General features: G+C 56.0%; 64 protein-coding genes and 3 pseudogenes (1 of these 67 cut by a window edge). 25 read left to right on the forward strand and 42 right to left on the reverse strand.

Annotated features, from left to right (window positions below; genetic code table 11):
• Nucleotides 1-386 precede the first annotated feature (386 nt).
• From J4859_RS14975 to rpmE, 8 genes are all read right to left on the reverse strand, one after another.
• On the reverse strand, nt 387-542 hold the full coding sequence (locus J4859_RS14975) for a hypothetical protein (RefSeq protein WP_212331177.1): 156 nt from the start codon (nt 540-542) through the stop codon (nt 387-389).
• Between the two features lie 414 nt (nt 543-956).
• On the reverse strand, nt 957-1601 hold the full coding sequence (gene upp / locus J4859_RS14980) for a uracil phosphoribosyltransferase (RefSeq protein ID WP_212331180.1): 645 nt from the start codon (nt 1599-1601) through the stop codon (nt 957-959).
• An 18-nt stretch (nt 1602-1619) separates the two neighbouring features.
• Nucleotides 1620-2087 (reverse strand): ribose 5-phosphate isomerase B, encoded by a 468-nt coding sequence (gene rpiB / locus J4859_RS14985; RefSeq protein ID WP_212331182.1) that lies wholly within the window; start codon nt 2085-2087, stop codon nt 1620-1622.
• A gap of 180 nt (nt 2088-2267) precedes the next feature.
• On the reverse strand, nt 2268-2903 hold the full coding sequence (locus J4859_RS14990) for an L-threonylcarbamoyladenylate synthase (RefSeq protein ID WP_212331184.1): 636 nt from the start codon (nt 2901-2903) through the stop codon (nt 2268-2270).
• Nucleotides 2900-3973, reverse strand: a complete 1074-nt coding sequence (locus tag J4859_RS14995; RefSeq protein ID WP_212331186.1) for a HemK/PrmC family methyltransferase — start codon at nt 3971-3973, stop codon at nt 2900-2902. The genes J4859_RS14990 and J4859_RS14995 overlap by 4 nt, the downstream gene beginning before the upstream one ends.
• A 74-nt stretch (nt 3974-4047) precedes the next feature.
• Nucleotides 4048-5115: a peptide chain release factor 1 gene (prfA, locus tag J4859_RS15000; RefSeq protein WP_212331188.1), complete on the reverse strand. Its 1068-nt coding sequence runs from the start codon at nt 5113-5115 to the stop codon at nt 4048-4050.
• A 153-nt stretch (nt 5116-5268) separates the two neighbouring features.
• A complete protein-coding gene (locus J4859_RS15005) occupies nt 5269-7365 on the reverse strand; it encodes a DUF6273 domain-containing protein (RefSeq protein WP_212331190.1) in 2097 nt (698 codons plus the stop codon).
• Between the two features lie 298 nt (nt 7366-7663).
• A complete protein-coding gene (rpmE, locus tag J4859_RS15010) occupies nt 7664-8125 on the reverse strand; it encodes a 50S ribosomal protein L31 (RefSeq protein WP_212331191.1) in 462 nt (153 codons plus the stop codon).
• 214 nt (nt 8126-8339) lie between these two features.
• Between rpmE and J4859_RS15015 the strand changes: the two genes are divergently transcribed.
• Entirely contained in the window at nt 8340-9125 is a 786-nt protein-coding gene (locus J4859_RS15015) for a type III pantothenate kinase (protein WP_212331193.1), read from the forward strand.
• Here the strand turns inward: J4859_RS15015 and J4859_RS15020 are convergent.
• The 3 genes from J4859_RS15020 to J4859_RS15030 all read right to left on the reverse strand — a co-directional run bounded on the left by J4859_RS15020 (nt 9122) and on the right by J4859_RS15030 (nt 12125).
• Nucleotides 9122-9847, reverse strand: a complete 726-nt coding sequence (locus tag J4859_RS15020; RefSeq protein ID WP_212331196.1) for a hypothetical protein — start codon at nt 9845-9847, stop codon at nt 9122-9124. The two genes, J4859_RS15015 and J4859_RS15020, sit on opposite strands and share 4 nt — an antisense overlap.
• 2 nt (nt 9848-9849) lie before the next feature.
• Complete coding sequence (gene folP / locus J4859_RS15025; RefSeq protein WP_212331198.1) at nt 9850-11301, reverse strand: dihydropteroate synthase; 1452 nt, start codon at nt 11299-11301, stop codon at nt 9850-9852.
• Nucleotides 11302-11384: 83 nt separating this feature from the next.
• Nucleotides 11385-12125, reverse strand: a complete 741-nt coding sequence (locus J4859_RS15030; RefSeq protein ID WP_212331201.1) for an NAD-dependent protein deacylase — start codon at nt 12123-12125, stop codon at nt 11385-11387.
• Nucleotides 12126-12226: 101 nt separating this feature from the next.
• Between J4859_RS15030 and J4859_RS15035 the strand changes: the two genes are divergently transcribed.
• Together J4859_RS15035 and J4859_RS15040 are read left to right on the forward strand one after the other, a co-directional pair.
• Entirely contained in the window at nt 12227-13132 is a 906-nt protein-coding gene (locus J4859_RS15035) for a patatin family protein (RefSeq protein ID WP_212331203.1), read from the forward strand.
• Nucleotides 13133-13175: 43 nt separating this feature from the next.
• Nucleotides 13176-13958: an exodeoxyribonuclease III gene (locus J4859_RS15040; protein ID WP_212331205.1), complete on the forward strand. Its 783-nt coding sequence runs from the start codon at nt 13176-13178 to the stop codon at nt 13956-13958.
• On the opposite strand, the gene J4859_RS15045 is transcribed toward J4859_RS15040, so the two are convergent.
• The 6 genes from J4859_RS15045 to tilS form a co-directional block, all read right to left on the reverse strand.
• Nucleotides 13953-14759: a phosphatase gene (locus J4859_RS15045; protein WP_212331207.1), complete on the reverse strand. Its 807-nt coding sequence runs from the start codon at nt 14757-14759 to the stop codon at nt 13953-13955. The two genes, J4859_RS15040 and J4859_RS15045, sit on opposite strands and share 6 nt — an antisense overlap.
• A 73-nt stretch (nt 14760-14832) precedes the next feature.
• Entirely contained in the window at nt 14833-15264 is a 432-nt protein-coding gene (locus J4859_RS15050) for a hypothetical protein (protein ID WP_212331209.1), read from the reverse strand.
• A gap of 1 nt (nt 15265) precedes the next feature.
• Nucleotides 15266-16432: a pyridoxal phosphate-dependent aminotransferase gene (locus tag J4859_RS15055; RefSeq protein WP_212331210.1), complete on the reverse strand. Its 1167-nt coding sequence runs from the start codon at nt 16430-16432 to the stop codon at nt 15266-15268.
• A gap of 168 nt (nt 16433-16600) precedes the next feature.
• The gene (gene ftsH, locus J4859_RS15060) at nt 16601-18589 is read right to left on the reverse strand and encodes an ATP-dependent zinc metalloprotease FtsH (protein WP_305852674.1); all 1989 of its coding nucleotides are present in this window, start codon (nt 18587-18589) and stop codon (nt 16601-16603) included.
• 119 nt (nt 18590-18708) lie between these two features.
• Entirely contained in the window at nt 18709-19269 is a 561-nt protein-coding gene (gene hpt, locus J4859_RS15065) for a hypoxanthine phosphoribosyltransferase (RefSeq protein WP_212331211.1), read from the reverse strand.
• 47 nt (nt 19270-19316) lie between these two features.
• Nucleotides 19317-20795 carry a tRNA lysidine(34) synthetase TilS gene (tilS, locus tag J4859_RS15070; RefSeq protein ID WP_212331212.1) on the reverse strand — a complete coding sequence of 493 codons (1479 nt, stop codon included), beginning with the start codon at nt 20793-20795 and terminating at the stop codon, nt 19317-19319.
• A 112-nt stretch (nt 20796-20907) separates the two neighbouring features.
• On the opposite strand from tilS, the gene J4859_RS15075 reads away from it, so the two are divergent.
• Nucleotides 20908-21726: an MBL fold metallo-hydrolase gene (locus J4859_RS15075; protein WP_212331214.1), complete on the forward strand. Its 819-nt coding sequence runs from the start codon at nt 20908-20910 to the stop codon at nt 21724-21726.
• Between the two features lie 373 nt (nt 21727-22099).
• On the opposite strand, the gene J4859_RS15080 is transcribed toward J4859_RS15075, so the two are convergent.
• Together J4859_RS15080 and tnpA are read right to left on the reverse strand one after the other, a co-directional pair.
• Nucleotides 22100-22258, reverse strand: a complete 159-nt coding sequence (locus tag J4859_RS15080; protein WP_212331216.1) for a hypothetical protein — start codon at nt 22256-22258, stop codon at nt 22100-22102.
• 698 nt (nt 22259-22956) lie between these two features.
• Nucleotides 22957-23409, reverse strand: a pseudogene (gene tnpA, locus J4859_RS15085) (IS200/IS605 family transposase).
• A gap of 239 nt (nt 23410-23648) precedes the next feature.
• Between tnpA and J4859_RS15090 the strand changes: the two are divergent.
• Nucleotides 23649-23954 (forward strand): hypothetical protein, encoded by a 306-nt coding sequence (locus tag J4859_RS15090; RefSeq protein WP_212331219.1) that lies wholly within the window; start codon nt 23649-23651, stop codon nt 23952-23954.
• Nucleotides 23955-24027: 73 nt separating this feature from the next.
• Here J4859_RS15090 and J4859_RS15095 read toward each other — a convergent pair whose 3' ends face one another.
• Nucleotides 24028-24330 (reverse strand): hypothetical protein, encoded by a 303-nt coding sequence (locus J4859_RS15095; protein WP_212331222.1) that lies wholly within the window; start codon nt 24328-24330, stop codon nt 24028-24030.
• A gap of 30 nt (nt 24331-24360) precedes the next feature.
• Complete coding sequence (locus J4859_RS15100) at nt 24361-24552, reverse strand: transposase (protein WP_305852694.1); 192 nt, start codon at nt 24550-24552, stop codon at nt 24361-24363.
• A gap of 507 nt (nt 24553-25059) precedes the next feature.
• Between J4859_RS15100 and J4859_RS15105 the strand changes: the two genes are divergently transcribed.
• Together J4859_RS15105 and J4859_RS17230 are read left to right on the forward strand one after the other, a co-directional pair.
• Complete coding sequence (locus tag J4859_RS15105) at nt 25060-25212, forward strand: hypothetical protein (RefSeq protein WP_212331226.1); 153 nt, start codon at nt 25060-25062, stop codon at nt 25210-25212.
• A 292-nt stretch (nt 25213-25504) separates the two neighbouring features.
• Nucleotides 25505-25639, forward strand: coding sequence for an IS1 family transposase (locus tag J4859_RS17230; RefSeq protein WP_212331228.1), 135 nt, complete (start codon nt 25505-25507; stop codon nt 25637-25639).
• Between the two features lie 27 nt (nt 25640-25666).
• Here J4859_RS17230 and J4859_RS15115 read toward each other — a convergent pair whose 3' ends face one another.
• Nucleotides 25667-26002: a hypothetical protein gene (locus tag J4859_RS15115; RefSeq protein WP_212331231.1), complete on the reverse strand. Its 336-nt coding sequence runs from the start codon at nt 26000-26002 to the stop codon at nt 25667-25669.
• Between the two features lie 122 nt (nt 26003-26124).
• Between J4859_RS15115 and J4859_RS15120 the strand changes: the two genes are divergently transcribed.
• The 3 genes from J4859_RS15120 (at nt 26125) to J4859_RS15130 (ending at nt 28359) form a co-directional block, all read left to right on the forward strand.
• Nucleotides 26125-26631, forward strand: a complete 507-nt coding sequence (locus tag J4859_RS15120) for a hypothetical protein (RefSeq protein WP_212331234.1) — start codon at nt 26125-26127, stop codon at nt 26629-26631.
• Nucleotides 26632-26656: 25 nt separating this feature from the next.
• Complete coding sequence (locus J4859_RS15125) at nt 26657-26923, forward strand: hypothetical protein (protein ID WP_212331236.1); 267 nt, start codon at nt 26657-26659, stop codon at nt 26921-26923.
• Between the two features lie 158 nt (nt 26924-27081).
• The gene (locus tag J4859_RS15130; RefSeq protein ID WP_212331239.1) at nt 27082-28359 is read left to right on the forward strand and encodes a Fic family protein; all 1278 of its coding nucleotides are present in this window, start codon (nt 27082-27084) and stop codon (nt 28357-28359) included.
• 56 nt (nt 28360-28415) lie between these two features.
• Here the strand turns inward: J4859_RS15130 and J4859_RS15135 are convergent, their stop codons facing one another.
• The 3 genes from J4859_RS15135 to J4859_RS15145 form a co-directional block, all read right to left on the reverse strand.
• Nucleotides 28416-28775 (reverse strand): PTS sugar transporter subunit IIA, encoded by a 360-nt coding sequence (locus J4859_RS15135; protein ID WP_212335413.1) that lies wholly within the window; start codon nt 28773-28775, stop codon nt 28416-28418.
• Between the two features lie 226 nt (nt 28776-29001).
• Complete coding sequence (locus tag J4859_RS15140; RefSeq protein ID WP_212331241.1) at nt 29002-29520, reverse strand: transposase; 519 nt, start codon at nt 29518-29520, stop codon at nt 29002-29004.
• Nucleotides 29510-29788, reverse strand: coding sequence for a transposase (locus J4859_RS15145; protein ID WP_212331243.1), 279 nt, complete (start codon nt 29786-29788; stop codon nt 29510-29512). The genes J4859_RS15140 and J4859_RS15145 overlap by 11 nt, the downstream gene beginning before the upstream one ends.
• 1107 nt (nt 29789-30895) lie before the next feature.
• Between J4859_RS15145 and J4859_RS15150 the strand changes: the two genes are divergently transcribed.
• Nucleotides 30896-31072: a hypothetical protein gene (locus J4859_RS15150; protein WP_212331244.1), complete on the forward strand. Its 177-nt coding sequence runs from the start codon at nt 30896-30898 to the stop codon at nt 31070-31072.
• A 174-nt stretch (nt 31073-31246) separates the two neighbouring features.
• The gene (locus J4859_RS15155) at nt 31247-31711 is read left to right on the forward strand and encodes a DUF4143 domain-containing protein (protein ID WP_212331245.1); all 465 of its coding nucleotides are present in this window, start codon (nt 31247-31249) and stop codon (nt 31709-31711) included.
• A 135-nt stretch (nt 31712-31846) separates the two neighbouring features.
• Here the strand turns inward: J4859_RS15155 and J4859_RS15160 are convergent, their stop codons facing one another.
• From J4859_RS15160 to J4859_RS15180, 5 genes and pseudogenes are all read right to left on the reverse strand, one after another.
• On the reverse strand, nt 31847-33202 hold the full coding sequence (locus J4859_RS15160) for an ATP-binding protein (RefSeq protein WP_249113681.1): 1356 nt from the start codon (nt 33200-33202) through the stop codon (nt 31847-31849).
• A gap of 237 nt (nt 33203-33439) precedes the next feature.
• Nucleotides 33440-34240: a hypothetical protein gene (locus tag J4859_RS15165; RefSeq protein ID WP_371812268.1), complete on the reverse strand. Its 801-nt coding sequence runs from the start codon at nt 34238-34240 to the stop codon at nt 33440-33442.
• Nucleotides 34238-35235: pseudogene (locus J4859_RS18015) on the reverse strand (DUF2264 domain-containing protein); the annotation flags it as partial. The gene J4859_RS15165 and the pseudogene J4859_RS18015, both read right to left, overlap by 3 nt.
• A 1-nt stretch (nt 35236) precedes the next feature.
• A complete protein-coding gene (locus tag J4859_RS15175) occupies nt 35237-36454 on the reverse strand; it encodes a glycosyl hydrolase family 28 protein (RefSeq protein ID WP_212331248.1) in 1218 nt (405 codons plus the stop codon).
• Nucleotides 36455-36504: 50 nt separating this feature from the next.
• Nucleotides 36505-36669 carry a hypothetical protein gene (locus J4859_RS15180; RefSeq protein ID WP_212331250.1) on the reverse strand — a complete coding sequence of 55 codons (165 nt, stop codon included), beginning with the start codon at nt 36667-36669 and terminating at the stop codon, nt 36505-36507.
• A gap of 425 nt (nt 36670-37094) precedes the next feature.
• Here J4859_RS15180 and J4859_RS15185 point away from each other — a divergent pair, with 425 nt between their 5' ends.
• From J4859_RS15185 to J4859_RS15200, 4 genes are all read left to right on the forward strand, one after another.
• A complete protein-coding gene (locus J4859_RS15185) occupies nt 37095-37232 on the forward strand; it encodes a hypothetical protein (protein WP_212331251.1) in 138 nt (45 codons plus the stop codon).
• 3 nt (nt 37233-37235) lie between these two features.
• A complete protein-coding gene (locus J4859_RS15190) occupies nt 37236-37412 on the forward strand; it encodes a helix-turn-helix domain-containing protein (protein WP_212331253.1) in 177 nt (58 codons plus the stop codon).
• Between the two features lie 450 nt (nt 37413-37862).
• Nucleotides 37863-38039, forward strand: coding sequence for an integrase core domain-containing protein (locus J4859_RS15195; RefSeq protein WP_212331255.1), 177 nt, complete (start codon nt 37863-37865; stop codon nt 38037-38039).
• Nucleotides 38040-38361: 322 nt separating this feature from the next.
• Nucleotides 38362-39012 carry a FadR/GntR family transcriptional regulator gene (locus tag J4859_RS15200; RefSeq protein WP_256436769.1) on the forward strand — a complete coding sequence of 217 codons (651 nt, stop codon included), beginning with the start codon at nt 38362-38364 and terminating at the stop codon, nt 39010-39012.
• A 62-nt stretch (nt 39013-39074) separates the two neighbouring features.
• Here J4859_RS15200 and J4859_RS15205 read toward each other — a convergent pair whose 3' ends face one another.
• Complete coding sequence (locus tag J4859_RS15205; RefSeq protein ID WP_212331257.1) at nt 39075-40376, reverse strand: ATP-binding protein; 1302 nt, start codon at nt 40374-40376, stop codon at nt 39075-39077.
• A 274-nt stretch (nt 40377-40650) separates the two neighbouring features.
• Here J4859_RS15205 and J4859_RS15210 point away from each other — a divergent pair, with 274 nt between their 5' ends.
• The 8 genes from J4859_RS15210 (at nt 40651) to J4859_RS17235 (ending at nt 45838) form a co-directional block, all read left to right on the forward strand.
• On the forward strand, nt 40651-40896 hold the full coding sequence (locus tag J4859_RS15210; RefSeq protein WP_212331258.1) for a hypothetical protein: 246 nt from the start codon (nt 40651-40653) through the stop codon (nt 40894-40896).
• A gap of 277 nt (nt 40897-41173) precedes the next feature.
• Nucleotides 41174-41770 (forward strand): hypothetical protein, encoded by a 597-nt coding sequence (locus J4859_RS15215; RefSeq protein ID WP_212331260.1) that lies wholly within the window; start codon nt 41174-41176, stop codon nt 41768-41770.
• 223 nt (nt 41771-41993) lie between these two features.
• Nucleotides 41994-42188, forward strand: coding sequence for a lactococcin 972 family bacteriocin (locus tag J4859_RS18020; RefSeq protein ID WP_371812269.1), 195 nt, complete (start codon nt 41994-41996; stop codon nt 42186-42188).
• 75 nt (nt 42189-42263) lie between these two features.
• Nucleotides 42264-44273: a hypothetical protein gene (locus tag J4859_RS15225; RefSeq protein WP_212331264.1), complete on the forward strand. Its 2010-nt coding sequence runs from the start codon at nt 42264-42266 to the stop codon at nt 44271-44273.
• Complete coding sequence (locus tag J4859_RS15230) at nt 44274-44915, forward strand: ABC transporter ATP-binding protein (protein ID WP_212331266.1); 642 nt, start codon at nt 44274-44276, stop codon at nt 44913-44915. It abuts the gene before it with no gap.
• Nucleotides 44916-45114: 199 nt separating this feature from the next.
• Entirely contained in the window at nt 45115-45498 is a 384-nt protein-coding gene (locus J4859_RS15235) for an IS1 family transposase (RefSeq protein ID WP_212331268.1), read from the forward strand.
• A 15-nt stretch (nt 45499-45513) separates the two neighbouring features.
• Complete coding sequence (locus J4859_RS15240) at nt 45514-45732, forward strand: hypothetical protein (RefSeq protein ID WP_212331271.1); 219 nt, start codon at nt 45514-45516, stop codon at nt 45730-45732.
• Nucleotides 45716-45838 carry a hypothetical protein gene (locus tag J4859_RS17235; RefSeq protein ID WP_256436770.1) on the forward strand — a complete coding sequence of 41 codons (123 nt, stop codon included), beginning with the start codon at nt 45716-45718 and terminating at the stop codon, nt 45836-45838. Before J4859_RS15240 ends, J4859_RS17235 begins: the two co-directional genes overlap by 17 nt.
• A 228-nt stretch (nt 45839-46066) precedes the next feature.
• On the opposite strand, the gene J4859_RS15245 is transcribed toward J4859_RS17235, so the two are convergent.
• Nucleotides 46067-46495, reverse strand: a complete 429-nt coding sequence (locus J4859_RS15245; protein ID WP_212331274.1) for an Hsp20 family protein — start codon at nt 46493-46495, stop codon at nt 46067-46069.
• A 310-nt stretch (nt 46496-46805) separates the two neighbouring features.
• Here J4859_RS15245 and J4859_RS15250 point away from each other — a divergent pair, with 310 nt between their 5' ends.
• Entirely contained in the window at nt 46806-47429 is a 624-nt protein-coding gene (locus J4859_RS15250) for a hypothetical protein (RefSeq protein ID WP_212331278.1), read from the forward strand.
• Nucleotides 47430-47434: 5 nt separating this feature from the next.
• Here J4859_RS15250 and J4859_RS15255 read toward each other — a convergent pair whose 3' ends face one another.
• The 10 genes and pseudogenes from J4859_RS15255 to grpE form a co-directional block, all read right to left on the reverse strand.
• Entirely contained in the window at nt 47435-47623 is a 189-nt protein-coding gene (locus J4859_RS15255) for a hypothetical protein (RefSeq protein WP_212335454.1), read from the reverse strand.
• A gap of 10 nt (nt 47624-47633) precedes the next feature.
• A complete protein-coding gene (locus tag J4859_RS15260; RefSeq protein WP_249113682.1) occupies nt 47634-49430 on the reverse strand; it encodes a PASTA domain-containing protein in 1797 nt (598 codons plus the stop codon).
• A gap of 33 nt (nt 49431-49463) precedes the next feature.
• Nucleotides 49464-49529 (reverse strand): annotated as a pseudogene (locus tag J4859_RS18025) (zinc-ribbon domain-containing protein); the annotation flags it as partial.
• A gap of 185 nt (nt 49530-49714) precedes the next feature.
• On the reverse strand, nt 49715-50602 hold the full coding sequence (locus J4859_RS15265) for an IS3 family transposase (protein ID WP_212331284.1): 888 nt from the start codon (nt 50600-50602) through the stop codon (nt 49715-49717).
• Nucleotides 50603-50730: 128 nt separating this feature from the next.
• The gene (locus J4859_RS15270) at nt 50731-50907 is read right to left on the reverse strand and encodes a hypothetical protein (RefSeq protein WP_212331244.1); all 177 of its coding nucleotides are present in this window, start codon (nt 50905-50907) and stop codon (nt 50731-50733) included.
• A gap of 1078 nt (nt 50908-51985) precedes the next feature.
• The gene (locus J4859_RS18030; RefSeq protein WP_212331286.1) at nt 51986-52456 is read right to left on the reverse strand and encodes a helix-turn-helix domain-containing protein; all 471 of its coding nucleotides are present in this window, start codon (nt 52454-52456) and stop codon (nt 51986-51988) included.
• Nucleotides 52457-52544: 88 nt separating this feature from the next.
• The gene (clpB, locus tag J4859_RS15280; protein WP_212331288.1) at nt 52545-55226 is read right to left on the reverse strand and encodes an ATP-dependent chaperone ClpB; all 2682 of its coding nucleotides are present in this window, start codon (nt 55224-55226) and stop codon (nt 52545-52547) included.
• 239 nt (nt 55227-55465) lie between these two features.
• Nucleotides 55466-55903: a heat shock protein transcriptional repressor HspR gene (locus J4859_RS15285; protein ID WP_212331290.1), complete on the reverse strand. Its 438-nt coding sequence runs from the start codon at nt 55901-55903 to the stop codon at nt 55466-55468.
• A complete protein-coding gene (locus J4859_RS15290) occupies nt 55890-56867 on the reverse strand; it encodes a DnaJ C-terminal domain-containing protein (RefSeq protein ID WP_212331292.1) in 978 nt (325 codons plus the stop codon). The genes J4859_RS15285 and J4859_RS15290 overlap by 14 nt, the downstream gene beginning before the upstream one ends.
• A 72-nt stretch (nt 56868-56939) precedes the next feature.
• Nucleotides 56940-57177, reverse strand: the end of a protein-coding gene (gene grpE / locus J4859_RS15295; RefSeq protein WP_212331313.1) for a nucleotide exchange factor GrpE. The gene runs 575 nt beyond the window's last position; 238 of the gene's 813 nt are visible here — the last part of the coding sequence; the start codon falls outside the window, past its right edge; it ends in the stop codon at nt 56940-56942.

Here is a 57177-nt window from a genome sequence, read left to right on the forward strand (position 1 = left end):
CTCTCGTCTGAGAGCCCAAACATGACCTAAAGCAGGATACATCCTAAAGCATCGTCTTTGCAGCGCGCACATGCCTGACAGGAGCCTGTCAGTGGTAGCTGGTATCTACCAGTGCAATCCAGCTATCCCACACAACGATTGTATCCATCCGCTCCAGGTGTGCCTCTCGCCTGATCTTTCTCCTCAGATCTTAGGATTTAAGGTCTTAAAAGCTCATCTGGCTGCCCATATCTTCCTTTTGGATATGCTGGGATACGTGGATGTAGCTATACCATATCCAGAAGACAGATAGGCATCTATGTGGGTATGGGCACTGCGTGGTTCGAGACATTTTAAGCCGATGTCATACAGCGTGCGGCTCCACTGGCCTCATCGAGCCGAATTATTCATCGTTTCCTTAGGTAGAAGCCCAGCTGCAGCGCCAGGTAGTAGATGGCATCGGAATCGTGATTACCGGAGCGAAGGCAACCTCCGAACGCTAGGTAGATGTACTCCCAAGAGTAGTCAATCCCGTGCTCGCGAGCGACCGTCTTACGAAACATCTCCTCCGCAGCTTCTAGGACTTCCCTAGGGTCCAAAAGGTCCCCTTGCGCAGCCATCGGCCTCTCTCCACTCTCACTCAACCGTCAGCATTCACAGCTATAAATCTCGTTCGTATAGTACGGGCATCTTCGCACTAACTAGCATATAGACACCCCGGCACCAACCACCACCAAAGGCGCGGGGTTTAGTCCACAGGTACGCCATGAATGCCCAGCCCCGAAATGACAAAGCTTCCTGAGTAGATGGACTACCGTTCGCTGATTTGTGCCAGTTTGTGACACTCCAGATGGATTGTTACGCGCACTTTCGCGTGAACTGCAAGTAAACGAGCGTATGGAAATGACCATCTACCTGCCGAAATGCTAGAGTCTGTAAGGTTCTTCCTCGACCCGGATCAGGTAATGTGCAGTATCCTACTTTGTTCCGTAGATACGGTCCCCTGCATCGCCCAGGCCAGGCAGGATATAAGCGTCGCTATTGAGCTCACGATCCAAGGCGCAGGTATAGAGCCTCACCTTAGGATCATAGTTGAGCACCGCGCGGACACCTTCCGGGGCGGACACCAAGGTCAGACAGCGGATATCTTTGACGTTGGCCTCTCTCAGGAAATGGATCGCCGCAGTGAGTGAGCCACCGGTGGCGAGCATCGGGTCGACAACGAGACAGGTACGCTTGTCGATGTCAGGTGGGAACTTGCAGTAGTACTGATGCGGCTCATGGGTCTTGGGGTCACGGTACATGCCGACGTGGCCGACACGCGCGGATGGCACCAGCGTCAGAACGCCGTCGACCATGCCGAGGCCGGCACGCAGGATCGGGATGATTGCCACCTTTTTGCCGGCGATACGTTTGCAGGTGGTCTTCTCCAACGGGGTCTCGATCTCGACGTCCTCAAGCGGGAAGTCGCGCATGGCTTCGTAGCCCTCGAGGACGGCGAGTTCCTCTACGAGCTCACGAAATTGCTTGGTGCCGGTGCTCTTATCACGCAGGATCGAGAGCTTATGCTGTACCAGCGGGTGGTCAATGATTTTGAAACGAGGATCTGAAATGGTCTCCATGGGTTCTACTCCTGCTCCCTATCGATCGCTTGTAACACCGGTAAAATTCGGGTCGTCCTCGCGCATGATCTTTTTGATACGGCGCTCGTGACGCCCGCCTTCAAAGGCGGTCCCCAAGAAGGTCCGGACAAAATCCATATTATCGACGAGACTCACGAAGCGCCCCGATAGGCACAGGACGTTGGCATTGTTGTGCTGACGCGCCAGCTTTGCGAACATATGGCTGGTCACCGTAGCGGCACGCACACCGGCTACCTTGTCTGCCGTGATTGCCATGCCCAAACCGGTGCCGCAGATCAAAACACCGTAATCCGCTTCCTGGTTTGCCACTTTACGGGCCACAATGTCCGCATAGTCCGGATAGTCCACCCGATCGAAACTATCTGGCCCGCAGTCTTCTACTTCATAGCCAAGCGACTCAATGTAGCGCGCCAGGGGCTCTTTGAACCCGAATCCGCCATGGTCTGAAGCAATAGCAACACGCATCTTCTATGCTCCTTTCGGCATATTAACCTCTTCGCTTTCTCTATTATTACACTCAGCGGCGCTTGCACGACATACGTCACACACAATTGGCGTATGGAAGCAACCTTGAGATACACCTATATCTGCCTTGCTCATACTGATGTTCATTGCGCATCAGTCCGCTCTACGGGCACCACCGTATCACATCAAGGCTCTATCTATCTGCGCTGTATCGATCGCACCCTGGCGCAATACTTTCGGTTTCGCTCCGGTGCAATCCACAATCGTGGAGGCCTGGGCAAGTGGTACCACACCTGAATCGACGACAATGTCAGCCTTTTGCATGACTGCAGGATCGAGCCCGGCAGCCGAGATAGGCGAGGGTTTGCCGTGCAGATTTGCGCTCGTCTGCGCAAGGGGTCCTACCTCTCCAACCAGCTTTTGAATGAGGCGGGAGTCCGGCACGCGTACCGCAACTGTCTGCGTATCCTGGCACACATATTCGCGGGGCCATTCCGCAGCAGCTTTCACCACCAAGGTGAGGGCACCGGGCCAGAAGACTTGGGCCAAGGTGTGCGCCCATGCCGGCACTTCACGGCCATAGGTAGCAAGATCTTTTTCTGAGCCCAAAAAGAGCGGCAAGGTCTGTGCAAGATCCCGCTCCTTGATCGCAAAGATGCGTCGATGCGCAGGATTATCCTTGCTCGCCCGGCAGATCAGCCCATAGACCGAATCGGTCGGCACCACGGCCACCCCGTCTGCTTCGAGCACCTGTACCACCTGCTTGACAATCTGACGGTCAGGCTGCTGCTGATCACATGTCACCATAACGCTCATACCTGTTCCCTCTTAATCGCATGGATGATGCGCGGGTGGTGGGTCAGATCTTCCTGGGTCCCGATCTCATCCCAGCTGCCCCGCTCTTTCAGTAATTCTGCAGCGGCATCCAAAGACTCTTCAAAGAGCTCAACGCAGAAGAGTCCCCCATCTCTCAATTCCTGCTCCGCTACCGGGATCAACCGTCTGAAGACGTCCAATCCGTCCTTCCCTCCATCCAAGGCGAGCGACGGCTCGAACCCGATCACTTCTTCAGGGAGCTTCGGTAAAAGTGCAGTCGGGATATAAGGAGGATTTGAGACAAACACCGCGAAGGTCCCCGCCAATGCAGGGTCCACTCCGCTCGCCAGGTCTCCCAGCACGATATCAACCGCCTCGTGCAGCTTCAGCGCATCCCGATTCCGCTCGGCGAGATTGATCGCCTGCTCAGAAATATCGGTCGTCACGACGTGCGTCCCGGGCCGCTCTGAGGCAAGCGAGAGGGCAATACAGCCGGTGCCACAGCCCACCTCTAACACGCGTGGGCCACTTTCAGGGATCTTATCGGTCTGAGGTAGCACCTTGAGCTGCTCTATCTGAGCTTCAATCGTCTCCTCGTCGATGCCCTGATCGCGCGCCTTCTGCTTCAGCTCATTAAGACGCTCGTTCTCCGCTTGGGCTTCATCCTCCAGTTGTTTGCGGACACGCTGGGCCACGTCGTCGTACACCCAGCCCTGCTCTTTTGCGGTGTCAATCCCCTTGAAGGCAACATCGACTAAAATCTCAGTCTCCGGACGCGGGATCAAAACACCTTTCTCGCAGCGCACAATAATGTGCCTGAAAGGCATCTCTCCGGTCACATACTGGAGCGGTTCCCCATGGCCGCGCCGCACAACCCCGTTGTGCATGCGTTTGAGTTCCTCAGGAGTCAGCGGCTTATCAAAGCTTACATAGATCTCAACGCGGGTCAGCCCGGTCGCATTGCTGATCAGCCACTCCGCCGAAAGGCGGGGGTGCTCATCGCCTTTCTTGGTGAGATATCCCGTTGTCCATTTGAGCATCTTCCCAACGGTCCACTCTGTTTCAGCCACCCGGCTACCCCTTTTCGTTAAAAAGGCATCCTTCCAAGAAGGATGCCTTGGCACTCACAGCCTCTGTGTGAGGATCAGACGGCTTCTGCTAACTTATCTGCTCTGTCCTGCGCCGCAAGCGCTTCGATGATCTGGCCTAATTGGTCTCCCTCAAGGACACCGGTATAACTCGCATTGTAGCCGATCCTGTGGTCGGTTACGCGGTCTTGCGGCTGGTTGTAGGTGCGGACCTTCTCCGCACGCGCACCGTGGCCGATCTGGGCGAGGCGCGCTGCACCCTCTTTGGCCTGCTGTTCCTCAAGTTTCTTCTCGTACAGGCGCGCTCTCAACATCTGCATGCAGACCGCACGGTTCTGGATCTGCGAGCGTTGGTCCTGTGACTGCACAACCGTGTTCGTCGGCAGGTGCGTGATACGCACAGCCGAATAGGTCGTGTTGACGCCCTGGCCACCCGGGCCGGAAGCGCAGTAGGTATCGATGCGCAGGTCCTCCTCCTTGATATCGATATCGATCTCATCAGCTTCAGGCAACACCGCGACGGTCGCAGTTGAAGTCTGAATACGGCCTTGGCTCTCAGTTTTCGGGACACGCTGCACCCGGTGTACGCCGCTCTCATACTTCATGATCGAGTACACCTTGTCACCTGCGACCTTGAACTCGATGGTCTTGAAGCCGCCGGCTTCACCGGGGCTTGAAGAGAGCACCTCGGTCTTCCAGCCGCGGGACTCTGCGAAGCGCTTGTACATCTGGTAGAGGTCACCGGCGAATATTGCTGCCTCATCCCCGCCGACGCCGGCACGGATCTCAACGATCGTATTCTTCTCGTCGTTAGGATCCCCCGGGATCAGCATGCCTTTAATTTCGTCCTCGAGGCCAGGGAGTTTCTGCTCATTCTCGGAGATATCCTCCTGCAGCATCTCCTTGTCCTTGGGGTCGCCGGTCTCTTTGAGCATCTCCTTCGCCGCGTTGATATCCTCAATCGTCTGAAGGTACTCATGTGCCTTGGTGGCCAGAGACTGCTGGTCGGAATGCTCTTTTGCCAAACACGCGTATTCTTTCGGATTTGAAATGACAGCCGGGTCACTCAGTTTTTGCTCAAGCTCGCTGTAGGCTGACACCAGCTTCTTTAATTTATCTTGCATCGTCGACATCATGGGCTCCTCACGTCACCGCCTCAAGGCGGCATAATTTTCTATGCATAGATATACCCTTGGTGGGTGTGGTCTATCAAGCATAAAAGTACCCCCAGGGACGCTCCCCAAGAAGTACTTCTGCGAAAGCATCGACTCAGTTAGCTACAAGCAGAAGCCTGCGACAACGCCCATATCCTCATTGGAATCCGCAACGGAGCGCGGACCGGAGTCCTGTTCAATGATACGGAAGTGCGGCGACACTGAGGGTGATGGGGTACGGGTCCACCAGGTGGAGGAAGCGCTGCTGTGAGCGGCCGCGATAACATTCGGACCGTTGACGGTACCCTCTGGGCTTACGCTGGCAAACATCGCATACTGTGTACCCTCGGAATTCAGGACCCGGTTGTAACCGCTCGTGTTTCTGGACTCCCAGTTCCAGTTGGTCACGCCAAAGACTTCCACATAGGAGGGGATCCACAGGCTGTCCTGCGTCTCGGTGACTTCCTCTGAGTCGCTGGTACGTCCGGCGTTGTTCGTCATCTTATTCACCGGAACGATCAGCTGCTGGAGGTCATCCGGAAGCTCACCCAACACATCGTTGTTGAGCCAGTGGCGCATCTCAGAATCCTTCCAACCGCCTTCAGAGGAACGCGAAGAGTTCATCGCGTGGGTGAGGTTGGAGTCTGAGGTGATAAACGTGATGCCTGCCGGTGTGCCATCTGCCTTCGTATCGTGATAGATATCGGCGATCCGCAGGGTGACAGTTGAGCCATCCTTCAAGGTGATGTCTTTGGTCTCGTCGGTGAGGGTGCCTTCTGTATCCGCCAAGTTGTATTGCTCAGCGATTGCCATTGCCGCATCACGAGACCCAGACTGCTCCATCGCCTGCGCGATACCTGCGAGGTCCGACCAACTGTACTGCGAGAACGAAGAGACCTGTTTTGGAAGCACCAGTTGTGCGCTGGAACTATCACCGGTATCAGTGGTGGCTTTTTCACTTTCCTGCACCGGCTGCGTCGCCGTCTCAGCGCTCTCGGGCGCCTGGCGGACATAGGCAAACGCGACGGCTGCTATCAGCACGCAGGCAACAAGCAGTGCCACCCACCCGGGAACCCCCTGCCACTCACGCTTCTTCTGAAGCTTCCGCTTTGTGCGGGAACGCTGGGTATGTGTATCAGTGCTCCGTTGCGGTTTGGGCTCTTCCGACTGTGCCGGTTGCACCACAGCTTCTTGAGGTTGAGGCTCCTCAGGCTGAGTGACCATCGGCCGGTCCACGGACTCAGGCTCCTCGACACTCTCCTGAGGTGCGGGCTCTTTCGGCTCTGTAACGGGTTCCTGAAGCTGCTCTTGAGGGATCAGGGTGGCAATTGCATCAGCATCGTTGGTCGCTTCTGCTGCCTTTGCTGCCTCGTCCTCGTTCAGCATCGTTGTCTTGTCGGAATCTGAGAGCATTTTGGCAGCGTCAGTGTTGCCGATTACATGAGTTGCGTCGTCGCTGAAGTCAGCCACGGGGCCGGCAGCGGATTCACTCGGCTGTACCGGTGGCTCTTCCAGCGGCACCGGCAGCGTCTCAACACTGTGGTACTGCGCCCCACTGCGATAGTACTTACGCTTGCGGCGGTTGACCGCTTGGTGCATGGGCGAGCGGAGCGGTGCAGAGTGCATCTCAGTCTCATCCAGATCGTTTGAGTCAATCGGGATCTGATCGATCCGGCCCTTCTCAGCCCGGGCGAGGTCCTCGTCAAATCGCTCGTCGTCGTGCATCCCCTCGGTATGCATCATGTGCGTAGCGTCGGGGCTGAGGTCCTGACGGTTGATCCGCGCCGTCTGCTCGACAGCCGGTGCATAGTTCTCCTGGGAAGCTTCCTGCTCCTCGGTAACCTCTTCTTTGCCGTGGATACGGATATCGTGCACTGTAGGGCCACGCTGCACGTGCACGTAGGGCTTGGACTCCTTGTGCTCATCCGCGTTCACAGCGGTATCGTCGAGCACGGATTCCTTTACGTGTGCGACATTCTTCTCGTCTTCAGAGACGATGTATTGCGCTGCAGCCTTTCTCTCGCTATCTATAATCGGCGCGTGAACCGGCATGACGGGGCTCATCACGCTCGTCTGCGTCTCGTCAGAGAGTGCAGATGTCTCTGTATCCGCGGTCTGTTGCGTGCGGTTTGAGGACTGGGCCTTCGGTACCCGCATGCCGCATTGGGGGCAGAACTTCATACCCAGCCGAAGCTCATAGCCACAATTGCTGCATTTCATGAGACACCTCTTAGTTTTTGTCAGTGACTATCTATGTGATGATACCTAAAGTTGGTCCACCTTTACTAGTACCCCGAATAAAGACAACAGATGCCACACCTACCTGATCACCACATACAGGTATACGAAGCAGGCTCTTTAGGCACGCTGCTGTCTCATATCCAGCAATCTGCTCAGGTGTCCCCTCGGGAGGGCATCATAGGTGAAACAAAGCAATCGATCCGATAGAGCTGAAAAGAGAGCCCGACGCTTGAATCGCATCAGACTCTCATGCTCTCAAACTGAGATTGGTTGAAGCTTACTTCTCCTTAGCCGGCTTTGCATCAGCCTCGGCAGCAGGTGCTTCCTGTGCGGCGGTTGCCTCTACAGAAGCAGCCTCGGCGGCCTTCTTGGCCTCCCCAGCCTTAGCGTGGGCCTCGGCCCTCTTCGTGTATTCAGCAGCACGCTTTGCCTTAGCGGCAGCCTTAGCCTCGTGCTCAGCCTTCTTCTGAGCAGCAAGTTCAGCGGCCTTGGCAGCCTTTGCAGCCTTAGCCTCTTTGGCGGCCTTCAGCTGTTCCTGTGCAGCACCACCGAACTTGTCAGAGAAGCGCTGAACACGGCCGCCGGTGTCAACGAGTTTCTGCTGGCCCGTATAGAATGGATGGCACTTGTCGCACAGATCGACGTGGATCTCGCTCTTCGTGGAGCGTGTGGTAAAGGTGTTACCGCAGGTGCAGTGTACAACACAGGTGCCATACTTTGGGTGAATTCCTTTTTTCATAATCTGACTCCTTATCATGGCCTGGTTTCCGAACAGGCGAGGGGTTGAGATGCTCTCCTGGAGAAGAGGGCGTGCAAGTTTCATATTTTACGCTATATTCCCCAATCTTTGCAAGAAAATCCGTTAAGCTTGATATGGGGGTGCATAGATGCCTTCACTCTATTCATATGCGCCACACAGGCGCTGTACCACCTAACCGAAGGACAGATCGCCGATGCTCATCGCAGTCGATGTGGGTAACACGCAGACCACTCTGGGGCTCTTCGATGCGGAAGGGACGCAGAGGAAGTGTTGGCGGCTCAAAACGAGCCGTGAGGACACCTCCGATGATATTCTGATCAAGCTTCACTCACTGCTGACCACCGCCGACTACAGATCTGTCCACATCGACCACGCCGGCGTCGCCAGCGTGGTCCCTGCCCTCAATGCCGCCTGGAACAAGGCTCTATTCACCATCACCGGCAAAAAGCCGCTGACGGTTTCAGCGTCGCAGGAGCACTCCATCCCCCTCAGCATCCCCTATCCCCAGACGATCGGGGCAGACCGCATCTGTAACGCTATCGCCGCCCGCACCACCTACGGGGCGCCGGTCATCGTCGTGGACTTCGGCACTGCAACCAATATCGATGTAGTGGATCAGAAAGGAGCCTTTCGGGGAGGCGCCATCGCGCCGGGCCTCATGCTCTCGGCAAGTGCGCTCTTTCAGCGTGCCGCGCAGCTCGCCTCAATCCCGATCGAAGCCCCAAAGCAAGCGCTCGGTGAAGACACCAAAGGGGCGCTGCAGTCCGGTCTCGTTATCGGCACCGCCTGCATGATAGAAGGCCTGGTAGGCCGCATCAAAGACGAGCTTTCCATCCAGGATGCACCGGTGATCGCAACCGGCGGCCTCTCCACCGTCATCAGCAGAGCCACCGATCTCTTCACTGAGGTCGACCCCTCGCTGACGCTGCGGGGCATCTATACGATCTGGCACGATCAAGAGGCTGTAAACAGCGACTAATGCTGAGCCCGGCGCATTGAGGCTTCCTCGTGAGAGAAGCTGATCTCGCTGCCGTCGTCGGCAACCACTGAGGCTCTGCCCCAGACATCGACGCCCGCGAAGCGTCCCTGAGCCTTGAGGCAACCGTTCGGATAGCGGATCTCCACCCGCTCTCCCATTGCGTCGAGCGCATCAAAGTAATCGTTCAATACCGGAGCAAGCGGTCCAGCACCACCCTGTGAGAATCCCTGTTCCCAACCGCGCAGTGCGGAGAGGATCTCATCTCTGAGCGTTGCGGCAAGCTCACGGTCTGAAAGGTCACTCTGCACTCTGCACTCTTCTAGTAGGGCGCAGGCGTGCGTACCCTCATCGAGCGCTTTAAGCGGCAAGGTCAGCTGCGCGACCGCAAAGATCCCGCCTTTCCCATACCCTGCATGGGTCTCAAGGCTCACGAGCGGTTTGGTGTCGTGCACTACCGCATAGGGCCAGCCGATGCACATCTCATCTGCACAGAGTCTATCGAGGGCTTCACGGATACCGAGGCTCACCACGTAGGGAAGGCCTTCAAGGTATCCCATCGCCACCTGAGGGCGCAGGATATAGGCAACCTCAAGCGACTCGATACTATCCTCCTGGTCCTGGACCCGTGAGAATGCGCCGCTTCCCTCGTCGGCTCCCTGGTAGGCACGATTCTGCAGCTCAGCTGTATCGACGCCGCCGGACATCTCCTGAAGATCTGCCATCGCTACCTCAGATCCTCCCAACCTAAGACGCCGAGCTCGCCTTTCATGCGGCCCACGCGCTTCTCAGGCGCCACCACGTCGACGCCGCTGTGCTTTAAGAACCGTACCGGGTCGTGCATCAGATCTTCCATCGGCACGAGCACATAGTCGCGCTCCCCCAACCCTTTGAGAGGTAGGGTCAGCTTTCTGCCGGCGTGCTCTTCCCCCTCATACCAGCACAGGTCCAAATCGATCGTGCGCGGTCCGGGTTTGGTCGCGCCCTCTACACGGGTGCGACCGAGCTTGGTCTCGATATCAAGCAGCTTATCGACCAACACGAGTGGATGCAGCTCCGTCCTAATCTCTGCCACGGCATTTGCCACGGGTGTTGCGATCCCGTAGGCCGGCTCCGTCTCATAGGCTTTGCTGACATTCACCACGCATGTCATCGGCAACTCGTCGATCATATGGGTCGCCTTTGCCATCGTGTCCATCTCCTGCTCAGCGTCCCCCACATTGGAGCCGAGCGAGATAAAGGCCTGACGGGAGTCCGGGTGGCGCACCGCCCAGAAGGTATTGACCGCCTGGGAGACCACCGCCACGTTGTGGACGCGCAGCAAGCGTGCCCCACCTTCGATTGCGGCCAGGCACACCCCGATCGTCGCGGCGTCGCGCGCTTTGGCGTCCTTCACGCCGCAGACCGCGCCCACGAAGCGCTTGCGCGAGGGGGCACACAGGTAGGGGTAGCCCATGCTCACCATCTTACTCGTGGCGCGCTGAATTACGATGTCCTCGTCGGCGAACTTATCGAAGCCGGGACCTGGGTCGATGCAGATGCGGTCGTGACTGATGCCCGCCCGCATCAGCTTGCGGGCCTGGTCACCCAGAAAACCCATAACCTGGCGCATGATCGGGGCCTCTTCAGGCATCGTGAAGCGGCGCATCGAGGGGACGCGCCGGGCGATCGGCCGGTTCGGCCGATCGACATCCAGCTGCACGGTCTGACGGGTCGCATGCGTCCCGAGCCCCATCTTGTTCCAGTACATCACGATCAGGCCACAGTCGGTATCTGCAACGACGTCGACCATCGCCGGGTCAGTGAAGCCGGTGACGTCGTTGATGATCGAGGCGCCCGCATCCAGGACCGCCGCCGCCACGCTGGCGTGGCGGGTATCCACCGAGACGCAGGCCCCTGCCGCAACCAGTTTCTTCACGACCGGAAGGACGCGCCTGAGCTCTTCTGAAGGCTCCACCGCCTCGGCGCCGGGACGGGTGGACTCTCCCCCGACATCGATGAGGTCAGCCCCGTCGTCGAGCATCTTCATGCCAGCTTCAAACGCTTCATCGACATTCGCGTAGGATCCCCCATCACTGAAGGAATCCGGGGTAACATTGAGAATGCCCATAATACGTGGACGAGTCAGAGAAATCTCGTGTCCTGCACACGTCCATGTGGCATAGTCTTCTCTGAGCATCAAATCCTCCTGAACATAAAAAACAAAGCGTTGAGCACTTTGATTGTAATGGTTGTATACACAACTGCCCATTACAGAAACTTTCAGAAATCAAACGTTTTGGCGATATCGCAGGCGCAGACCAGATCCGCTGAGCGATCCTGTGGGGTCGCCTGCAAATTGCAGATCACCAGCTCGTCACCGTTGAAGTAGTTGGCTAGACTGGCCGCCGGATACACCACGAGCGAAGTGCCGCCGATGATCAGCATGTCGCAGGCCGCGATCTCTTTAACAGCCCCGAGGAGGTTCTCCTCCTTCAGGTTCTCCCCATAGAGGACCACATCCGGTTTCACGACGCCACCGCACTTCGGGCATTTTGGTACGCCCTCGGTTGAAAGGATCCACTCCTCAGAGTAGACTGCCCCACACGTCTGGCAGATATTGCGGTGCGTGGAGCCGTGTAACTCGATCACATGCTTGGAGCCTGCCGCCTGGTGCAACCCGTCGATATTTTGGGTGATCACGCAGGAGACTTTCCCCTGCTGCTCCAGCTGTGCAAGCTTTCTGTGGCACTGGTTGGGTTTGGCACCCGGGACGCACATCACGTGGCGGTAGAAATCAAAGAACTCTTCGCGGTGGTCCATATAAAATTCGTGTGAGAGCATCTCTTCAGGCGGATACTTGTAGCCGCGCTGGTTATATAGACCATTGGGACTGCGAAAATCAGGAATACCACTGGCCGTGGAGACACCGGCGCCGCCAAAGAAGACGACATCGTGCGCTTTATCGATGAGCCCTTTCAGCGTTTGCGCTGCTTTGCCTGGATCGCTTATATAGTCACCCATGGTTTTCCCTTCCCTTTTCCTTTACAGTTGATAAGGCTCCTCTAGCTTATACCAAGCTGCGCTGAGTACCTCTTTTGGTTGTTCTGAAAGGTATGAGACAAATGATACCAACCGAAACCCATCTCGCCCATGTTCCCGATACAGCCCTGCTCTTTGAAGGCGGCGGCTACCGAGCGAGCTATACTGCGGGGTTTGCAAGCGTTCTGTTAGAGCACAAGGTTCAGTTCGACGTGGTGTGCGGCGTGAGTGCCGGGGCCTCCCATACGGTCGACTACGTCTCACGCGACCTCAAGCGCATCCATGATTCGTTTATCACACTTTCCGACCGCAGGCCACAGTCAGGCGGCATCCGTTCTTTCCTCCATGGCAACGGCTACTTCAATGCAGACTACGACTATATGGGCTGCATCGAGGATAACTACATGCCCTTTGACTGGAAAGCCTACTGCGAAAACCCGGCGAACGTCGCAATCGAAAGCTTCGAGGCGGACACCGGCAAGTCCGCGGTGTGGACCAAGAAGGATATGCCGACATTGCGGTCGATGATGGAGCACGTACGGGCAAGCTCGACCTTGCCGGGTATGATGAATCCGATCAAGATCAACGGCCACACGATGTTCGACGGTGGGATCGGTGCCGGAGCTGGCCTGCCGCTGCAGATGGTCAGGGACACCGGCGTAAAGCGGGTCTTTGTTCTGGCGACCCGTCCCTTTGGCTACCGCAAGAAGCCGGTCAGCCGTGCCTTAAAGCGCCTCTACGCCAGAGTCTCACAGGGCTTCAAGCCACTCTATCAGGCACTGGTCACCCGCAACGAGCGCTACAACGCCTCACTTGACCGACTGAGAGAGCTCGTCGAGCAGGGCATCGCCTACGTGGTCTACCCGGATGAGATGCCCGTGAAGAACACGACGAACAACCGCCAAAAGCTCGAGGATTCCTACATCAAGGGCTACACACAGGGCCTCAACGACTGGCCCACGTGGCAAAAATGGCTGTTTGAGGCGTAGGGGACCACACATATATACACGTTACCTGATCGAGGGGAACCATATGGATAGTGAACCGTCGGTGAAAAAATGTATCTCCTGGAACGTCAATGGCCTGCGTGCCGTCCTCAAGAAGAGTCCGAACTTCATGGAGGTCTTCAATGACTTCGATGCGGATGTCTTTGCAATCCAGGAGACGAAGTGCCAGGAGGGGCAGGTCAACCTCAAACTGCCCGGCTACACCCAAACCTGGAGCTATGCGGCGCGCAAGGGCTACTCCGGCACCGCAGTCTTCTCCGAAGAAGAGCCGCTGCAGGTGATCCGTGAGATCGGCTCCCCTGTCGCCGAGGACGAGGGCAGGGTCTGCGCACTTGAGTTTTCAACTTATTGGTTTGTCGACGTGTATACGCCCAACTCCAAGCAGGGCTTGACCAGACTCGATGAGCGGATGGTCTGGGACAAGTGCTACCGTGAGTTCCTGTCCAAGCTGGCGAAGGATAAGCCGGTCGTCACCTGTGGAGACTTCAATGTCGCCCACGAGGAGATCGACCTGAAGAACCCAGGCACCAACCACGAAAACGCCGGCTTCTCCGACCAGGAGCGCGCCGATTTCACCGACCTTCTGAACGCGGGATTCCACGACACCTTCCGTGAGGCCCATCCCACACTCGAGGGAGCCTACAGTTGGTGGAGCTACCGGATGCGTGCACGCCAGAAGGGTATCGGCTGGAGAATCGACTACTTCCTGGTCTCTGACAATGCAGCTAAAGCAGTGTGCAACACCGCGATCCACGACGAGATCTTCGGCAGCGATCACTGCCCGATCGAGCTGGATATCGCCTTATAAGGTAACATCCGCCACGTGAGCTTCCCGCAACGTATCCAAAAAAGCCTTCGCTGAACGGGTTGCAATCAGCTCCTCGGGGAAGTGGATCTGCTCAAGCATCCGCTTTGTTCTGTCAAGCTGGCCGATCTCACAGGAGATATGAGCATCGCTGTTGACCGCAATCTTAACACTGAGCTCTGCACAACGCTCGGCAATTTTTGTGCACCGCTGGATCCGCTTCTCTGAGGCGTGGTCAAAGGAGTGCTCATTGATCTCGATCATCTTACCTAGATCCTTTGCGGCGGTAAGCACTGCGTCAAGATCAAACGGGACCCCTGCCCGTCCCGGATGGCCGATAATTGCGACCTTCGGATCCTGCAGGGCGTGGATGTACATATCCGTGGTCTGGACTAGGCTTGCGCCGCGGGTAAAGTCACCATTGTGGACGCTTGCAACCACGTAGTCGAGCCCGCGGAAGATCCTATCCTTCAGGGTCGTCGGCTTCCGCTTTGACCCATTGATCCCTTTGGTGATCGGCACTTCCCAACCGAAGAGATGCCCGTCCAGATCCACAATGTCGGCCTCGCAGGCTCTGAGCAGGATTACGTTGTACTGCGTCCATACCCGGGGCCAGGCGTCCAGATTGATAAAGTACTGGTAGTTCTTGAATGTCACCTCATTGAACAGCATCGCAGAGAAGTGGTCCGCCGAGCCTAAAAGCTCAAGTCCCGCTTCATGCGCCGCTGCGACATTCTCCTGAATCGTCGAGTAGGCATGGCGGGAAAAGAGTGTATGGGTATGCGTGTCACATGCAAGTTCCATGGAATCAACCACCCTAACTGCCAGGCATCAGCAGTGCCTCCGCGCTTGATCCGTAGGAGGCACTGTTCAAAATCTATTGCTTCGTATCGTTTTCGCTGTCGCGTGCAGCCTTCAGCTGTTTCTCGAGGAGCTTGGCCTTTGCATCCGCTACGGCAGCCTTCGCCTCCGCGGCTTCAAGTTTGGCCTCCGCCGCCTTCACCGCAAGCTCATCGGGACTGAGCTTTGAGTAGTCCGGATGCTCTGCAGCTCTCTGTTTCTGCGGGGTACCCCTGAGTACAGCGCGGGGGCTGGGGGCTTCGCCCTTCGCCCAACTCGTGACGGCGGTCACAACCCGCTCGGCGTTTTGCTCCTGCAGTTTTGAAAGGTACACGCTGCAGGCGGCCCCGTTGTGCTTTGGATCCACCTTCGGATCCTTGGACATGCACACAGTTTTCGTTCTCAGGACGCCGCTTCGCTCCACTCCGAACATGCAGGTGTCACAGCTGCGTTGATGCTTGTTCGCCATATCAGTACTGCTCGGCGAGCTTTTCCCACGCCGGCATAGAGTTCCCGATGATCTCATAGTTGACACAGTAACCGACACGGACCCAGCCCTTGCAGCCGAAGGAGTCAGACGGCACCGGGAGCAGCTCAAACTGCTTTGCTTTCTCAAAGAAGGCGTTCGCATCAGGCTCCAGTGACTTCACCCACAGATAGAAGGCACCCTGCGGCTCGATGAAGGAGTAGCCGAGCTTACTTAAGCCCTCAGTCAAGGCTTTGCGATTCTTTGCATACGCCTCAATGTTTGACGGCACATCGCAGCAGTCTGCAATGACACGCTGGAACAGCGCCGGTGCACAGACGAAGCCGAGGGAGCGGCCGGCACCTGCCACAGCGGGGATCAGCTTATCGTGAAACGGGTTGGTGTCCGGAACCAGCACCCAGCCGATACGCTCGCCCGGAAGCGAGAGGCTCTTTGAGTAGCTGTAGGTCACCATCGTGTTCGGATAGATGCTCGGGACCCAAGGCACCTTGGCGCCGTAGACGATTTCACGGTACGGCTCGTCGGTCACAAGGCAGATATTGTGGTCAGCATTGGTCAAAACCTCTGCCAGATCCTTGAGGTTCTGCTCAGAGTAGACAGAGCCGACCGGGTTGTTCGGGCTGTTGATTACGACAGCCTTGGTCTTCGAGGTGATCGCGTTCTCGACCGCCTCCACATCGATCTGGAAAGTCTTCTGATCCGCCAGTACCTCGACGCAATGGGCGCCAGTAGCCTCGATAAAGACCTTGTACTCCGGGAAGTATGGGGCGATAACGATCACCTCATCGCCGGGGTTGTACAGCGTGTGGAAGGAGATAGTGAGGGCTGCTGCAGCGCCGCAGGTGATGTAGAGGTCATTAGCTGAGTAGTTGGTACCGTAGCGCCTGTTGAGGCTCTTTGCCAGGGTGTCGCGGACAATCGGAAGGCCTGCGGCAGGGGTATATCCGTGGAGCTGTACCGCCGGGAGCGTCAGCGCCTTCTCAATCGAGAGACGTACCTCTTCAGGAGCCGGTACCGAGGGGTTGCCGAGTGAGAAATCAAAGACCTTGTCTGCACCGATTTCGGCTTTGCGTGCCGCGCCGTAGGCCGCAATCTCACGGATGGTCGATTTTGAAGCGCCATAGGCGTAGCTTTGTTCATTGATGTCCATATTCGATTCCTTCTTTAGCGACTGGAAAACCCATTGGTTTCTATCGTATATAGGGCAAGGACAGCCCGCAACTGAGCACTATTATCGAACGTTAATACAACCTTTGCAAAAGGCACCTCCCACAGTCCGTGAAAGGCGCCTTGAGGCTCATGCGTTGATGCGATGCTGCTACTCGCCCCCAGCCGAGTCAGGCTCAGCGGCCGTATCCTCACCCTGATTGTTCTCAAGCGCCGGCTTGGCTTCCTTGGGATGAGATTCAAGGTATGCATCCCACTTGTTATCCAGGAGGGCTTCCAGCGCGTCCCCGGACACGGTTTCACGCTCAAGCAGCACGTTCTTCATCAGATCGAGCTGGTCCTTACGCCTGGAGAGCACCTTGCGGGCACGCTTGTGCGCTTCACACATGATGCGTTCGACCTCGTCGTCGATGCGCTTGGCGGTCTGCGCGGAGTAGTCCTGGTGATCCGCATAGTCACGGCCCAGGAAAACCTGGTGCTGCGCTTCGCCGAAGACCTGTGCTCCAAGCTCGGTGCTCATACCGTAGCGGGTGACCATCTGCCGCGCGAGCTTTGTCGCGCGCTCCAGATCGTTTGAGGCACCGGTCGTGATATCGCTGCAGCAGAGCTCCTCGGCGGTACGACCTCCCAAGAGCACCGCAATCTGGTCAAGCATGCTGTTCTTGGACTCCAGGTAGTGGTCCTCGGTAGGCAGCTGCATCGTATAGCCGAGCGCCTGGCCGCGGCTCACAATTGAGATCTTGTGGACCGGATCGGAGCGCTCAAGCACATGCCCCACGAGCGCGTGGCCGCTCTCGTGGTAGGCGATGGTCGTGCGCTCCTGTTCCGTCATGACCCTCGTCTTGCGCTCAGGACCCGCGATCGTGCGCTCCATCGCCTCTTCGATCTCGCCTTCACCGATCGCAGCCTTATGGCGACGAGCAGCCAAAAGCGCCGCTTCATTCATCAGGTTCGCGAGGTCCGCGCCGGTAAAGCCCGGGGTCATCTTTGCTAGGCTCGCAAAGATGACCGTCTTGTCGAGCGGCTTGCCCTGCGCGTGGACCTTGAGAATCTTCTCACGGCCCCTCACATCGGGGCGCTCGACGGTAACTTGGCGGTCAAAACGGCCCGGACGCAGCAGCGCCGGATCCAGAATGTCCGGACGGTTGGTCGCCGCGATCAGGATAACCGCTTCGTTCTCTTCAAAGCCGTCCATCTCAACGAGGAGCTGGTTCAACGTCTGCTCGCGCTCGTCATGTCCGCCGCCGAGGCCTGCGCCACGCTGGCGGCCCACTGCATCGATCTCGTCGATAAAGATGATAGAGGGAGCGGCTTCCTTGGCCTGTTTGAAGAGATCGCGCACACGGCTCGCGCCGACACCGACGAACATCTCCACAAAGTCAGAGCCGGAGATCGAGAAGAAGGGGACACCAGCCTCGCCGGCTACAGCCTTTGCCAGCAGGGTCTTGCCTGTTCCCGGAGGGCCGACGAGCAGGACGCCGCGCGGGATGCGCGCGCCCATCTTGTGGTAGCGGTCCGGATCCCGCAGAAAGTCACGGATCTCCGTGAGCTCCTCGACCGCTTCGTCGATGCCTGCCACATCCTTAAAGGTCACATTCGGGCGCTGCGCTTCGGTCATCTTCGCCTCTGTGTGGCTGAAGGACATCGCCTGGTTGTTCTGCCCTTGGATCTGGTTGATAAAGTAGATCATCACGCCGATGATCAACAGCGTCGGGATCAGGTTGAAGAGGGCAGATACCAGCATATCGTTGGAATCGGTATTCACATTGAACTGGATATCCTTGTGCGTCTGCATCAGGTTGTCGAGGTTGTCAGTCCCCACGTAGGTGGACTTGTACTGCTCAAGCTTGCTCTGATCCCCGACATCGCCGGTGGACTCCCAGTAGTCGCCGGTCAGCTCCCCGGATGCGGTCGAATAGGTGGCAGAGCTGACGCGGTCTTCCTCTACCGCGCTCAGAAACTCACTGGTGGTGATGCTCTTCGCATGGTGCTCTGAAAAGGCACCTGAAGCACTGAGGACAATCACGACAATAAGGGCAATGAAGATAGTTGCAGAGATAACCGTAGCCCTCCGCGAAGCAGGATCATAGGGTGACCGATGCGGTCCCTGCGTACCGCTCGGTCTGTTCTTATGTTTCACTCAATAACTCCTCTGGGACGCTCCGGGGCGTCAGATATCTGTCACTCGTGCGCTATCAACTATAAACCTCCGGCTTTAAAACGCCTAGGTACCCCTAGGTACAGAAGACGTATCAGCACTTAATCCTTCTGCGAGCTATAAACCTCCGGCTTCAAGACGCCTAGGTACAGAAGGTTACGATATTTTTCTGCATAATCGAGTCCATAGCCCACGATAAAGGCATTCGGCACGGTGATCCCCAGGTAATCCGGCTTGATCGCAGCCTTCTTGTTCGGGATGTCCTTGACTGCGAAGACGCAGATGCGGATCGATTTGGGGTTGCGGGCTTTCAGGAGATTGTAGAGATAGGAGAGGGTGAGGCCGGAATCGAGGATGTCCTCGGTGATGATCACGTCGCGACCTTCGATTTTAGTCGAGAGGTCTTTGGTGATACGCACGACGCCGGAGCTTTGGGACTCAGAGCCATAGCTAGAGACAGCCATAAAGTCCACCTCGCAGGGGACTTTGATCGCGCGGATCAGGTCCGCAGTGAAGATAAACGCCCCCCTCAGGATACAGACGATCAGGGGATTTTTGCCCGCATAGTCTTTGGTGATCTGATCGCCGAGCTTCGTCACTATCTCGTGAATCTGATCTTCAGTCAAGAGTACTTTCTCGACATCCGGATGTATGGTTTCCATTGGCTGCTAACTCCTATCTGTGCCGTGAGCCAACCTACGTGTGCGTCCTAGAGAATATGGAGCTCTAAGAGCACTTTTGTCGCATGCGTACAGCGGTAGCGCTCATCCGCGCGCAACCCTCCTACCCAGATGATAGGACCTGTGGGAGAAAGATGCACGATTGGGAGACGATTACGCTGAGCAGTTGGAATCTTAGCATCACAGAGCAGGTCAGAGAGCTTTTTTAAGCGTCCCTGCATGCCTAGCGGGCAGACGACCTCTCCTGCCTGTGGGGGCTCGACCCAAAGCTCGGCACCGGCACCGGCAACCCCACAGGTCTCCGCATCGAGCAGGACCGAGGATCCAGCCCACTCGTGGCCGTGCGCTTTGGCCATCGCGATCGGATCGGACCCCTGCGGCACTGGGCTGAGCCTGGCAGTCAGCGTCTTACCCCTGCCCAGATCGAGGGAACCCGGGACTGGCAGCCAGCCGCTCAAGCCTTTCTCCTGTGCCTTTTTCGTCATGATAAACAACAGACCGTATTCAACCTTAACGTCGATGCTCAAAGGGATCGTCTGCGAGCCCTTTCTGCGGGCGATGAGCTCCAAGGTTCTCTCTACGTGGCGCGCCTCAAGGCGGGCTTCCGGTGCTACATGCAGGAAGGCAATCCGGATCACGCGGCGTGCGATTGCGACATCGGTGGCTTCGAGACGGTCCGCATCGAGGGTGACCATCCCATCCGCTTCCCGGCGCACCAGGTCGCGATAGGTCCGGTTAGCGACCATGGTGAGGAAACTGTCCTCGTCGGACAGAATGTCGCAGGTCGAAGAGAGGTTATTCACGACGCGAGGATTGCGCTCCTTGATGCGAGGCATGAGTTCATGGCGTACAAAGGCCCTCAGATAGTGCGTGTCATTGTTGGTCTCGTCCTCCCGCCAGACAATCCCGCGCATCCGCAGGAAGTCACAGAGGCTCTCGTGGGTTCTGTCCAGAAGCGGCCGCACGATTCGGTTACGCACCCGTGGAACCGAGGCTAGACCCGCCGGGCCGCTGCCTTTGATCGCGTTCATAAAGAAGGTCTCTGCCCGATCGTCGGCGGTATGCGCGGTCACGATGCGGGCGGTTGAACGGGGTACCCCGAACTCAGCGCACAGCTGATTGGCAAGCTCGTTTGCATAGGCATAGCGCAGCCGACGGCCGGCACTCTCGATATTCTTGTCCTCCTGGGCGGCCTCAGCCTTAACATCTACGCGACGCACCGTGCAGGGGATGCCGCAGCGTTTTGCGAGTCCCCGGACGAACTCCTCATCCTCCAGTGCGTCAATGCCGCGCAGTTCATGGTTCACATGCAGGACGTGGAGCCGCTCCCGTGCGATATGGGCGGTCCCTGCCCCGTCATTGATATCCAGCTTTGAGGTTGCTGCGAGCACCATGAGCGCCGTGGAGTCCGCCCCGCCTGAAACCATCAGGACAACCGGCGCCCTGCGCTGCGCCTCCGTAAGGTCATTTGGCACACCGGCTGTAAATCGCTTGCCTACGCTCGCCATTCCATTCCTCACTTACGTATCTGTATATAATCTGTATCATCTATATATTGTGTACGCTAGAGTTAGTAACACACAACAATTCTAAAACGTATCTGAGAGATCTGGTAATGCAGTGACTCCGTTAATACACCTTTTTGTCTTCGCGAGCGGCTCCAAAGGGAACTCCGCGCTGGTACAGGGCCCCGAAGGCTCCGTTTTAGTCGACGACGGTATCTCCTTCAAAGCACTGAAACAGCGGGCCCACGAGGTGCAAGCCCCGCTCTCTGATTTGAAAGCGGTACTGATCACCCACGAGCACACCGACCACACCAAAGGCCTCAGGGTTCTGTCACACCATTTTCCAGGCCCCTTCTATGCGACGAAGCGGACCTCACGCGCAAGCGAAGTCCTCTCGGAGTTGCCAATCCAGACCCTGAATAACCGCGAGGGACTTGATCTCTGCGGGATGCATGTCCAGTGCTTCCCGATCTCGCACGATGTGGTGGATCCCATCGGCTTCCGCTTCGAGGTCAGAGACGGTGCGGATACTGTCGAGGATGCCTTGGGCTGGTGCAGCGATACCGGCTACCTCACCCCACCGGCTGAGCAGGCGCTTTCAGGCTGCCGCATCTTATGCCTTGAGTCCAACCACGACAAGGGGATGCTCACCCACGGCCCCTACCCCGCGATCCTCAAGAAGCGGATCGGCGGCAACTATGGACACCTCTCAAATGACCAGGCCGCCGACGCCCTGGTCAACCTCGTCAGCGATGACACGCGCTACGTGGTCGCCCTGCACTTATCTGAGGAGAATAACCAGCCAAGCCTGTGTGTCAAAACCTTAGCGAACGCCGTCGACGCTGAGCCGGTTGATTCCACCTTCACTGAGGCGAAAACCGGCAAGCTCACGATCGAGCCGGCAGCTCAGCACCGCGCGATCAAAGTTTGGTAATAAAATCCCGAATGTAGAAAAGCGTGTGGATAAAGATGGGTCTGCCAGTTGCGGAAATGTGTGTCAGTCGCAAATGGCGAAGCACCCTCGCAGCTTTGGGCTACCTCTTCTCGCCCTGACAAACACAGAACAGCGACACAAACCTATTCAGGCAAGACTGGAGGCTAGATTTCTTCGTGTCTGGGAACCCGAATAGGTAGAGCAGCACAGCTTGTTTGCAAGCCCCATGGCCTTGTGCAGGTATGTCAGGTCAGCGATGTCTGCCCTATAGGCCTCGTCAGTGCATTTGGTTGCCTTCACGAGTGAGAGATGAGACCTATGTGTGCACGACTATTGAACCTTCTGCTCTATGCGAAAGCAGTGTGTCTTCGATTCACTTGGAAGAAGGCTTTCCATGCCCTAAGATCACGCCGACGCTCTTGAGTGCGTCGAGGCCTGCCACAGTGCAGATCTTGTTCTTGGAAGGCCCGCTCTTCTGCACGATGTCGGAGTCGGTGAGGTAGGGCTTGTCTGTCCAGATGTGGCCGCACAACACGAGCCGGTTCTAGTAGCCATCGGCGGTGGCAGCGCCGCTGTGGTGCCACACGAAGGCACTCATATAAGTGAGGCCGCACATCTCAAAGATGAGGTCGAAGGATGTGGTGTAGCACATACAGGTGATGGGGCACTTCCAGCTCAAAAGTTCCTTCTTAGCGTATTTCAGCGCTAAGAGCTAGGCTGTGCACCTTTGATGCCCTGGCGGTGTCTGCTTGTTTTTCCAGCTTTCGGCAAACCTGCAAATGTGGCAAACAGGATGGAACCATCACAGCTCGGTCGCCTCTTTGAGCGTTTCTGCGCCTATCCGTCTTGCGACATCTGCGTTCTACAACCGCAGCGCCGAGGGACGACACCGTGCCCTTGTAGGGGTTTGATAGCGACCATGGTGGATTTCTATCCACGCAGGCGGCCATCCGCTCAGGAATATCGTCAAACATAGGGCCAGATAGCCACTTGGGCAAATCTATGCTTGGCAACGCCAATGGTAGCGCCACAGGGTTACAGGTGAGAGATCCTATCCACACGCTTCCCTACTCTCGGATAAAATCATGACCACCTGCGTAGCGGGTGGTTTGCTCTAAGGGTATAGCCCTATAAATGCCAGCCAGGGACTCAAGTCCCTGGCCTTCGCTTCGTTCAGGCCGCATGGCCGCCTGACTCGTGGCCAGCCCGTCAAAACGGGCATGTGCCGGCCTACTTCCTACCAAACGGGTCCTCATACTCCTTGACGCTGAGCTTGTCGGGGGCGATGTCGGCGGCTTCCTGCTCTCTTATGTACTTCGCGATCGTGGCCTCGTTCAGCCCGACGGTCGAGACACAGTAGCCCTCTGCCCAGAACTTCCTGTTTCCGAACTTGTACTTAAGACTTGCATGCTTGTCGAACATGAGCAGCGAGCTTTTGCTCTTCGGATACCCCACAAAGCTCGAGACGCTGATCTTGGGTGGAATGCTCACCAGCATGTGCACGTGGTCGGGCATCAGGTGCCCCTCTATTATCTCCTCCGCCTTCTACTGGCAGAGGTTCCTGAAGATCTGGTCCTTGCGGTATTGGTTGTAGATGGCCTTTCTTCTATACTTTGGACAAAACACGATGTGGTACCTGCACACCCATTTCGTATGCGCCAGGCTGTTGGCCTTCTGTGCCACGGTGTTCTCCTATTTCCTTCATGTCCCAGCACACTGCCAGGTTTTCTATTGCCCTCTATCCACCCGATACACCCTTGGAGTATCAATGCCCCACAATGCTTCCTTACTTCCTTACTATAGGAACTCTGCATATCAGGCAAGCTGACCTCTTCTTGTGGGCGCTTGGAGGAATCAGCCCTGTTTCATGCATAGAGTGTCCGCTTTCGGCAACAAGTCCCTCAGAGAAGATGGGAGGTATCATGGGTAGCAGGAAGCGCTCCGCACGTGCAAAGGAGAGGGAAAAATTTCTTTCAAGCCTTGGCAGCATGGACGATGTCTTTACCGAAGAAGAGACACACCAGCGCAAAGCGGGAGACGAGAAGGAGGAAGCACGCCTCATGAAGGCCTGCCTCTCGAAGCAGCGCTATGCCACCCGTCAAGAAGCGGAAGAGATTGCTGCACTCTGTGCACAGCACGGAACGTATGGCCTCGAAGTCTACCGCTGTCCATACTGCAAGGGATGGCATTTGACATCACATCCCTGGAAGGACAAAGGACAGCGCTAGCGCGTCTGGACACATTGTCATGCTTTACTGCCCATTCGGCAGACAAAGGCAGCACGAAGTGATAGCAAGAAGGCTACCTTTGTTTTACATACCTACGGTTTTTCCCGCCGCCTTCTGCAAAGATGTCTCCATCTGATACTATCTGGGCAATATGCCGATGTGCCGTTTTTTCAGAGACAGATGCCGCAGCTGCAACGATAGAAGTCGTTACATAGCCATAGGCATCAAGCAACAGGGCAATGACCTCATCGACATCCCTCTGAGGGCTCCCCTTCTCCTCATGAGTCTCAGGCAGATAGACGTGCGCCCGGAAGATGTCATCCTCAGTCAAAACGGGAGCTTTGCCGAAATAGACGAGCGAATATTTAAGAGGCATCTGCACAATGTGTGAACCGAAATGTGAGCTTTAGGCCATCTCCAGCAGCGACACCTGGAGTCCCGAGCATCTGAGCATCACCATCGCGAAGAGGTTGTCGAGGCTGCGGAAGCTATAGGCTATCCTAACGGTCAGCTTGATCTTGTTGTTGATGGCCTCCACGCGTGCGTTAGACAGGCCGCTCTCCAAGGTGGCGACGATGGTATCCAGATGCCTCCTGATTTTCCTTTAGGGAAACGATGATTAATTCGGCTCGATGAGGTCGCTGGGGCCACACGCTGTATGCCGTCGGCTCAAAATGTCTCGAACCACGCAGTGCCCATACCCACATAGATGCCTATCTGCCTTCTGGATATGGTATAGCTACATCCACACATTCCAGCATATCCAAAAGGAAGATATGGACAGACAGATGAGCTTTTAGGACCTTAAATCCTAAGGTCAAAGGAAGAAGACCCGGCGAGAGGCACTCCTGGAGCGGATGGATGCAATCGTTGTGTAGGATCGCTGGATTGCACTGGTAGAACCCAGCTACCACGGACAGGCTCCTGTCAGGCATATGCGCGCTGCAAAGACGATGCTTAGGATGTATCCGACATATCCCGACATATCCCAGGCACATGCACTCGTTAAGGGAAGATGATAGGTTCTGCTATGCAGACTTCGGCTATATAGGTATAGCGAAGCGCCCTTAAGGACGCACACACCTCTCATCTATGTGCTAAAGCGTTGCTAAGGAAGCCTTCGACTAGAGAGGGCCTTGCCTGTGCGCTCTTGTCCGAAAAAGGCATCGAGTCCAGGAAGGCATGCGTTCGCTCAAAGGTAGAGCATCCCTTCCTTATCGTGAAGCGGCGCTTCTGCCCCTTAAGGAAGCGCTACTAGGGGATAGAGAAGATGCCTGCACACTCAAGTCTTTCTCGCCCTTGCAAACCTTACCCATGTGCATCTTTGCCGGCAGGCTGCACCTCCCGGCTCCCAGCGTCGCTTGATCTGTCTTGGAGCCTTCTTGCGGTGCATGGGGCAGGACAAATGCCAGGATAGTGGCTCCTGCACGTGCTGGATGAGCATCCTTCCCTGCCTTTCCTACATTCCGGCCGCGAAAAGTCGTGTGGCCGGTCCCCTTTAACACGTTATGGGGCATTAATCATCGTTTCCCTAGAGACAGGAGCGGGCCGTGAGCAATCCAAAATGCCCCTCGTGCAAAGCCAAGATGAAGAAGAACAAGGCGACGAAGGCGGGCACGCAGAGATGGCGCTGCAGCGGCTGCGGTGCCTCGTTCGTGCGCAGGCACGATAAGGCCACGGAGTAGCTCGCGGCCTTCTTGAGGTGGTTGCTCTCAAAGGACGCGATAGCGGATCTGAAGACCAGCAGATCGACGTTTTGGCACAAGACAGTGTGGGCCTGGAGGATATGGCCGATAGCGCCTGGCAGCGGCGAGATTCACAACGTTGTGTTCCTGGACGGCATATGGCTTCGCAGGAAGGCCGTCGTGCTGGTCGCCGTGACGGGCGGCCATATCGTCGGCTGGCACCTGGCGCGAAGCGAGTGCGGGTCCGCCTGGGCGGCGCTGATGCTGCACATCCCCGCTCCCCAGGATGGCGATCTGCGGCATCTCGCCGCTCTTCGCGGCGGTAAGGGAGGTGTGGCCCGGCACGAACGTGCAGCGATGCACCTTCCACGTGGCCGACCAGGTCAAGCGCTGCACGACCCTGAAACCCAAGCTCGAGGCGGGGGGTCGAGCCCCTGGGCATCGCCAACAGCCTCAAGGACGCCGGCTTCGCCACGGTGTGGCTCTTGAAGTACAGCGCATGGTGCACTAAATGGGCGACGTTTCTGAAGGAATTCACCGTCAAGGACGGCAGGAGGGTCTACACCCACGAGCGCCTGCGCAAGGCGAGGAAGATCCTGAACAAGCTCGTCAAGGATGGGACGCTGTTCACGTTCGTCGAGATGCAGCAGGAATACGGCGGCGAGTGGTCTTCGACCAACAACGCGGTCGAGAGCGTGAACGCCAGGCTCCAAGACGTGTTCAGGCACCACCGCGGGCTTTTTGCTCCTGCACCGTGTCAAGGCGATCTTTTGGTGGTGCTACATGCACACGGAAAGCCCGCTTCCGCCGGCGGATATCATCCGCGTCATGCCGACCGACGACGAGGTCGACGGCCTGTTCGCGACAGCATCATCGGACAAGAAACACGACGACGGCGCGCCCGAAGAATACGGCATGGGGATAGTCTGGAGCGAGTTCCACATGCCCACGAATTGCAGGCGGTGAATAATCAATCCGGACACACTTTTTGAAACATAACCCGACGATCTCGGTACCGTGAGCGCAGACCGCCAGAACATGTACAACCCGCTCTACTTTGCGGCAAAGAGCCTCGGCGGCTACGGCGCCTCGACCGTCTGCCCGCACTGGTATATCCGCACCGGCATCGAGCAGGGCGATACCTCGCTCACGACCGAGCTCAATCTCGCGCTCATGCTCGAGGAGAATCCGGATGTCCAGGATGTAGATTTCGCGACGGTCTGGGGAGAAGGCCACACTACTGCAGAGCGCACTGGCTCTGCAGCCACGAACGTCATCTCCTGAGACAAGTCCTGCTGCGGAGCTGCGCAATAACCTTGGCTGAGGTTGATGGGAAAACAAGGTTATTATGCTAACCTTGTTTTTGGAAGGTTCGAGTCCAAGGTTATTGCAAGCGGCCCGAACTGCTCAGGTTCTTTGTTGATATACCGTGAGGAGCCGGCATGGGATACTATGAGACGCGATTCTGGTTAAGCGACACGTGGGGCGCCAACAGGCGCGAACGCCAGTCGGGAGCCTATCATCCTTTTGTTCCCGACAAGCTCAGTGGAACCGATCATCTGCTGACGCCCGAAGCATCAGAAGCCGCCGCCCAAGCTCAGGCAGATATACAGAGGCTCGATCTCACGACGCCTCACTTGGCAAATACCGAGCCAATAGCTCGGCTCATTCTCCGGGCCGAAGCTGTAGCGTCCTCGAAAATCGAAGGTCTCCAAATAAGTGCAGGAAAGCTGCTCGAATATGAAGCATTGGACGAACTCGGTGTATCGCACCGTATAGACAACACTGAGGCGGCAGTCCTCGGCAATATCTCATCCATGGAGGAGAGCATCGATACGCTCTCCGTGAAGCCCTCTTTCGATATAGGTGACATCTGTTCCATCAACAAAAAGCTGCTGGAGCATACCGATCTCGCAGATTACGGAGGGGTAATACGTACACAGCAGAATTGGATCGGCGGCAACAACGTCAATCCAATCGGTGCACCCTATGTCCCTCCACGCCCAGAACTGGTGCCGGATTACATCGAGGATCTCGCTGAATTCATTTCGACTGCGCAGATGCCCGGTATCGCCCTTGCCGCAATTGCGCATGCACAACTTGAAACCATCCACCCCTTCGCTGATGGTAACGGGAGAACAGGGCGTACGCTCGTCCAAGTAATTCTGCGCAGATCCGGCCTTGCTCAGAATGTCGTTCCACCCATCTCTCTGATTCTTGCAACCGACAAAGCACGCTATATAGATAATCTTGCAGCATACCGATGGGATGAGAACGCCGAAGAACCACGCACAAGGATATTGTGCGAAAGCGATTGGATCGAATATTTTGCACGTTCCTGCAGCCTTGCATGCAAGCGTGCACATGATTTCAACGACACGCTTGAATCAATACTCTTAGGCTGGCGAGAAAGAGTGCATCCCCGAGCAAACTCAGCAGCAGATCTGCTTCTTCCCAAGCTCATAGGAAATCCCGTTATCAGCATCACTTCTGCCGCAAGGCTGTGCGGCAGAAGCACTGAAGCAGCAAGGAATGCAATAGCCACACTCAGCGAGGCAGGAATCCTGTACCAGAATTCAAAGAATCGCAAGAACAGCCTTTTCGTCGCACGAGAAATCGTCGATGCATTCACCGGTTATGAAAGAAGGCTTGCATCGCCAGCTGGTGATACAGCTGTTGCTCTGCCGTCCCGTCCGACTCCGCAGCGTCCACGTCATTGATCTAACGAAGTGCCTCATCTGCAGCATATCGCTCAGATGAGGCACTGAGCAGTCAGCTATTCCTGTGCCAGCACCTCCGAGATTGCAGAGGAGATTGCATGGGCGTCATCGCTATCTCGGAGCAGCTTGCGGAAGGCTGGATCCATCAGAAGGACAGCGGTCTTCGAGAGCAGGCGGATATACTCTTCCCTGTCTGCTTCCGGCAGGAAGGGGGCAACCGCGATATCGACCGGCTTCTCATTGAACGAAGGCCAAGGGACGGCGGTCTTGTTCTTCCATACCATGGCAGAAGGCCTCTGGATCGTCTTTGCCTTTGCATGGGGCACGGCAAAGCCTTCGATGAGACCGGTCGTACCGAGCTCTTCCCTTACAAGGAAGGCCTGATATGCTTCCTCGTCATCCTTAACGATGCCCAGGGCCTCGGCCTATGCACAGAGCATACGGAGCAGCTCATGGCGGCTTTCCGCTTCCCTGCCGAGCAATATCTGATCGTCGGATACGAAGTCCATGGGCTCCCCTTCTCGCAGCTTCTACTCATCTTCCTGACAAGCATACGGCAGATGGATGCCCATCTGTCCAGAAACTGTACTAGGGAAACGATGATTAATGCCGGTTCAGTCCTAATTCCTGTGGGCAGCCCCATCACGACACAGCTCCGGAAGGCTCCGAGTAGCGCCTGCTGGTATCGAAGATCTTGAGGAAGAAGTACTCGTCGTTAGGGTAGCCGTAGCCTGCCCTCCTGAGCGTCTTGATCATCTGGTTGGTGCCTTCCACCTTGCCTGAGGTGATCCGGTGCCTGGCGTGCGCCACGATGCCGTCCATGTGCGACTCCACGAGGCGGGCAACCCTGGCGAAGTGCCTGTCTCCCGTTCCCCAGCAGACCTCCACTATCTGCTCCATCGCATCGCGCATGCGCTTCTGCTGCCTGTAGCCGTAGGCCCGGCAGAGCATCTCATCTACGATGTCGCAGGCAGCAAGCAGCTCGTTTTGGGCTATGAGGTCCTTGTACCTCTGGCGGCTTCCGCCCTTCTGGGTGGCCTCCTGCTTTCCGAAGAGGGCGCTTCCCCTTGAGACGATCTTTCCGGCACGTGCATCCTGCTCCTTCCTCTTCCTGGTGTCCGCACAGGACTTAAGGATGTATGTGGAGTGCTTAAGGGGCACGCGCGGCCTCAGCGTCGCCCTCCTCCTTAAGCCTTGCCTGCTCGTCTTTCCTGACCTTACAGATGACCTTCTCGTTGAAGTTCTTCACGAGGTGGAACCTGTCGTAGACGACATCCAGGCGCGGGTGCCTCTTAAGGAAGGCCCGCTCGAAGTCAGCGTTCATGTCGCAGGCGATGGCCTCCACATGCAAACATCCACTCAGCGAGCACGAAGTCGCACAAGTCGTATACGACTTGCTTCTTCTTGGAGTATGCAAGCCACAGCACATGGCCCATCTTAAGGTCTATTGAGCTGTAATCTTTTGGTGGACAGTAGGATTCAGGGACTGGCAACAGATATGCTCTGTCCAGATACCCACCTACTAACACCAGCAGATTGAAGAGATGAGATGTCGGTGAGCGCAAGCGAGATAGAGAAGGCAAAGTCCCGCACGAAGCCGGAAACACCCAGGCACTACACTGAAGAAGTATTGCCTTGAGGCCATCGACTACTACAGGAAGGCACGTAAGGCCAACCCGAAGAAGAGCATCAGAGAATGCGCCGCGAAGCTTGAGGCCAACGACAAGACCTTAAACGACTGGATCATCAAGCACTCAAAGACCAAAAGGGTCACCCAGGAAAGGATCGACGATCACAAGCAGCTCGACGCAGTGAACAGGCGCATGCACGAGCTCGAGAGCGAAAACGAGTTCCTAAAAAGTGGCAGCCTTCTTCGCCGGAAGCCTCTGTTGAAGGACAGGTTTTAGCTCATGCTGGAGAAGAGGGCAACCTACAGCGTCTCGATGATGGAGCGTACTGGAGCTGAGCAGGGCTCACTTCTACAGATGGCTCAAGGCCAAAGGCGGTGAGGACCTATGGGGTCCCCTCAAGGAAGCCATCTGCGCGATATGGGAGGAAAGCGACAGGCGCTTTAGCTTTTGCAAGGTCTGATCCAAGCTCACAGGCGACCCAAAGTTACGCAAAATTTACAGGCACGACCCGCTACCGCGTGCGCAGGTGCATGGCTAAGCTTGGGCATCTGCGGCATCTGATCCAATGCCTCCAAGAGGACGATACTGCCCGCACCTGATACCCCCGAGCGCAGCGCCCTCACCCGGCGCGGCTTTTCGTGTCCCGTCCCGACAGCCAAGCTCGTGGGCGATACAACCTATCGCAGGACCACGGCAGGCTTTATATATCTCGCCGTCGCACACGATCTGTGCACACACATGGTGGTGGGCTGAAGCATACAGGACAACATGAGGGCAGGGCTTGTCGTCTTTGCCCTGAAGATGGCATATTCGTGCGGATACGTGGCCAAAGGGGCTATATTCTAAGCAGCCCAGGCAGCCAGTACATAAGCTCAGAGCTGACCGCCTGCTCAGCTGCACACGACGTGAGGCTCTCCGTGGGGAGAACCGGAAGCTGCCACGACAATACGGTCGCCGAATCGCTTTTCACCACGCTCAAGAACGAGTGGTACTACCATAAGCGCCTCTTAGACGCATCCACGACCAAGCACAAGGCACACGAGTTTAATCGAGTCATACTACAACCGCTTCCGCCCACATAAGTCCATAGAAGGTCGCGTGCCCGCAGAGGTGATGCAGGAGTTCTTCGAGCGCTTCGAGAAAGGCCTTGCATACGATCCAAAGGCGATGCAGGTCGCATAAAAAATCTGAGATTTCTCTGTCCATTATATTGACAGGGCTCAGTTCCTCTGGCTTGTGTACAGACAGGTGTCGCCTTGGCGGTCTACAATGTCGTCGCCCCTACCGCGCCGCTTCTGGCTTACGAAGAGCGCAACAAATTCAAACTCTTCTACCTTGATGCAGGAATGCTTGCTGCAGCATTGCCGAAGAACAGCTATCAGGGCCTGTTTGATGGGAAAGCAACCGTCAACATGGGCGCTGTCTATGAAACATTCGCGGCACAGGAGCTTGCGGCGTATGGATTCTCGCTGCGCTATTTCACATCCAAGAAAGTTGGAAGACTCGACTTTCTGGCAGAGCACCAGGACGGCACAATCGATGCGCTTGAGATAAAGCCGGGCGGATCGTACATGACGCATGCAGCGCTCGACCACGCGCTCGAAGTACCCGAATATTCAATTGACAATTCCTATGTCTTTGCAGAATCGAATATCTTCGAAAAGGGCAACGTGCTCTACGTACCGGTATTCCTCCTTGGAGCTCTGCATTTCGGATTCTGAGCAGTACAGCATCCTTCAGCATTCTTTGATGACCGCGGCACGGCTGAGTACCCAGACAGCCTGCCTCCAAAAGGGCGGCATGCACTGCATGGCCGCCCTCATCGCATGTGCAGACTGTCAAAGCCTGTTCTGAAGTTAGAGGCAGATGGTCATGTACAGCGGGAGCAGCCGATATCCATCCCGTTCTGCATACGGGAGCGGATGGATGATGTAGCAGGTGCCGATTCGGCTGCCGAAGCGTGCTTTGAACTTGTCAAGAGATGCAGTTGCATATCTCTTGCCAGATTTCACTTCGATTGGCGAGATCCGCGGCTTCATGGCAGCATCCTCAAAAGGCCGAACAATCAGGAAGTCTATCTCCATCTTGTCCTTATCCTTTGAAGGGCTGCTGTAGAAATGAAGATCGTAGCCATTTGCTACAAGCTGCTGCCCGACTGCATTTTCGGTCAGCATGCCTTCATTGACCACAGCATCCCCCAGAAGGACCTGACGGTACACCTGAGGCATGGCATCGCCTGTCCCCGAGAACGCCATGCTCGAAAGCAGGCCAGTATCTGCCATGTAGCATTTGACCTTCGTCTCGTCTTCGCTGAGAGCCAGGCCAAGCGACGGATCTTCGCTCAGGGTGCAGAGGTTGACTGTTGCCGCCTCTTTCATCCAAGCCAGTGCTGTCGCGTAGTCACGTGCCCGGGAGTCTTCATCGATCTGTGTATACACAAGCCTCTTCTCATGCTTTGAAAGCTGCCCTGGGATGGCATCGAATACTGCCTGGATCCGTTTGGCAGCAAGGCCTCCATACTTCTCGATGTCTTCCCGATAGAGCTTCAGCACAAGACGCTTCTGCCGATCCGCTTCTGCCAGATCTCTCCCCTTGACATATGCATCCACTGCTTGCGGCATGCCACCGACGAGCATGTACTCGCGCCAGAATCGCATGGCTTTGCGATGCAGCTCATCAGGCAGCGCTTCCCTGCGGGCAAATGAGGAGCGGATGAATTCCGCAAGAGGCTCCTGCCCCATGGCCCAGAGGAACTCCTCGAAATCCATGGGGTGCATATCGAGCGATTCCTCTTCGGATGGAATCAGGATATCGGCGACATTCTGCTTCAGCGAAACAAGTGATCCAGTCTCTATATAGTCATATCTGCCGTCAGCGACAAGGTGCTTGATGAACTCCCGCGCTTTCGGGAAGAGCTGGACTTCGTCGAAGATGATGAGCGACTCGCGGGGATAGAGCCTGACACCATACGCTGCTGACAGATAGAGGAAGAACCCATCAAGATCGGTACGCATATCCAGAAATGTCTGCTTGAACTCATCAGATGCAAGGGTGAAGTCAACCAGAACATAGGACCGGTATTCTGACTGGCCGAATTCTTCCACTATCGTCGATTTGCCCACTCGTCTTGCGCCTTCGACAAGCATTGCCGACGATCCGTTGCTTCGCTTCTTCCAATCCAGCAGCTGCTGATAGAGCTTGCGCTTGAACACGTGATCTCACCGACTTTCCGCGGATAGAGTCCGATTAAGATATGCATATCTCCATCAGCATCCATTATGGCAGAATTCACGTTTTGCAGAGTTATGCAATTGTCAAATCCCATGCTTTATGGTCTTAGCAAGTACGTTAAATCACGCGTTTTTCTTGTTTAGCTGACACTTCATTCCACACGTTTTGATGATTTAGCAAATCTACCATTTATCACGTTCTGCAAAGTTAACAGTTGTTCAGGCTCGCACACTCTGAAGCACCGATACGCTCACCAGGGTCACGAACACGTTCTCGCCAGCTTCAATCCGATACCTGACAGCCGGAATGATGGACTCGGGATGGCTGATATTCGTGTTGGCCTCTGCATGTATTGTGAGTCGCTCTCCCAGGCACGCCAGCGGCCGCACCTGGCATACGCTATCAATATCCTTCTGTGTAAGCGTGTGATAGTTCCCCGGGACTGCAAACCCGCAGTCATATGCTTCGCAGGCAAGCCCGGAGCTTACATGATGGATGCGGAGATGCCCTTCCTCAAGCGGAATGACCTCTGTTGTGACCTCGATGCCCGGCCAAGGAGACCAGATGCTCTCTGTCTCCCAGAGCATGCCTTTGGCTGCAAGCCCCGAAACCTCATGACAGAGAGCTGGAGGCATGGTGTCTTCCAAGCCGAGACTTTCCACCTCTTCCGTACCGAGTGTGCACACATATGACCTATCTGCACCCCTCGACACAAAGATGTGCCCTACAATCGAGAAGGCAAGCATGCTGTCAGGTGCCGCTTCCTCGATTGTTTCCTGCGAGCGCGACACCGAGAAGCCGAAGCGCGTGCTGTAGGTGAACTTCGCATACTTGGCAGGAGACTGCACAAACGGAAGCGCTGGCAGAGTCCCTGTACGATAGAGCGTTGCCTCGCTTTCTGCATCCCTTGCAGCGAGGCCGAGCTCGGTCTTGGCAAGCCGGGGCAGCTCCGGCAGAGGCTCCGCTTTCTCTTCCCATGCAGGGTCCTCGGAAGGAAGTGCCAGGCAGGCAAACGCCATGAGGCTCCAATAGGGAGAGCCAGGTGCGTTGTAGCCTTCTGCCATGTGGAGACAGGGGAGCCATAGCCGATGCTCTGGGTGCCGCCGTTATCGCAGATATCTCCTGGATTCCAGCAGGCAATGCTGCGCTTCACGAGCCCCAGAAGGCATCCTGGCGTGAACATGCTTCCCAGATCCGTACGCGTGGCCAAAGCCACAGACCAGAAGCCAGACTGTGCAAAGCGATAGGTCATGGACCGTCCGAACGGCACGGCCTCTCCCCTCTTGCTGAAGAGCAGGATGTATTCCTGCGCAAATTCCTGAGCACGCTCGATATAGCATTTGGCGCGTATAGGATCTTCTGCATCGAATAGCCCTGCATAGAGAAGGCTCATGAAGTGGAAGACCATCGCGTTGTAGTAGTCGAAGACGCCTTCAGGGCCGTCCTTATACCAGCCATGTCCCCGATAGAAGCTATCGAGCGTATCCAGGTCTTCCTCGAGGAGTCTCTGGTTCCACCCTATGCCCCGCTCGCGAAGCGCAAGATTCACGAGTGCACGGAACCAGAGCCAGTTTCCCTGAGGGAATGAAGCATGGTTGGCAAGGTCAAGCCAGGATACCACATTCTTCCGCTCTTCTGCACTAAGCGGTTCCCAGAGCACATCGGGTGCCAGGAGAAGCCCATAGGCTATGGCTGCCATCTCGACGAAGCGCTGGTCGTGGTCTCTGCCGCCTCCCCAGAACGAAGGCGAGGAAGGATCTGCTCCGGCCGCGAGACCACAAACATAGGCTCTCTCGAAGAAGCCGTCCTTGTTCCTTCCTCCGCCATGCCAGAATGGCGCAAGTCCCCAGAGCGGACGTGCCCATGCTTCGATGGGAATGGTCTCCTTCTCGTAGAGCGCCGCTCCGCCCGCAAGATATATCCGCGAGCAGTCATCGCTGAAGTGCGTCTTTAAAGGATCGAGATAGGCAAAGAGCCTATCCACAAGCCAGGAGCGGATCCCGTCTTCTGCCATGCTACTTCGTCGCCTTCTTGAGCACCTCTGCCTTCATTTCATCCTCTTCGACGACACGCGGGCCCATCAGTGGCTCCTCCCCCTCGTAGCTCACATTCTCCTGGAGCAGCTTCGCTCCCTCGCCGAGCTGGATGCAGAGCTTGCCCACGTTGGCCTCGTCCGGAGCATACTGGAGCTGGTAGTCCTCGAGCTCGAGCGTGCCAGGCACATCCGCGCGTCCCTTGAAGAAGGAGCTCTGCGAGATGCCTTCTGCCGTGCAGCGGACAAGATGCAGATCGACAAGCGGACGCTCGGTCTGATAGCCCTTCGCCGAGCCATAGTCGTAGTTGATGAGGCGGCCTGGATTCTCGAAGCTGCAGTCGGCGAAGCGCCAGCTGCAGGCATCCTCACGGATCGTGTCGCCCTTGACTGCGTAGTACTTGATAGCAGCATGCATATGATAGGTGCCTTCGAGGATATGGGGATACTCGCCCGGTCCCACAATGCGGCAGCGCGTGACAAAGAGGTTTGTTGCTCCCAGACGGAAGGCATTGCAGGCGGTATTGAGATAGCAGGAGTCGACAAGCACATTCCTCGCATCGAAACCTGCAATGCAGTCATCACCGCACTTGAGCATGCAGCGCGCTATCTCGACATTCGTGCAGTGGTGGATATTGAATCCGTCATGTCCGCCGAGCACCGTGACGCCTTCGAACGAGACATTCGTGCAGGAGTCCACCTGATGGCTCCAGTTCGCGCTACGCTTGAACGTATAGCCAGAAAGCCGGACATTGCGGCAGCGGCAGATGCGCATGCCCATGGCGCCACGGAAGCCTTCCTCGCCCGCAGGATCGGTGCAGCCGACGCCGTCAATCGTGGAGCCCTCTTCGCCGGTGATTGCTACCTCTTCTGCATCTGCAGCTGTGATGAGAGCGCGGGTATAGTGAGGCGGAATCCCCTGGATGCGGGCAATGAAGGGATCCTGCGCATAGGCAAGAGTCGTCGGAATGCCCCAGTCGGTATAGTCGGCGATATCTGTGCTGCCCATAAAGTGGGCACCTTCTTCGAGATGGAGCTCCGTATGCCCGTAGAGCCTCACAGAACCGATATGGTAGGTGCCTTCAAGGACCGTGACACGCGCGCCGCCTTCCCCATGCGCGTGATCGAGCACCTCCTGGAATTCCTCCGTGACCAGTCGGTCTTCCTGTCCAAGCTCCTGCGGAATCTTGAGTTCGATCATGGCTCATCCTTCCTTGCTGGTAAGCTCTTCGAGCTTGCAGATGAAATCGGTCATAACGAAGGGGCATCGAGGTCGTGATAGACACGGATTGTGCGTGCTTCTGGTCCGCCATCCTCATAGCTCCCGTCATCAGCAATCACGGGCGCTGGCATCTCGTCCCAGCAGTCCTTCATCTCCGCCAGAAGCACGGCAGGAGCTGCCATATCACCGAACACCTAGCTTCCGTCCTGGATCCAGGAAGCCTTGCTGCGCATGCCTTCCTGGAAGCGCAAAAGCCCTTCTACAAGATGCTCACCTAAGGGACCCAACGTCCCAACCCTGAACTGTAATCTTTTGGTGGACAGTGGGATTCAGGGACTGGCAACAGATATGCTCTGTCCAGATACCCACCCAGCACAGTCAACAGATTGAAGAGATGAGATGTCGGTGAGCGCAAGCGAGATAGAGAAGGCAAAGTCCCGCACGAAGCCGGAAACACCCAAACACTACACTGAAGAAGTATTGCCTTGAGGCTATCGACTACTACAGGAAGGCACGTAAGGCCAACCCGAAGAAGAGCATCAAAGGATGCGCCGCGAAGCTTGGAATCAACGACAAGACCTTAAACGACTGGATCATCAAGCACTCAAAGACCAAAAGGGTGACCCAGGAAAGGATCGACGAGCACAAGCAGCTCGACGCAGTGAACAGGCGCATGCACGAGCTCGAAAGCGAGAATAAGTTCCTAAAGAGTGGCAGCCTTCTTCGCCAGAAGCCTCTGTTGAAGGACAGGTTTTAGCTCATGCTGGAGAAGAGGGCAACCTACAGCGTCTCGATGATGGCACGCGTACTGGAGGTGAGCAGGGCTCACTTCTACAGATGGCTCAAGGCCAAAGGCGGTGAGGACCTATGGGGTCCTCTCAAGGAAGCCATCTGCGCTATATGGGAGGAAAGCGACAGGCGCTTTAGCTTTTGCTAGGTATGGACCAAGCTCACAGGAGATCCAAAGTTACGCAAAATTTACAGGCACGACCCGCTACCGTGTGCGCAGGTGCATGGCTAAGCTGGGCATCTGCGGTATCTGATCCAATGCATCGAAGAGGTCGACGCTGCCCGCACCTGATACCCCCGAGCGCGCTGCCCTCACCCGGCGCGACTTTTCGTGTCTTGTGCCGACAGCCAAGCTCGTGGGTGATATAACCTATCGCAGGACCACGGCAGGCTTTATATATCTTACCGTCGTGCACCATCTGTGCACACACATGGTGGTGGGCTGAAGCATACAGGACAACATGAGGGCAGGCCTTGTCGTCTTTGCCCTGAAGATGGCATATTCGCGCGGATACGTGGCCAAAGGGGCCATATTCCAAGCAGCCCAGGCAGCCAGTACATAAGCTCAAAGCTGGCCGCCTGCTCAGCCGTACCCGACGTGAGGCTCTCCGTGGGGAGAACCGAAAGCTGTCACGACAATGCGCTCGCCGAATCGCTCTTCGCCACGCTCAAGAACGAATGGTACTACCATAAGCGCCTCTTCGATGCATCCACGACCAAGCACAAGGCACACGAGTTTAATCGAGTCGTACTACAACCGCTTCCGCCCGCATAAGTCCATAGGAGATCGCGTGCCCGCAGAGGTGATGCAGGAGTTCTTTGAGCACCTCGAGAGAGGCCTTGCATACGATCCAAAGGCGATGCAGACCGCATAAAAAATCTGAGATTTCTCTGTCCATTATATTGACAGGGCTCACTTTCACACAAACGTGATTGTATCACGTAGATATCTCAGACTGATAGCTATATTTCAGCATTCTCCCAGCTCACAAGCCTATCTGATTCTGATACAATCAATATCAGTCACCAGAGAAGGGATAGCCATGGCACTCAGGGAGATCAAGGCACCGACACGCTAGCAGCTCTTCATCGACGAGTTGCAGCAGATGATACTGTCAGGAGAGCTCAAGGCTGGAGACAGGCTTCCCTCCCAGCGCGAGCTTGCCCGCGAGACGAAGGTCTCTCTTTCGGTCGTGAATGCAGGTATCACGAATCTCGCAGACCGCGGCTTCGTGCGCATCGAGCCCCGCCAAGGCGTCTACGTGGCAGATATTGCCCGCGACGGAAACATTCAGACGCTTGTATCGATGCTCGACTACACGAGCACGGCACTCGACACAAGCCTCCTGGAGCCCATCATCAGCTTCAGGAAGGCACTGGAGCCCCAGATCGTGCGTGGTGCCTGCGAACATGCAGCCGAGGATGAGCTCGACCGCATCGATGCAGTCGTGCAGAAGATGGAGGAAGCCAGCGACGAGACGCTCCCCGAGCTCACCTTCGATTTCCACCATGAGGTGGAAATAGCTTCGGGTAACATGGTGTACTCGATGCTCGCGAACACGTTCAAGGACATCTATATCTCGTTCTTCCGGGCAACGCAGGCCTATTACCATCCTGAGCGCTCCCTCCCCTTCTTCCGCCATATGGCGGATCTCATCCGGGAAGGGGATGCTGAAGGTGCCGTTGCAGCGCAGATGGAAGAGTTCTCTGTCTGGCTCGAAGCGATGCCGAAGAAGACGAATGCATAAGCCGAATGCCATAACACATGCCTTCAGTTCTCCTCGGCCATGCAAAACAGCAACGAGATGTCTTAGATGAACCTGGCTATCTCGTCGATTTCCCAGAGCGGCACATTCACGAGCCACCCCTCATCTCTGTAAGGAGAAAGGGATGTCCGCACCGCCCGCTCGAGCTGGAATTTCTGGCAAGCCGCTTTGAGACTCTTTGACCTCAAGTTCTCTGCTGCTTTCACCTCTATGGGCACTATTGTCGCCCCCTGTGACAGAGCGAAATCTACTTCGGCCGTACCGGTGGATGAAGACCAATAGACAGGATCGAAACCTTGCGCCACAAGCTGCTGGGCAACATACTGCTCCGTCAGGCCACCCTTGAACTCCGTGAACAGTCTGGGGCCCTCCAGCACTACTGAAGGATTGAGGCCAGACAGGGCACAGAGCAGTCCTGTATCGATGCAAAACAGCTTGAAAGAGGAAAGATCTTCATAGGACAGGGGCGAGAAACGCAGCGCTTCTACACGGGGCACCTTTGTGACCACGCCGTAATCGCTGAGCCATTGCAGCGCTTCCTCAAAATCGCGCGCACGACCTCCGGGACGTACTGATCCGTACACGAAGCGCTTGTTTTCATGGGCAAGCTGTCCCGGCAGAGATTTCCATGCAAGATACATGCGTTCGAGTATCCTGCCAGGCGCATGCTTCGCGAAATCGTCGTTATAGCCCTCGAGGATTCCGTTCTGTACTGACCGTACGGCTCTGAAGTCCTTCTCCTCGCTGAAGAACTCAACCGCCTCAGGCATACCTCCGACGACAAGGTATTCCTTGAGGAGCGGCACAAGTCGGTTCTGCACTTTAGCAAGCATATCCATGTCTGCTTCGGCAAGTGCGTCTGCAAGCGGAGCCCCAGCACGCGCCCGTACATACTCCTCAAAATCCATGGGATGAAGCACAAGCTGGTCCACCTTTCCAACCGGGAAAGACTCCCCCTGCCTCCTCATTGCTATACCTATATACGACCCAGCAGCTATAACATGGTATTCGTGCGCCTGCTCGCAGAAATATTTGAGAGAGGTAAGCCCGCGGGGGGCTTCCTGTATCTCGTCGAATGCCAGAAGCGTTGTCTCGGGATTGATGCCCCTGCCATATATCAGCTCGATCTCACGTATGATGCGCTTCGGGTCCAGATCTCCTTCGAAGAGACCTCTCGCCTGCTCATCATGCATGAAATCAATCTTGATGGTATCCCTGAAGTAGCGTTCGCCGAAATCCTCGATGAGCCAGGTCTTCCCCGTTTGGCGCGCACCACGAAGGAGCAGAGGCTTCCTATGCGGGCTGTCTTTCCATTCGACGAGCTGCGCTTCGATCTTCCTCTGCATAGAAACCCCTCCTGCCCAGACGCTATCTGAACCTTCCATATTCAGTATACATTCCTGCACATTGTTCATAGGGTATAATGTGTGTATAACACACGTTTTTCCTAGGATAATTCGTGCAAACGATGCCCACTATAGAGGGTACGTCTGTTTGCACTTTCAAGCCCAATTTGCATAGCTGTGCTCGACAGGCTCTTTGCAGGGTGCCTGTTGGGATATAGTTGACGGCGAAACACACCCGCAAGATCTTTTCGGCGGGGCGTTGCGCCCTTACGATGTGGTAGTCCCCCCCGGCGGTACGGCCTACCGCGACGATGGGGACTACCACATGACATACGCCGACAGCTCCAAGGCTAGCGCCTCGAGGCTCGCAGAAAAGACGCGCAGGGCGGCATATGCCGAGTCCTCGTCCCGGGACGGCGAGGCCGGCCTCTTCGATGCATATACGCCAAAGGCCTGTCCATGGTGCGGATCGGCGCGCTTCAAGCGCGACGGGCACGACCGCAACGGCGTCCAAAGATAGCGCTGCCTGGGCTGCGGAAGGACATTCACGTCTGCGACCGGCACGCTCTTCGACTCGAGGCATCTTCCCGTCTTGAAATGGGCCATGTTCCTGCCGAAGATCCTTAAGCAGTAAGAGCGAGGCGGCATGCGCCCACGGCCACCAGCGCTCCTTTGAGACCCCTGCGTAGTGGACGGCGAAGCTCTTCGGCGTAATCGCACTTTGCCAGGAGGGCGCCACTCTCTTCGAGAGGATATGGCTCGATGAGACGTAGTGGCCGCTCGACCCAGAAGACCACATGCGCAATGCTGATGGCAGTACGATGTGGGGCCTCTCAAGGAACAAGGTCTGCATCGGCGTCGCCGTGGACGTCCACGGGGCATCGCTTTGCCTGGACGAAGGGCTCGGCAAGACGAGCCGGAAGAGGACATGGGATGCCTTCGGAGGCCATATTGAGCGGAGATCCGAGCACATGCTCGACAAGGAGAAGTCGCACGCCGTCCTCGCAAAGCGCCTCGACCTCGAGAGTAAGGCATACGACGCGAAGAAGTGCTGCACGCTCCCTGACAGGGACAATTGCCTGGACATGGTCAACCAGGAATGCAACCTGCTAAAGAGTCTCCTGAGGTCCCACAGCGGCTTCAGGGCCGCAGACATTCAGAGATGGCTCGACCTCTGGTGGGTCTCCCGCAACATCGGCGATACATGGACGAGAAGGTGGCATGGGTGCTGGACCGCGCCATGCGCTGCCGAAAAGTGCTCAGATACAGGGACTTCTATGCGAAAAAGACCAGCTAGCAGGGTATGCGGGCAGCACAGCTATGCAAATTGGGCTTGTTACCGTTTAAAAATTACACTCTTTACATTATATTATTTATCTATAATTTTAAACTAAGGTTACTTTCTGATAGAAGGAGTTTATCATATCGTCATTAAAAAGAAAGACTTCTACGTAGCATCTCGGTAGCTGCGGTCACGGGTGCTCTCTTAATGACACCGATCTCTGCCTTTGTCGCAACGTCATCCACAGATCAAACAACTGTGCAAGAACATGGTACCGTAGTAAACTTGGTAGTGCCAGGCAGGTATGTCCAATACAATACCCCTCTGAAGGTGGCATATGGGAGTATGGATTCTGGGATGCCATGTTCCGTTCGTACTACACAGTGGGACGCTGCCACGGCAGCACTGTCACCGCAAACGGCCGTACAATGAGAAGTGCTAACACAGTGGCTGGAATCAGGTCAATTGCCGAGATACATGGGCTCAATGGTCCCACGACATCAGCTCGATACTACTATCGAGTCTGCTAGCAGCTCCACCCATCTTACCAGCACGAGGACCAGGAAAAAGACCCTGGCCCTCATTAATGTGTCAGGAGAGCATCTATGCGTAAGCTATTCGTCCTCTCCGCATTCCTTGCAACGGCGATTTCTGCGTTCGTGGTGTTTCAAACCATGCAGGCCATCCAATATGACTATCCTCTTGGAACGGACGACAGCTTCGAACTGTTGGTCAGCGAATCGACTGTCCCAAAGGATCAGCTGATAGATGGTCTCATACAGGCTGTCGACGAACGTGGGGGGTGCCTCGTTAAGCCCTCCACCTCAGCAGGGACATATGGATCTCGAAGGGATCTCATCTATTTCTCATCAATTCAGCCGTCGAGTTCATCGCCCGTCATCGGGAGTGACGGCTCCATCAGCTGGCTGACACCCGGCATGGGCGGCAAGCTCCTGTCTGCCCGCACCATGGGAGATTCACCTCTGGCGGGAACATACATGCTCAAGTCCGATCAACCCCTGCATGAAGCACTCGACCAATGGGCCAACGAAAATGGGGTGACGATAACCTGGTATGGGCAGAAGCCTCTACGAGACGAAGTGCTTTCCATCGTCGTTAGCGGGGGTATGATCATACCGTGGCTCAGCACACAACTACTCGTACTGACGCTTGCGATGACGTGGATCATTTTGCGGTTGCACACACGGGCCATACAACTGCTAGGTGGTATAACCAGTGCCCAAATCCATCGGGAAACGCTTGGCATACTTGCCAGGTTGTTGGCCATAGGAGGGACCCTCGGGATAGCACTGTCAGGAATACTCGTCACTGTGGTACTGGGGCCTGCCAATGTCCTTCTTGTCTTGCCCCCCACGGCAATCCTATGCCTGTTGAGCTTCGCATGTCTACTTGTGCTGATCTACCTCCTGTCAGTCATAGTAGGAACGGGCATGGAGTCTTTGCGGCTCCGTCGACCCGTAGTAGGCAAGATTCTCCCACTCTGTCGCACCATCTCGGCGGTTGCGCTTATCCTGTCTATGCAAACGATCCCGCCTGCCATAAGCCTTGCGCAAAGAGCCTGGAAGAGCTATACGCAGAGCAGCATAGCCAGGTGCTTTGGTGACACTATCGCTGTCTCCCTGAACAACTTTGACTATCTGGATACCGAGGAAGGCGCGCAGGAGGCACAGCGCGTCATGCATGATCTTTCCCAAAAGGGCTGCATCGTTACTTCGCTTGTCATCGATTCTGAAATCGAAATCAGTAATGATGTACGTGGTGGATACTCACAATTTGTCATCGTCGATCCAAGCTATCTGCACCTCATAGGCATCACGTTACCAACGGAGTCAGGAGAGTCCGTGCTTACAGAGGTCTCCTTCGATTCCTTGCCAAGCGCGACCAAGGACTTTCTGCAAGGAGTCCTTTCAGTATGGATGGAAGGAGAAATGACTTTTAAGGAGACATTCTCCTTCTACGAGTATCACGGTGACGGTCTCATAGCGTTAGGACAAAACGCAAGCTACAACAGTGCCTTTACAACCTGCAAAAACCCGCTGGTAATCGTTATGAACGTGCCCGTCGATAAGATGAGCATGACCGGCTTTGTCATGCCCCTCATCTCCACGGGCAACATTATGTTCACTGACCCCGAAAGCACAAAGGAGGCATTTGCTGCCTCGCCAGTCTATCCATATATAGCATCCTTTGATCGTGTGGCCGATGTCACCCTCACGACTGGCCAAGATCTTCTGGCCAATGCCCTTCTATACCTTGCTATCACGTCTATATCGTTACTGTCTATCTGTGCGTGCGCCCTGCAGTGCGCAAGTTCGTGGGCCATTGCACATGAGGAAGAGGTGTTTCTTGCACACACAGCTGGAATTGGATATCGAAGTATCTATGCACCCCGTATGAGAAGTGACCTTGCCTTTTCCATAATGCCGTTAGTGATAGGTGCAGGTATATGTATTTTCGTCTCGCCATACAGTACTCCTTTAGTTGTCATGCTTGGGGCCATCATCGTTGAGACATGCTTTGCACTTTTCTCCATGCTTACCTACACCATTGCCTGTCGCAAGACCTTTACGGCACATATACTAAGGAAGGGTTAAATGTCTACAGTCTCCTGCACGAATCTCGGAATACAGTTGGCAAAACGCACCATATTCCAAGGAGTATCTCTTACCTGTGGGCCAGGGAGCATCACCACCCTCACGGGACCCAGCGGCTGTGGGAAGAGCACGCTGCTCAATGCACGCGGCCTACTCCTGGTACCCTCACAGGGTGATGTGTTCATCGACGGAGAGAGCACCAAGCTCTGGGGTGATAAGAGGCGGGTGCAATACTGGCACGACCATGCAGCCTTTATCTACCAGAATTTTGGCACGGTCGAAGATGAGACGCTTTCATTCAATATCGTATTAAACAAGGCCAAACAGCGGACATACGCCCATCAGGTTGATGCAGCGCTCAAGCATGTCGGACTCGGTGGCCGAGCAGAGGAGTTAGCCTCTGTGCTGTCCGGTGGCGAGAAGCAACGGCTCGGCTTTGCACGTGCTATGTTCAAACATGCCGATGTACTCTACGCCGACGAGCCGACAGCATCACTCGACAGGGCAAACAGACAGATGATCATAGACCTCCTGCGGCAGAGGGCTGACCAAGGCATGACAGTCATCGTCGCGACTCACGATGATGCCCTAGCCAGTATCGCAGATGCAAACTTCACGCTCCCCGACCGCCATGAGAGCTAACATTTCGCATGAGCGAGTGTGAACCCCCTTCAAGCTAGGCTCACAGAAGGGCAGATAGTTTTGAAACTTTCAACTCAGGCAGTCTGTTTTTCCATCTCGCTGTTAGACCAGGACTGACCTAAGAAGGGCCCAAAAGTGTCCGGGTCTTTGCCTACAATGCATATCGTCAAACAAAAACATCGAGGAGCAGAGGCCCCGGATGGATCCAATGATACTGCAGCAGATCAAAAAGATGGGGATCGCCGAGAAGCGCGAGCTCCTGGAGAGGCTGAAGGCGCTCATAGCCAAGAAGATGGCAGGCTCTGCACTTGCGGGAACACCCAAGAGGTGCCCGAGGTGCAAATCACTCAGTTTCTATTGCAAGGGCCACGACGCGTGTGGCCTTAAGAGATGGAAGTGTTGCTCGTGTGGCAAGACCTTCTTTGTAAAGACAAGATCTGTCCTGGCTATGTCCAAGCTCACGGCCACCACATGGGCCGCATATGCAAAGGGCACGCTTACAGGCAACAGGGCAAGGCCCAACATCCAGATGCTGAGAAAGGTGCACACGCACGGCCATGTTGTGCATTGCTGTGGCATATAGAACAAGAAGGTCTGCGTGGAGTGCTGCGCGAGTGACTTAAGCGACGAATATGCCATCCTTTGCGGTAGGGGCAGGCCCGAGGACGAAAAGCTCACAGATGCCCTTTCAGGTATCGTCGACAGCCCCTGGGTCGCCAGCGACGACCATACAGGATATGCGCACGTGGCTCTCCTCGCTTGGGGTCTTCAAGCACACAGCGAGCGTGGCGAAGAAGGCCGTGCACGGCGAGCTTAGCCTCGTCAATGCGATGCGGCGAAGGCTGCGCGAGTTCCTGCTTTTCTTCCATGGGGTCTTCTACGAAGTGGCTGGGGCACTTGTCTTGCCTGCTTTCTGTGGATAGAGCAGGTAAGGCATTCTGAGCGGGAGAAGAAGGATATACTCTCAGGACAGCTTGCAGGAGGCAGGTATGTCCATAGCAGGCGTGTGCTCATAGACATAGAGCAACCCTTCTGGAGCTATTGGAAGGACAGGGGCGTCAGGTCAATTATGGTCTAACAGTGAGGTATAGAAAAGGGGCAGGACTTAAAGCCCTGCCCCTGAGAAGACGCTTTCGAATGGAAGACATCTATCAGTCAATAGCTACCTGCGTTGCATTGCTCGTGTTCGTGCACTTAGGAACATTGATGTTCAAAACGCCGTCTGCAAGCTTTGCAGTGATGCCCTGCGTTGCTGCATCCTTCAGATATACCTGACGCGTGGCGCTCCACTCAGAGGTCTCTCTGTGCAAATAGTTCTTGCTCTTTTCTTCGTCACTGTCTTTCTTATCAACGGAGATTGTCAATGTACCTTCATTGAGCTCCACGTCAATCTGATTTTTCTTGACGCCCGGGAGCTGAGCAGACACAACGTACTTGTCGTCTGCATCCTCAACGTTCATCTTGAAAGCTGCATGGTCTGCATTGATGACTGTGGGAAAGTCATCCATAAAGTCAAAGAACGGGTCAAACGCCCGATGAAGAGCACGATCATAACGATCAAACGGAACTAATTCAGCCATCGTTGTCACTCCTTTGTAACGTCTCGGACACCTCATCTGAGGCACTCCTTTTGTTTGTCTATATATGCCCGGAGCGAATAGGTTTATACATTGATACACAACTTTTTTAAGCTATTCTCACTCAAAATATCTAAGCGCTCTTATATGAGATTCTGAGCGATCTTCGGCAACTCAGGTCTCTGAGGCTTTTCACTCTGTGTGTTCTCTAAACACAGAGCACGTGCCCTATTTGTGTGCTTCTACCTTAGAGCGTGCACTGAGATAAGATGGTGGATAAGAAAACCATGAACGCACCGCAAGGAGGCTATCTGTGGACGAGAATGCACACTGTGACTCAAACAAACCTCAGACTCCGCAGGATCACTCTCAAACCCCGTACAATCAGAATGCTCACTATACTCAGGAATCCCCACGTAGGGACAGTCCCTACTCCTATGAAAATACTGCCGTACCCAGAGTACCGGTGAATAAGCCCCAACACTTGACCGAAAATCCCAGACCTTCAGGTGCCCAGAACTATGCGCCGAGCATGACGGAACGCGGCTACAGCCCTTCCTATCAGCCATCTCAGCAGTCCGGCGGCACTCACTATGTGCACCCAAAGCGCCCCCGCAAGACGCAGCCGACCATCACGGAGGGGCAGAATACTAAGTATCCGGGCGAATATACGCACGACTCCAATATCTCGGTCGGCGGAGGCGGACCGCTTTCCGGAGCGCCATACCGCCGGTCCCGTTCACACATGAAACGGCTGCGTAAGGATCTGCACTACGGTCAGTACCTTGAGATCCCAAAAGGCCGCCGCTCGATCTTCTCTTCTCAGGAGCGTGCGCGCCACACCCGCTCTGTGATCACCTTTGCGGTCGTGATCGCAATCATTGTGATCGCGATCATCTGCATCATTTCGCTCGTAGCTTCACGAGTGGGCGCTTAGCATCACTAATCCCAGGGATCAGGCTCGAAGAGCGGCTCCTGTGGGGGTTTGCGGTCCGACCAGGGGTCATACCCGTCGTCGTCTTCGTTTTCCGGCCGCGCACAGGATGTATCGACACCCTCTTTACGTGCGGTTTCGGCGTCACGGTTTTTCATAGCTGTACGGCGTTTGCGCCGCCTGTCGGTCTGCTTCACCGCTACCCTCCTACTGTGCCAGATAGGTCTGCGCTGCATAGGTTGTAATCTGCTTATAGTCACCGTGCTGCTGGCTGTACGCACTTCTCGGGGCGCATGTCACGACGCCTGCGGTTGAGGACCCTTGCTGATACACCAACACCGTCCAGACATTGTTGCCGCTCGTACCGACCGTACACCTAAACCGTGGTCGGTTGGACAAGGTATCGCTCGCCTGGTTTGTCTCAGATGAGCTTGCCGTAGCGGATGTCTCTGTATCCTTGCTCGTATCCTCGCCCTCGCCGGTATCGGTCGTGTCGGACGAGCTATCGTCCGCTTCCGGCACATTCGTGATGCTTGCCTGCTCAGAGTTAAGCGCACAGTCTTTCATGATCCGCTCCACCGATGCCTCACTGACGCCGGAAAGTCCATCCATGTAGGAGGAGACCAGCTCCAGCCTGACGCCTGCGATCGCGGCACCGCGTGACAGGACATCCTGCACATCGGAACTGTTCGCACCTTTTGAGTGCGGTTCAGGGGTGAAATAGAGCGTGTCTGCGTCGTCCTTGGCATAGCTACACTGCGCATAGTCGCTGTCCGTGATGGATCCGGTCCTCAAGGTATATCCCTGCTGGCTCATGAAGGTGGCCACGCTCTGCGGACGGGCAGAGAGGTAGTCTGCGACGTGCCGAGCATCAGTTAAGCCCGTATCCTCATCCTTATCGTCGTCCTTTTTCACGACGGACAGATTGATCGTCTGCCCCTCCGCCACCTTGGTCCCCGCCTGAGGATCGGAGGACTGGACGGTACCTGCGCCGCTGTCAGCGTCCACATAGCTGACGTTGGCTTTGAGCCCGCTCTGTTCGAGCTCCTTGACCGCTTCATCTTCAGCCATACCGATAACATCGGGCACGACAAAATCCTGTGCCAGAGTCAGCGTGATCGTATCCGTTGAGGAGAAGGGTTGGCCGACATCGGGGTCGACCGCCAGCACCGTATCGTTTTCTTTCGAGGAATTCTGGTACGCCAGATGGTATCCACCCACCCCCATCTTATTGAGGGCAGCCATCGCGTCATCTTTGCTCTTACCGATGATGTCAGGCATGATGCGGCCCTGACCGACCGTAAAGCGGACATGTGAGCCCCGCCGCACGGTTTGGTTCGCCGGCACCTCCTGTGAGAGGACATAGCCGCCGTCACCGTCCACATAGGTATGCTCAACATCTGCGACAAGCCCGACGTCCTGGACTGCTTTTGTAGCGTCGTCCTCTGAAAGCCCCGAGAGGTCAGGCATCGTAACCTGTTGGGTGCTCCGCACATAGAAGAAGATCCCTACTCCGGCTACAATAGCGAGGACAATGATAAGAGGAATGAGCCAAGGCCGTTTTTTCTTTTTAGCGTTGTACGGGTTCTCCTCAGCGCTCGCGTCATCATTTCCCTGAACGTTCGTATCATCCGCCTGGGTATCCGAGGACCCTACCGCTGCAGGTGGCACGCTGCCGGAAGCGCTGCTCCCCCCGATGCGGTCAAAGCCTGCATCGACGTCCCCCACCTCAGTTTCTTCACCGAACATCACCTTTGTCGCAGGAGTGGTGATGTAGGTCTCGAGCTCCTTGCGCCGCTTGTCTTTATCTTGCTGTACTCTCGTCGGTGCATCCTGCATATCGGGGGGATTCGCGGGATTTATCCTGTGTGTATCACCCTGAGAGCCTGGAGAGGACATCCTGACCGTTTCACCCCGTGATCCCTGTGAGACAGCTGCCTGGTGCACCTTGTCGTCGAGCGAATCGACAGCAACCGGCTGCGTCTTACCCAGCTCAACATGCAATTGCGTCTTCCTTCTGGCGTCTTTGGACACAGGGTAACCGCATTCAAAACAAAACGCGGAGTCATCGGGCACCTCCGTGCCGCATCTCGGGCATTTCATGTATCACTCCTGATTTTATCAGCCGGCCTTCGTACCGTGGTTGGGTTACCGATCGCAAGGCAGGCGCATATGGTTGATGCTACTGTACTCCATACACGCGCAGATACGGTGTGCCGGCGCAAAAAGCCCGCCCTACCGGAATTGAACTGCGCCCCAAATCCTGGACGCCCTAATAGAGACTGAGCCTAGACGGCCTGGTTCCGGAATTCCTCCGGGGTCAGGCCGCCGAGCGCCTTCTGGCGCCTGCGGGTGTTCCAGAAGATTATATATGCCTCAAGGTCTGCCTTGAACGCCTCGAACGTGTCCCAGTCATTCCCGCGGAAGAACTCGTCCTTCATATGGCCGAAGAGGCCCTCGGTGCAGGCATTGTCGAGGCAGTTGCCCTTCCTGGACATGCTCTGCACGATCCCTGCCCCCTCGAGCTTGGAGCAATAGGCCTCATGTTGGTACTGCCATCCCATGTCGCTGTGGAGCAGCGGATGCTTCCATGCGGGGAGCTTCTCTATGAGCATGCAGAGCATGTCCGTCTGCTGCGCCATGTCGGGGTGCTCCGATATGGACCATGCGACGATCTCCCTGCTCGAGAAGTCGTAGAGCGGCGCGAGGTATGCCTTGCCGAACGAGCACCTGAATTCCGTCACGTCCGTCCCCATCTTCTTCCATGGCCCTTCGGCCGCGAAGTCGCGTCCCAGCAGGTTCTCGAAGGTGCTGCCTACGACCCCCTTGTACGAGTTGTATCTGTGGTAGTCGGTCTCGCGCCTGATGCCGCAGGATATCCCCATCTCGTGCATGATCTTGAGCACCGTCTTGTCGGCTATGCGCGCTCCGTCCTCGCTGCGCAGGCACATGGCTATCTCCCTGTGGCCGCATCCGTTGGGGCAGCGCGAGAATATCTCCGCCACGCGCTTCCAGAGCTTTGGCCTGGTGGGTCTGGCGGGATGGGAGAGCGCATAGTGGTACGTCGACCTCGCAAGACCCGCTGCCGCCAGCAGGTCGTCGAGCCTGTAGCCCTCCTGCGCGAGCGCATGCACGGCCTCTGCCTTCGCCCTGGTCAGATCCTTGAGCCCTGTCAATATAATGGACAGAGAAATCTCAGATTTTTTATGCGACCTGCATCGCCTTTGGATCGTATGCAAGGCCTTTCTCGAAGCGCTCGAAGAACTCCTGCATCACCTCTGCGGGCACGCGACCTTCTATGGACTTATGTGGGCGGAAGCGGTTGTAGTATGACTCGATTAAACTCGTGTGCCTTGTGCTTGGTCGTGGATGCGTCTAAGAGGCGCTTATGGTAGTACCACTCGTTCTTGAGCGTGGTGAAAAGCGATTCGGCGACCGTATTGTCGTGGCAGCTTCCGGTTCTTCCCACGGAGAGCCTCACGTCGGGTACGGCTGAGCAGGCGGTCAGCTCTGAGCTTATGTACTGGCTGCCTGGGCTGCTTAGAATATAGCCCCTTTGGCCACGTATCCGCACGAATATGCCATCTTCAGGGCAAAGACGACAAGCCCTGCCCTCATGTTGTCCTGTATGCTTCAGCCCACCACCATGTGTGTGCACAGATCGTCTACGACGGCGAGATATATAAAGCCTGCCGTGGTCCTGCGATAGGTTGTATCGCCCACGAGCTTGGCTGTCGGGACGGGACACGAAAAGCCGCGCCGGGTGAGGGCGCTGCGCTCGGGGGTATCAGGTGCGGGCAGTATCGTCCTCTTGGAGGCATTGGATCAGATGCCGCAGATGCCCAAGCTTAGCCATGCACCTGCGCACGCGGTAGCGGGTCGTGCCTGTAAATTTTGCGTAACTTTGGGTCGCCTGTGAGCTTGGATCAGACCTTGCAAAAGCTAAAGCGCCTGTCGCTTTCCTCCCATATCGCGCAGATGGCTTCCTTGAGGGGACCCCATAGGTCCTCACCGCCTTTGGCCTTGAGCCATCTGTAGAAGTGAGCCCTGCTCAGCTCCAGTACGCTCCATCATCGAGACGCTGTAGGTTGCCCTCTTCTCCAGCATGAGCTAAAACCTGTCCTTCAACAGAGGCTTCCGGCGAAGAAGGCTGCCACTTTTTAGGAACTCGTTTTCGCTCTCGAGCTCGTGCATGCGCCTGTTCACTGCGTCGAGCTGCTTGTGATCGTCGATCCTTTCCTGGGTGACCCTTTTGGTCTTTGAGTGCTTGATGATCCAGTCGTTTAAGGTCTTGTCGTTGGCCTCAAGCTTCGCGGCGCATTCTCTGATGCTCTTCTTCGGGTTGGCCTTACGTGCCTTCCTGTAGTAGTCGATAGCCTCAAGGCAATACTCCTTCAGTGTAGTGTTTGGGTGTTTCCGGCTTCGTGCGAGACTTTGCCTTCTCTATCTCGCTTGCGCTCACTGACATCTCATCTCTCCAATCTGCTGACTGTGCTGGGTGGGTATCTGGACAGAGCATATCTGCTGCCAGTCCCTGAATCCCACTGTCCACCAAAAGATTACAGCTCACCTGCCTTCCGACCAGGGACCGCAGTTTTTTTAGGTACGCCACCTCGGCCTCGAGCTGCTGCTCGCGCGTGAGCGGCCTCGCTGCGGCCCCCGATCCCTTCGAGCGTCCCTTGGGCTTCGGCCTCGGCGCCTCCATCGCGGTATGCCCTGCACCACCTGTCGAGCGGGGCCAGCGACATGATGTCATACCTGGCCATCGCATCGCCCTTGGACATGCCATCCTCGACGACGGCCTTCGCGGCCGCGACCTTCTGTCCGTATGTATACCTTGCCTGCTTCCCGTCCATCGACAGCAGCACCTCGCTTCCGAACGCCTTCCATATCTGCTGCCATTTTCTCACGGTGCTGCGCGGCATGGAGAGCTCCTTCGCCACGCTCTTGTATCCACGTCCTTTCCCGAAGAGCTCTGCCGCCTTCTTCCTTGCCTCGATGTCGTGCTTGACCCTCAGATCGGTATGCATGAATATGCCTCCCATTTCCTATGTCCAGGAAATGGGAGGCAGTTCAAAACCAGCCGGCAGCCCTTATCAGGTACCTGTGGGAGCTGTCTCACTCCATCGAATCAGGCTCAAGTGCCTCTTCGTCGCCGTCACTTGTCTCAACGGCTTCTGCCTTGTGCTTGCGTGCCTCAGTAGCTTCAGCATCGCGCTCAGCGAAGATTCTGTCGCCCGAGCCGAGATCAACTTTCACGACATCACCCTCATGCAGCTTGCCATCGATAATCAAGTTTGCCACATTGTCTACGACCTGACGCTGAATCAGACGCTTCAGCGGACGGGCACCGTAGACCGGATCCAGGCCATCGAGCGCCAGGGACTCCTTTGCGGCATCCGTAAGCTCGAGCGAGATACGGTCGCGCTCAAGACGCTTGCGGACATCTTTGAGCTGAATGTCAACAATCTTCTCAATGTCCTCAAGGCCAAGGGAGTGAAAGACGATTACGTCGTCGATACGGTTCAGAAACTCAGGCTTGAAGGTCTGACGCAGTGCGTTGTTGACCTGCTTTTGGATCTCATCCGGATCACTCTTCGTGTTGGCACCTGCGATGTACTGGCTGCCGACGTTGGAGGTCATAATGATGATCGTGTTCTTAAAGCTCACGACACGGCCCTGGCCATCGGTCAGGCGCCCATCGTCAAGCACCTGCAGCAGGATGTTGAAGACATCAGGATGCGCCTTCTCCATCTCATCGAGCAGAATCACGGAGTACGGGCGACGGCGTACCGCTTCGGTCAGTTGGCCGCCCTCGTCATAGCCCACATATCCAGGCGGTGCGCCGATCAGACGCTGGACTGAAAACTTCTCCATGTATTCAGACATATCGATGCGGATCAGCGCTTTCTCATCGTCGAACAGGCACTCCGCCAAGGCCTTTGCAAGCTCGGTCTTGCCGACGCCGGTCGGACCAAGGAAGAAGAAACTGCCGATGGGACGGTTCTCATCGGAGAGCCCTGCACGGCTTCTTCTGACCGCATTTGCGACTGCATGGACTGCCTCGTCCTGGCCGACAACCCGCTTGTGCAGGTTCGCCTCAAGGTTGCGCAGCTTGTCCATTTCGCCCTGCATCATCTTGGAGATCGGAATGCCGGTCCATGCAGAGACGACCTCAGCGATCTCCTCAGAGGTGACCTCCTCCTTCAGGAGCCCACCATCCTCAGCGTGCTTCGCTGACAAGGCATCCTCAGCTTTCTGATACTCTTTCTGCAGTTGCGGAATCGTGGAGTATCTGAGCTCAGAGGCGCGGGTTAGGTCGCCCTCACGGGTCACTTTCTCCATCTCGGTCTTCGCGTCTTCGATCTTGCTCTTGACGTCCTGCGCGTGGTCGATTGCAGACTTCTCATTCTGCCAGTTGGCTTTCATACCATCCAGCTTCTCCTGAGTCGTCGCGATGTTCTTGCGCAGTTTCTCCAGACGCTCCTTGGAGGCCTCGTCGTCCTCCTTCATCAGCGCCTGCTCCTCGATCTGCATCTGTGTCAGCTGACGGTCGACCGCATCGATATCCGCCGGCATGGAATCAAGCTCCATACGAAGCCGTGACGCTGCCTCATCCACCAGGTCGATCGCCTTATCTGGCAGGAACCGGTCGGAGATGTAGCGGTTGGACAGATCCGCGGCACTCACCAGCGCACTGTCCGTGATACGGACACGGTGGTGCTGCTCGTACTTATCCTTGATGCCACGCAGGATTGAGATGGTCTCCTCGACGGAGGGCTCGCCAACCATCACGGGCTGGAAACGACGGGCCAGTGCCTGGTCCTTCTCAATGTACTTGTGGTACTCGTTGAGCGTCGTCGCGCCGATCGCGTGCAATGTACCGCGTGCCAGCGCCGGCTTCAGGATGTTGCCCGCATCCATAGAGCCTTCAACCGCGCCTGCGCCCACAATCGTGTGCAGCTCATCGATAAAGAGGATGACTTTGCCGTTTGACTTCTCAATCTCCTTCAGGACAGACTTCAGACGATCCTCAAACTCGCCCCGGTACTTTGCGCCTGCGACCAGTGAGGACATATCAAGCTCGATCAGCTCTTTGTCCCTCAGGGTTGTCGGCACATCGCCGTTCACAATACGCTCAGCTAAGCCTTCGACGATTGCGGTCTTGCCGACGCCAGGCTCACCGATCAGCACCGGGTTGTTCTTGGTACGGCGTGAAAGCACCTGGATCGTACGACGAATCTCCTCCACACGGCCGATCACAGGATCGAGCTTGCCCTGACGGGCAAGATCCGTCACATTGCGGCCGTAGCGCTCAAGCGCCTCAAATTCAGGCTTCTGGTCCTGAGACGTAACTCTGTCGTCACCTCTCAGCTCCTCATAGGCTTCGCGGATACGCCTCGACGTGAGTCCGCTTGCCTTCAGAATCGAACCGGCCTCAGACTTGTCATCAGCCAGTGCGATCAACAAGTGCTCAGAAGTCACATACTGGTCGTCCATCTTGGACGCGATGCGCTCTGCATCGTTTGCCATTCTCATAAAATCGTTGCTCATACCCATCTGTGAGATATCCCCGGAGACCTTGGGAGCACTCTGAATCGCCTGATCGACTTGCCCCTGGATCGTCTGTGGCTCTACACCGACCCGCTCAATGATCGCGGAGATATTATGTTCACCTGAATCGAGCAATGCCTTGAGCAGATGGATCGGCTCGACTGCCCCGGCGTTCGCATCAGTTGCGACACCGAGTGCATTCTGCAGCGCCTCCTGGGCCGTTACCGCCCATTTGTTTATGTTCATGGCCATCACCTCTCTGCATTGGGCCTTGCTATGTGCACAAACCCAACGCTTCTTTCGCTTATCACTAGAGGATGTTCCCGATATGGGGTCTTCTCATACATATATCTAAGTGTATTTGCAGTAGATTTTTTATTATATAGACACTCAGCCTACAGATACGCAGGAATCGCCCCTACACGAAAGGCAGCCTCACAGTGGCTGCCTTTCAACAAACCATTCCGTATAGAATGGAGCCTACGCTATTTTTTATCGCTATCCTCGCCGATATCTCCAGAGGAGAGCAACCCGCGCATGACCTGCTCGGCCGTAGCGCCCTTATAGGGCGTGAGCGCAGTGATCTTCTCGCGGGTCTTGAGCTCATGTACTTCCTCCTCGAGTTCACGAACCCGCTGCCGAAGCTCGTCGATCTCCTTATTGCGCTTCTCCGCCGTCTCGCGCATATCAAGGATGCGGATCACACCTGCCAAATTGATGCCTTCATCGGTCAGCTTGGCAATCAGGTTGAGTCGTTCGATATCGGCGCGTGAATACAGCCGTGTGTTGCCACGCGAACGTCCGGGGCTCACAAGCCCTTTCTGTTCGTAGACCCGCAGCGTCTGCGGGTGCATGCCCGTCAATTCCGCCGCCACACTGATCATATAGAGCGGTTTGTTCTTATCTGTGTCACTCTGTGCCATACCGCTCTACATCCTTTCTATAATCACGGGTATCCGCTTTTTTGAGTGCCTCGAGCACTTCACGCTCTTTCATCGTCAGATGCGACGGCACCGCGATATGGATCGTCACATACAGGGCTCCTTTGGCGCCTTTGTGCCGCACATCGGGTGCTCCTAAATTACGAAATCTAAAGGTTTTACCATCCTGTGAGCCGGCAGGGATCTTCAGCCGCACCGTCTCGCCCTGCGGTGTCGGTACACCTACCGTAGCGCCGAGCGCTGCTTCATAAAAGCTCACCGGCAACTTCATGCGGATATCCGCACCATCACGCTTAAAGAGCGGATGGTCCACGACCCGGGTGGTGATCACGAAGTCGCCGCGCTCACCGCCGGCATAGCCGTAATCTCCGCGTCCGCGGTAGCGGAGCTTTCCGCCATCCACCGCGCCGGCCGGGATCTTGACGGTGATCGTCTGACGCTCCCCCGTCGAGGGGATTGTATAGGTGACCTTCCGCGTCGCGCCGTTGAGCGCATCCATGAAAGGCACCTCAATCGAAGCCGTAAGATCGCCGCCTTTCTGTGGGCGGGGCTGACGGGTGCGCGTTGCGCCACCGGGGCCTCCAAAGATGGAGGAGAAGTCAAACCCGTTGAATGCGCCGTCGCCGGAGCGGATGTTGTTGAAGATATCGTTCCAGTCCACGCCTACGCCGTTGGTGGTGTAGGTATAGGTACGGTTGCGGCCGCCGGAGCCACCGAAGTCAGAGCCCGGAATGCCGCCGAACATCAGCATCTGGTCGTACTCACGGCGCTTGTCAGGATCGTGGAGTGTTTCATAGGCCTCAGAGAGTTCCTTGAATTTCTGCTCATCCCCACCGTTGTCGGGATGGTATTTGACTGCGAGCTTTCTGAAGGCCTTCTGGATTTCGTCCTGGGTAGCGTTCTGCTTTACGCCCAGCACATCATAGAAATTACGTTTGTTAGCCATAAAGCTTTCGCCCCCTTTTTATAAATTTTGCCCGAACCTCAGCGCGGCTCGGGCAAAAAGCAGTTTGCTGTATCAGTCTTTTGTGTCCTCAGCCGTATCTTTGTCGGCCTTGTCTTTGTCTTTCTTCTCTTGGGACCGTTTCTTGCCACCGTAGGTGACCGTCACCATCGCCGAGCGAATGATCTTGTCGCCCATCCGGTAGCCCTTCTGATACACCTGAGCCACAGTGTCCTCATAGACATCCGTGTTCTCCTCGCGGCCCACTGCTTGATGCAAAAGGGGATCAAAAGGCTCGCCAGCGGGGTCAATG

Source organism: Atopobium sp. oral taxon 416, assembly GCF_018128285.1.
In the GTDB taxonomy this organism is placed as follows: domain Bacteria; phylum Actinomycetota; class Coriobacteriia; order Coriobacteriales; family Atopobiaceae; genus Olsenella_L.

Bases quoted from the DNA above. Each gene is read 5' to 3' on its own strand.
- J4859_RS14975 (WP_212331177.1), bottom strand. From the start codon at position 542: ATGTTTCGTAAGACGGTCGCTCGCGAGCACGGGATTGACTACTCTTGG.
- upp (WP_212331180.1), bottom strand. From the start codon at position 1,601: ATGGAGACCATTTCAGATCCTCGTTTCAAAATCATTGACCACCCGCTG.
- rpiB (WP_212331182.1), bottom strand. From the start codon at position 2,087: ATGCGTGTTGCTATTGCTTCAGACCATGGCGGATTCGGGTTCAAAGAG.
- J4859_RS14990 (WP_212331184.1), bottom strand. From the start codon at position 2,903: ATGAGCGTTATGGTGACATGTGATCAGCAGCAGCCTGACCGTCAGATT.
- prfA (WP_212331188.1), bottom strand. From the start codon at position 5,115: ATGCAAGATAAATTAAAGAAGCTGGTGTCAGCCTACAGCGAGCTTGAG.
- J4859_RS15005 (WP_212331190.1), bottom strand. From the start codon at position 7,365: ATGAAATGCAGCAATTGTGGCTATGAGCTTCGGCTGGGTATGAAGTTC.
- rpmE (WP_212331191.1), bottom strand. From the start codon at position 8,125: ATGAAAAAAGGAATTCACCCAAAGTATGGCACCTGTGTTGTACACTGC.
- J4859_RS15015 (WP_212331193.1), top strand. From the start codon at position 8,340: ATGCTCATCGCAGTCGATGTGGGTAACACGCAGACCACTCTGGGGCTC.
- J4859_RS15020 (WP_212331196.1), bottom strand. From the start codon at position 9,847: ATGGCAGATCTTCAGGAGATGTCCGGCGGCGTCGATACAGCTGAGCTG.
- folP (WP_212331198.1), bottom strand. From the start codon at position 11,301: ATGCTCAGAGAAGACTATGCCACATGGACGTGTGCAGGACACGAGATT.
- J4859_RS15030 (WP_212331201.1), bottom strand. From the start codon at position 12,125: ATGGGTGACTATATAAGCGATCCAGGCAAAGCAGCGCAAACGCTGAAA.
- J4859_RS15035 (WP_212331203.1), top strand. From the start codon at position 12,227: ATGATACCAACCGAAACCCATCTCGCCCATGTTCCCGATACAGCCCTG.
- J4859_RS15040 (WP_212331205.1), top strand. From the start codon at position 13,176: ATGGATAGTGAACCGTCGGTGAAAAAATGTATCTCCTGGAACGTCAAT.
- J4859_RS15045 (WP_212331207.1), bottom strand. From the start codon at position 14,759: ATGGAACTTGCATGTGACACGCATACCCATACACTCTTTTCCCGCCAT.
- J4859_RS15050 (WP_212331209.1), bottom strand. From the start codon at position 15,264: ATGGCGAACAAGCATCAACGCAGCTGTGACACCTGCATGTTCGGAGTG.
- J4859_RS15055 (WP_212331210.1), bottom strand. From the start codon at position 16,432: ATGGACATCAATGAACAAAGCTACGCCTATGGCGCTTCAAAATCGACC.
- hpt (WP_212331211.1), bottom strand. From the start codon at position 19,269: ATGGAAACCATACATCCGGATGTCGAGAAAGTACTCTTGACTGAAGAT.
- tilS (WP_212331212.1), bottom strand. From the start codon at position 20,795: ATGGCGAGCGTAGGCAAGCGATTTACAGCCGGTGTGCCAAATGACCTT.
- J4859_RS15090 (WP_212331219.1), top strand. From the start codon at position 23,649: ATGGGTAGCAGGAAGCGCTCCGCACGTGCAAAGGAGAGGGAAAAATTT.
- J4859_RS15095 (WP_212331222.1), bottom strand. From the start codon at position 24,330: ATGCCTCTTAAATATTCGCTCGTCTATTTCGGCAAAGCTCCCGTTTTG.
- J4859_RS15130 (WP_212331239.1), top strand. From the start codon at position 27,082: ATGGGATACTATGAGACGCGATTCTGGTTAAGCGACACGTGGGGCGCC.
- J4859_RS15145 (WP_212331243.1), bottom strand. From the start codon at position 29,788: ATGTGCTGTGGCTTGCATACTCCAAGAAGAAGCAAGTCGTATACGACT.
- J4859_RS15165 (WP_371812268.1), bottom strand. From the start codon at position 34,240: ATGGCGTTTGCCTGCCTGGCACTTCCTTCCGAGGACCCTGCATGGGAA.
- J4859_RS15175 (WP_212331248.1), bottom strand. From the start codon at position 36,454: ATGATCGAACTCAAGATTCCGCAGGAGCTTGGACAGGAAGACCGACTG.
- J4859_RS15190 (WP_212331253.1), top strand. From the start codon at position 37,236: ATGCTGGAGAAGAGGGCAACCTACAGCGTCTCGATGATGGCACGCGTA.
- J4859_RS15205 (WP_212331257.1), bottom strand. From the start codon at position 40,376: ATGCAGAGGAAGATCGAAGCGCAGCTCGTCGAATGGAAAGACAGCCCG.
- J4859_RS15215 (WP_212331260.1), top strand. From the start codon at position 41,174: ATGCGCAATGCTGATGGCAGTACGATGTGGGGCCTCTCAAGGAACAAG.
- J4859_RS15225 (WP_212331264.1), top strand. From the start codon at position 42,264: ATGCGTAAGCTATTCGTCCTCTCCGCATTCCTTGCAACGGCGATTTCT.
- J4859_RS15230 (WP_212331266.1), top strand. From the start codon at position 44,274: ATGTCTACAGTCTCCTGCACGAATCTCGGAATACAGTTGGCAAAACGC.
- J4859_RS15235 (WP_212331268.1), top strand. From the start codon at position 45,115: ATGGATCCAATGATACTGCAGCAGATCAAAAAGATGGGGATCGCCGAG.
- J4859_RS15245 (WP_212331274.1), bottom strand. From the start codon at position 46,495: ATGGCTGAATTAGTTCCGTTTGATCGTTATGATCGTGCTCTTCATCGG.
- J4859_RS18030 (WP_212331286.1), bottom strand. From the start codon at position 52,456: ATGCATACCGATCTGAGGGTCAAGCACGACATCGAGGCAAGGAAGAAG.
- clpB (WP_212331288.1), bottom strand. From the start codon at position 55,226: ATGAACATAAACAAATGGGCGGTAACGGCCCAGGAGGCGCTGCAGAAT.
- J4859_RS15285 (WP_212331290.1), bottom strand. From the start codon at position 55,903: ATGGCACAGAGTGACACAGATAAGAACAAACCGCTCTATATGATCAGT.
- J4859_RS15290 (WP_212331292.1), bottom strand. From the start codon at position 56,867: ATGGCTAACAAACGTAATTTCTATGATGTGCTGGGCGTAAAGCAGAAC.